The sequence below is a fragment of the Erythrobacter rubeus genome, from assembly GCF_014705715.1.
In the GTDB taxonomy this organism is placed as follows: Bacteria; Pseudomonadota; Alphaproteobacteria; order Sphingomonadales; family Sphingomonadaceae; genus Erythrobacter; species Erythrobacter rubeus.
This window is the reverse complement of record NZ_JACXLC010000001.1, coordinates 1-44,360: the sequence shown is the minus strand read 5'-3', so window position 1 is coordinate 44,360 and position 44,360 is coordinate 1. Positions and strand designations below refer to the sequence as shown.

40 protein-coding genes are annotated in these 44,360 nt (G+C 59.0%); 19 read left to right on the top strand and 21 right to left on the bottom strand.

Features of this window, described 5'->3' with window-relative positions; translation table 11 throughout:
- Positions 1-524 (bottom strand): NAD-dependent epimerase/dehydratase family protein (locus tag IB285_RS00200; protein WP_190786288.1); only part of this gene is annotated, 524 nt, incomplete at its 3' end.
- Positions 525-634: 110 nt separating this feature from the next.
- On the opposite strand from IB285_RS00200, the gene IB285_RS00195 reads away from it, so the two are divergent.
- From IB285_RS00195 to IB285_RS00185, 3 genes are read left to right on the top strand one after another with little or no spacing between them, the layout of a single operon-like run.
- The gene (locus IB285_RS00195; protein WP_190786287.1) at positions 635-1,267 is read left to right on the top strand and encodes a hypothetical protein; all 633 of its coding nucleotides are present in this window, start codon (positions 635-637) and stop codon (positions 1,265-1,267) included.
- Complete coding sequence (locus IB285_RS00190; RefSeq protein ID WP_190786286.1) at positions 1,264-2,403, top strand: M14 family metallopeptidase; 1,140 nt, start codon at positions 1,264-1,266, stop codon at positions 2,401-2,403. Before IB285_RS00195 ends, IB285_RS00190 begins: the two co-directional genes overlap by 4 nt.
- A 52-nt stretch (positions 2,404-2,455) precedes the next feature.
- The gene (locus IB285_RS00185) at positions 2,456-3,148 is read left to right on the top strand and encodes a DUF4197 domain-containing protein (protein ID WP_190786285.1); all 693 of its coding nucleotides are present in this window, start codon (positions 2,456-2,458) and stop codon (positions 3,146-3,148) included.
- On the opposite strand, the gene IB285_RS00180 is transcribed toward IB285_RS00185, so the two are convergent.
- From IB285_RS00180 to IB285_RS00170, 3 genes are read right to left on the bottom strand one after another with little or no spacing between them, the layout of a single operon-like run.
- Positions 3,145-3,576, bottom strand: a complete 432-nt coding sequence (locus IB285_RS00180) for a cytidine deaminase (protein ID WP_190786284.1) — start codon at positions 3,574-3,576, stop codon at positions 3,145-3,147. The two genes, IB285_RS00185 and IB285_RS00180, sit on opposite strands and share 4 nt — an antisense overlap.
- Positions 3,573-4,304 (bottom strand): glycoside hydrolase family 25 protein, encoded by a 732-nt coding sequence (locus IB285_RS00175; protein WP_190786283.1) that lies wholly within the window; start codon positions 4,302-4,304, stop codon positions 3,573-3,575. The genes IB285_RS00180 and IB285_RS00175 overlap by 4 nt, the downstream gene beginning before the upstream one ends.
- Before the next feature lie 8 nt (positions 4,305-4,312).
- The gene (locus IB285_RS00170) at positions 4,313-4,819 is read right to left on the bottom strand and encodes a UPF0262 family protein (RefSeq protein ID WP_190786282.1); all 507 of its coding nucleotides are present in this window, start codon (positions 4,817-4,819) and stop codon (positions 4,313-4,315) included.
- A 148-nt stretch (positions 4,820-4,967) separates the two neighbouring features.
- Between IB285_RS00170 and IB285_RS00165 the strand changes: the two genes are divergently transcribed.
- The gene (locus IB285_RS00165; RefSeq protein ID WP_190786281.1) at positions 4,968-6,476 is read left to right on the top strand and encodes a replicative DNA helicase; all 1,509 of its coding nucleotides are present in this window, start codon (positions 4,968-4,970) and stop codon (positions 6,474-6,476) included.
- Positions 6,477-6,489: 13 nt separating this feature from the next.
- Here IB285_RS00165 and IB285_RS00160 read toward each other — a convergent pair whose 3' ends face one another.
- Positions 6,490-7,674 carry a phospholipase D-like domain-containing protein gene (locus IB285_RS00160; RefSeq protein WP_190786280.1) on the bottom strand — a complete coding sequence of 395 codons (1,185 nt, stop codon included), beginning with the start codon at positions 7,672-7,674 and terminating at the stop codon, positions 6,490-6,492.
- A 107-nt stretch (positions 7,675-7,781) separates the two neighbouring features.
- Here IB285_RS00160 and rpoZ point away from each other — a divergent pair, with 107 nt between their 5' ends.
- The 3 genes from rpoZ to IB285_RS00145 all read left to right on the top strand — a co-directional run bounded on the left by rpoZ (position 7,782) and on the right by IB285_RS00145 (position 10,219).
- Positions 7,782-8,126: a DNA-directed RNA polymerase subunit omega gene (gene rpoZ / locus IB285_RS00155; RefSeq protein WP_190786279.1), complete on the top strand. Its 345-nt coding sequence runs from the start codon at positions 7,782-7,784 to the stop codon at positions 8,124-8,126.
- A 215-nt stretch (positions 8,127-8,341) separates the two neighbouring features.
- Positions 8,342-9,073: a ParA family protein gene (locus IB285_RS00150; RefSeq protein WP_190786278.1), complete on the top strand. Its 732-nt coding sequence runs from the start codon at positions 8,342-8,344 to the stop codon at positions 9,071-9,073.
- Between the two features lie 81 nt (positions 9,074-9,154).
- Positions 9,155-10,219: a DUF3667 domain-containing protein gene (locus IB285_RS00145; protein ID WP_190786277.1), complete on the top strand. Its 1,065-nt coding sequence runs from the start codon at positions 9,155-9,157 to the stop codon at positions 10,217-10,219.
- A gap of 62 nt (positions 10,220-10,281) precedes the next feature.
- On the opposite strand, the gene ftsH is transcribed toward IB285_RS00145, so the two are convergent.
- Both ftsH and IB285_RS00135 read right to left on the bottom strand, forming a co-directional pair.
- Positions 10,282-12,246 carry an ATP-dependent zinc metalloprotease FtsH gene (ftsH, locus tag IB285_RS00140; RefSeq protein WP_234033013.1) on the bottom strand — a complete coding sequence of 655 codons (1,965 nt, stop codon included), beginning with the start codon at positions 12,244-12,246 and terminating at the stop codon, positions 10,282-10,284.
- A 126-nt stretch (positions 12,247-12,372) separates the two neighbouring features.
- Positions 12,373-12,999, bottom strand: a complete 627-nt coding sequence (locus tag IB285_RS00135) for a TetR/AcrR family transcriptional regulator (RefSeq protein ID WP_190786276.1) — start codon at positions 12,997-12,999, stop codon at positions 12,373-12,375.
- A 94-nt stretch (positions 13,000-13,093) separates the two neighbouring features.
- Here IB285_RS00135 and IB285_RS00130 point away from each other — a divergent pair, with 94 nt between their 5' ends.
- Genes IB285_RS00130 through IB285_RS00115 form a run of 4 tightly spaced genes read left to right on the top strand, consistent with a single transcriptional unit; the run spans position 13,094 to position 17,431 of the window.
- Positions 13,094-14,230 carry an ABC transporter permease gene (locus tag IB285_RS00130; protein ID WP_190786275.1) on the top strand — a complete coding sequence of 379 codons (1,137 nt, stop codon included), beginning with the start codon at positions 13,094-13,096 and terminating at the stop codon, positions 14,228-14,230.
- The gene (locus tag IB285_RS00125; protein WP_234033011.1) at positions 14,227-14,988 is read left to right on the top strand and encodes an ABC transporter ATP-binding protein; all 762 of its coding nucleotides are present in this window, start codon (positions 14,227-14,229) and stop codon (positions 14,986-14,988) included. Before IB285_RS00130 ends, IB285_RS00125 begins: the two co-directional genes overlap by 4 nt.
- A 32-nt stretch (positions 14,989-15,020) precedes the next feature.
- The gene (locus IB285_RS00120) at positions 15,021-16,007 is read left to right on the top strand and encodes an efflux RND transporter periplasmic adaptor subunit (protein ID WP_190786274.1); all 987 of its coding nucleotides are present in this window, start codon (positions 15,021-15,023) and stop codon (positions 16,005-16,007) included.
- A 5-nt stretch (positions 16,008-16,012) separates the two neighbouring features.
- On the top strand, positions 16,013-17,431 hold the full coding sequence (locus IB285_RS00115) for an efflux transporter outer membrane subunit (RefSeq protein ID WP_190786273.1): 1,419 nt from the start codon (positions 16,013-16,015) through the stop codon (positions 17,429-17,431).
- On the opposite strand, the gene IB285_RS00110 is transcribed toward IB285_RS00115, so the two are convergent.
- The 6 genes from IB285_RS00110 to IB285_RS00085 are packed head-to-tail and all read right to left on the bottom strand — an operon-like array spanning position 17,428 to position 23,434.
- Positions 17,428-18,429, bottom strand: a complete 1,002-nt coding sequence (locus tag IB285_RS00110; RefSeq protein WP_328705821.1) for a HupE/UreJ family protein — start codon at positions 18,427-18,429, stop codon at positions 17,428-17,430. The two genes, IB285_RS00115 and IB285_RS00110, sit on opposite strands and share 4 nt — an antisense overlap.
- Positions 18,426-19,235 (bottom strand): peptidyl-prolyl cis-trans isomerase, encoded by an 810-nt coding sequence (locus IB285_RS00105; protein WP_190786272.1) that lies wholly within the window; start codon positions 19,233-19,235, stop codon positions 18,426-18,428. Before IB285_RS00105 ends, IB285_RS00110 begins: the two co-directional genes overlap by 4 nt.
- Positions 19,236-19,245: 10 nt before the next feature.
- Entirely contained in the window at positions 19,246-21,162 is a 1,917-nt protein-coding gene (locus tag IB285_RS00100; RefSeq protein WP_190786271.1) for a DUF3604 domain-containing protein, read from the bottom strand.
- Between the two features lie 55 nt (positions 21,163-21,217).
- On the bottom strand, positions 21,218-21,859 hold the full coding sequence (locus IB285_RS00095) for an exopolysaccharide biosynthesis protein (RefSeq protein WP_190786270.1): 642 nt from the start codon (positions 21,857-21,859) through the stop codon (positions 21,218-21,220).
- A 42-nt stretch (positions 21,860-21,901) separates the two neighbouring features.
- Positions 21,902-22,351: a MaoC family dehydratase gene (locus tag IB285_RS00090; RefSeq protein WP_190786269.1), complete on the bottom strand. Its 450-nt coding sequence runs from the start codon at positions 22,349-22,351 to the stop codon at positions 21,902-21,904.
- Positions 22,352-22,354: 3 nt separating this feature from the next.
- Positions 22,355-23,434 (bottom strand): CaiB/BaiF CoA transferase family protein, encoded by a 1,080-nt coding sequence (locus IB285_RS00085; protein ID WP_190786268.1) that lies wholly within the window; start codon positions 23,432-23,434, stop codon positions 22,355-22,357.
- A gap of 158 nt (positions 23,435-23,592) precedes the next feature.
- Here IB285_RS00085 and IB285_RS00080 point away from each other — a divergent pair, with 158 nt between their 5' ends.
- The 5 genes from IB285_RS00080 (at position 23,593) to IB285_RS00060 (ending at position 29,749) form a co-directional block, all read left to right on the top strand.
- On the top strand, positions 23,593-24,858 hold the full coding sequence (locus IB285_RS00080) for a nucleotide sugar dehydrogenase (protein ID WP_190786267.1): 1,266 nt from the start codon (positions 23,593-23,595) through the stop codon (positions 24,856-24,858).
- A complete protein-coding gene (locus IB285_RS00075) occupies positions 24,855-26,099 on the top strand; it encodes a glycosyltransferase family 4 protein (RefSeq protein WP_199803313.1) in 1,245 nt (414 codons plus the stop codon). Before IB285_RS00080 ends, IB285_RS00075 begins: the two co-directional genes overlap by 4 nt.
- A gap of 219 nt (positions 26,100-26,318) precedes the next feature.
- Entirely contained in the window at positions 26,319-27,035 is a 717-nt protein-coding gene (locus IB285_RS00070) for a tetratricopeptide repeat protein (protein WP_234033010.1), read from the top strand.
- A 61-nt stretch (positions 27,036-27,096) separates the two neighbouring features.
- Complete coding sequence (locus IB285_RS00065; protein WP_190786265.1) at positions 27,097-27,825, top strand: endonuclease/exonuclease/phosphatase family protein; 729 nt, start codon at positions 27,097-27,099, stop codon at positions 27,823-27,825.
- Between the two features lie 520 nt (positions 27,826-28,345).
- Positions 28,346-29,749 (top strand): H-type lectin domain-containing protein, encoded by a 1,404-nt coding sequence (locus IB285_RS00060; RefSeq protein ID WP_190786264.1) that lies wholly within the window; start codon positions 28,346-28,348, stop codon positions 29,747-29,749.
- Between the two features lie 121 nt (positions 29,750-29,870).
- Here the strand turns inward: IB285_RS00060 and IB285_RS00055 are convergent, their stop codons facing one another.
- Positions 29,871-31,658: a recombinase family protein gene (locus tag IB285_RS00055; RefSeq protein WP_190786263.1), complete on the bottom strand. Its 1,788-nt coding sequence runs from the start codon at positions 31,656-31,658 to the stop codon at positions 29,871-29,873.
- A 289-nt stretch (positions 31,659-31,947) separates the two neighbouring features.
- Between IB285_RS00055 and IB285_RS15115 the strand changes: the two genes are divergently transcribed.
- Both IB285_RS15115 and IB285_RS00045 read left to right on the top strand, forming a co-directional pair.
- Positions 31,948-32,304 (top strand): excalibur calcium-binding domain-containing protein, encoded by a 357-nt coding sequence (locus IB285_RS15115; RefSeq protein ID WP_199803312.1) that lies wholly within the window; start codon positions 31,948-31,950, stop codon positions 32,302-32,304.
- Between the two features lie 59 nt (positions 32,305-32,363).
- Positions 32,364-32,567 carry a thermonuclease family protein gene (locus IB285_RS00045; RefSeq protein ID WP_190786262.1) on the top strand — a complete coding sequence of 68 codons (204 nt, stop codon included), beginning with the start codon at positions 32,364-32,366 and terminating at the stop codon, positions 32,565-32,567.
- Positions 32,568-32,920: 353 nt separating this feature from the next.
- On the opposite strand, the gene IB285_RS00040 is transcribed toward IB285_RS00045, so the two are convergent.
- Together IB285_RS00040 and IB285_RS00035 are read right to left on the bottom strand one after the other, a co-directional pair.
- The gene (locus IB285_RS00040; protein WP_190786261.1) at positions 32,921-33,529 is read right to left on the bottom strand and encodes a DUF4402 domain-containing protein; all 609 of its coding nucleotides are present in this window, start codon (positions 33,527-33,529) and stop codon (positions 32,921-32,923) included.
- Positions 33,530-33,780: 251 nt separating this feature from the next.
- Positions 33,781-35,406: a tetratricopeptide repeat protein gene (locus IB285_RS00035; RefSeq protein ID WP_190786260.1), complete on the bottom strand. Its 1,626-nt coding sequence runs from the start codon at positions 35,404-35,406 to the stop codon at positions 33,781-33,783.
- A 460-nt stretch (positions 35,407-35,866) separates the two neighbouring features.
- Here IB285_RS00035 and IB285_RS00030 point away from each other — a divergent pair, with 460 nt between their 5' ends.
- Positions 35,867-36,553 (top strand): PilZ domain-containing protein, encoded by a 687-nt coding sequence (locus tag IB285_RS00030; protein ID WP_190786259.1) that lies wholly within the window; start codon positions 35,867-35,869, stop codon positions 36,551-36,553.
- 588 nt (positions 36,554-37,141) lie between these two features.
- Here the strand turns inward: IB285_RS00030 and IB285_RS00025 are convergent.
- From IB285_RS00025 to IB285_RS00005, 5 genes are all read right to left on the bottom strand, one after another.
- The gene (locus tag IB285_RS00025) at positions 37,142-39,301 is read right to left on the bottom strand and encodes an HlyD family efflux transporter periplasmic adaptor subunit (RefSeq protein WP_190786258.1); all 2,160 of its coding nucleotides are present in this window, start codon (positions 39,299-39,301) and stop codon (positions 37,142-37,144) included.
- Positions 39,298-40,644: an efflux RND transporter periplasmic adaptor subunit gene (locus IB285_RS00020; protein ID WP_190786257.1), complete on the bottom strand. Its 1,347-nt coding sequence runs from the start codon at positions 40,642-40,644 to the stop codon at positions 39,298-39,300. The genes IB285_RS00025 and IB285_RS00020 overlap by 4 nt, the downstream gene beginning before the upstream one ends.
- 22 nt (positions 40,645-40,666) lie before the next feature.
- Positions 40,667-41,611: an efflux RND transporter periplasmic adaptor subunit gene (locus IB285_RS00015; RefSeq protein WP_190786256.1), complete on the bottom strand. Its 945-nt coding sequence runs from the start codon at positions 41,609-41,611 to the stop codon at positions 40,667-40,669.
- Between the two features lie 3 nt (positions 41,612-41,614).
- Positions 41,615-43,111, bottom strand: coding sequence for a TolC family protein (locus IB285_RS00010; RefSeq protein ID WP_190786255.1), 1,497 nt, complete (start codon positions 43,109-43,111; stop codon positions 41,615-41,617).
- A 27-nt stretch (positions 43,112-43,138) separates the two neighbouring features.
- Positions 43,139-44,360: cadherin-like domain-containing protein (locus IB285_RS00005; protein WP_190786254.1), on the bottom strand; the 1,222-nt coding region annotated here is incomplete at its 5' end.

Genomic DNA, 44,360 nt, shown 5'->3' with positions numbered 1-44,360 from the left:
AAATATCTCAGCGCGCAGTAATTGAGCGCGTGCGCCGCCGACGTGTCGGACAGCATCTGCTCCGTCATGAGTTTCGACCAGCCATAGGGGTTGATCGGTTTCCCAGCCGCTTCCTCCGGGACAGACGACACCTCGGGCATTCCATAGGTCGCCGCGGTCGATGAAAACAGGAAATGCGCAACACCGCCCCTAACCGCAGCTTCGATCAGCGCGCGGCTTTTTACCGTGTTGTTATGGTAATAATCGAGCGGTTTCTCGACGCTTTCGGGCACAATTATCGACCCTGCAAAATGCATGATGGCACCCGTGCCCTGCTCCTCGAAAATCCGCGCGAGCAAGTCCGCATCCTCGATATCGCCTTCATACAAAGGCACATCATCAGGCACGGCAAAGCGAAACCCGGTGCTGAGGTTGTCGATGACGGCAACGTCCCACCCCGCATCTCTCAGTGCCAGCACGGCATGGCTGCCGATATAACCGGCTCCTCCGGTGACGAGAACGGAAGGCTTCGGGCTATCTTTCATGGCAATATGTCACCTATGTTTGCCGCATCGCGTAAGGAACCCGAGTGCATAACGGGGCGTTCTGCGTTTGAAAATGCGCTCACTTTCGAACGGCTTAAGAGGAAAGCACCATGACCCGCCCATTCTACCCCTTTCGGACATCGCTCGCCGCGCTTGCCATCCTGGCGCTTCCGGCATGCGCCGGCACCTATACCGGCCCGGTCGAGGTGACCCGGTTCGTAGCGGAAAACCCGGTTGGGCTGGGCGAGGGAAATATCACGCTCACCTTCCCGCGAGAGATCACCAATGAAATAGCGCGCGCCGCCTTTGCCGATGCGGTGGCCGGCGAGCTTGAAAGCCTTGGATACACGCTCGTCATGGAACGCGGCAGCGGCGTGCAGGAAGCCGCAATCAGCACATCGCGCGGCCCCATCGAGCGGTTCGATCGGCGCGGCCCTGTCACGGTGGGCGGCGGCGCCTCGACCGGATCGTTCGGCAGCGGCGTCGGACTGGGCGTAGGCATCAATCTCGGGGGCGGCGATGGACGCCCTGAACTCGTCAGCGAGCTGTCGGTCAGGATCACCACAGATACCGGCGAAACGCTGTGGGAAGGTCGGTCCGAACTGCCAACCTCGGTAAATTCGCCCTACTCCGAAATAGGCGCGAGTGCGCAGGCTCTTGCCGCTGCGCTTTTCCAGGATTTTCCGGGTGGCAATGGCGAAACGGTGCAAGTATCGGTCGATGAACTTGAAAGGACCCCATGACCGCAATCATCATCGACTCCGCTTTCGACAGCGGGAATATCGAAACGCTCGCCATCGACGGCAACAGCGCCAAGCTGGCGATCCGGAAAGATCATAATTCCGAATTCGCACAGTGGTTTCATTTCCGCGTCACCGCACCCGCAGGCGAGGAGATCGAGCTCAAGATAACCGGCCTCAACAACAGCGCCTATCCGGGCGGCTGGCCCGATTACGACGCGTGCGTTTCGGAAGACCGCGAATATTGGGCGCGCGCGGCAAGCGACTTCGACAAAACGGCGGGCAATGGGACGCTGACGATCCGGTACACTCCGGCATCGAACGTGGCATGGTTCGCCTATTTCGCGCCCTATTCGATGGAACGGCATCACGATCTGGTCGCTGAAGCCGCTGCCTGCGAAGGCGTCGACCTAATCAGGCTCACCGAAACGCTGGACGGCCAGCCGCTCGACATGCTCGAAATGGGCGAAGGCGATAAACAGATCTGGCTCTATGCACGTCAGCATCCGGGCGAAACACAGGCCGAATGGTGGATGGAAGGCGCGCTCGAATGCCTCACCGACCCCGCCGAACCGGTGGCGCGCGGTTTGCGCAAGCATTGCCGTCTGCACATCGTGCCCAACTGCAATCCCGATGGCTCGCGCCGTGGTCACCTGCGCACCAATGCGGCGGGCACGAACCTCAACCGTGAATGGTCCGAACCGAGCGCCGAGAAATCGCCCGAAGTCCTCGCGATCAGGAACCGGATGGACGAAACGGGCGTCGATTACGCCATGGATGTCCACGGCGACGAGGCGATCCCTGCGGTGTTCCTCGCAGGTTACGAAGGCATCCCCAGCTGGACCGACGAACATGGCGAGCAATTCTATCGGTATCAGCGCATCCTCGATCGCCGGACGCCCGATTTCCAGACGAAGCTCGGCTATCCGAAGGCGCCAGCGGGCAAGGCTAACCTGACCATCAGCACCAATCTGGTCGCAGAGCGCTATGGTGCGTGCGCGATGACGCTGGAGATGCCGTACAAGGACCTTGCTGACTTTCCCGAGCCGGAGCAGGGTTGGTCGCCCGAGCGGTGCAAGCTTCTCGCGCGCGATTGCCTCGCCGCATTGCTGGAATGGCTGGAGACGGAAGAGGGCTGACATAATTGCGTGAAGCCGTGCTATCATCGCGCCCGGTGACGGGAGAGTGAAGATGGCAGAGAATAAAATCCTTACAAGCAGAAGGACACTCATTGCCGGTTCGGCTGCAACCGGCTTGCTCGCGGCCATCCCATCGGGCGCCGCGGCACAGGGCCGATTGGGCCTTTCATCGATACTCGGACAGGCAACCGACAACGCTCTCGACAAGCTCGCGCAACCGGGCGCCTTTTACAATGACGAGGCCATCCGCATCGGCCTGCCGATCGTAGGCGATCTGGGCGGCCGCGCCGGCGGCCTGCTCGGTTCGATCTTGGGCGAAAACAGCACGGCAGGGGTGCTTGGCGGCATCACGCGCTCAATCAACGATGCGGCCGGGGTTGCCGCTGGCGAAGCCAAGCCGATTTTCCGTGACGCGATCGACGATCTTTCTTTCAGCGACGCGCCTGGGATCATTCGCGAAGATGACGGCGGCACCCAGTATTTACGGCAGTCATCGAACGACAGGCTGCACGAACGGCTCGAGCCGCTGGTCGACAGTGCACTGGAGGAACTGGGCGTATATTCGACCTTCGACGGGTTGGCCGGGCAGCACAGCTTCATCCGCGACGCAGGTCTGAACAGGCAAAGCATCAATCGCTCTGTTACCGATCAAGGGCTGGATGGAATATTCGCCTATATTGGCAGCGAGGAGCGAAATTTCCGCGAGAACCCGCTGCGCGGATTGGGCAGTCTGCTCGGAAATTAATCGAGGTGCGCAGGCCCGAAAGCGTGCGGCAGGAGCGCGGATAGCGCAACCTTGCGCACTTCGTCTTTTCCCACGCAAACCACCACCGGATCAGTGCTGCCCAGCTGAGCGATCTCGTTGAGCACCTGGCGGCACCGGCCGCATGGCGTGATAGGCGCACCGTCGCCTTTATCCTCCGGGCCGATAACCGCGACGGCCTCCAAACCGCCTCGCCTACCCTCACCCAAAGCGCGCGACACTGCGACGGTTTCTGCACAAAGCGAAAGGCCGTAGCTCGCATTCTCGACATTGCTGCCGGTCACCACCGCGCCATCTGCGAAGAGCAATGCCGCCCCCACCTGGTAATCGGAGTAAGGCGCGTAGGCATGCAAGGCCGCTTCGCGCGCCGCCGCGATCAGGCGAGCTTCGGTCTCCTCATTCAACATCATCTTTGCACCACCACCCATTCGATCGGATCGGGTGAGGCTGCGCTCACCAATTGACTGTTCGCGCTCCATAGCAGCCATGGCCGCCCGGCGTAATCAGGGCGTGCCCGGTCGCGTGCGAGCCACAGGTCGCGAGAAAAGGTACGCGCCGCATTGTAGCGCGATTGGAAGGTCGGGCTGAGCTTGAGCACCGCCGGTTTACCGGCATGCATCTCGATCTGATTGACCAGAGTGAGCAGCTCGCTTTCCACCGCCGCATCGCTCACGGATGCATCGCAGCCATCTGCGACATTGCGCAGCGCGACTGCCGGCGGAAGCAATTCGCCACTGCGCGGGACCATCCGGGTGAACCTGGCACTTTGCGGATCGGCCCGGCGGCAAGGATCGAACGGATAAATCACTCCCACCTTCAGGCCCGATGCCTGTGCGGACTTCAATCGCGCGGCAAAGCCCGGATCGGGCGCGCCACCGACCGGCGCCAATTCGAGATAAACGAAATCGCCGCCCAGCGCTTTCAGTGTTTCGAACCTGGTCCCCGATGCGCCGCTGGCAATGACCGCTCCTTGTTCCGGGTAGGCCGCTTCGTCGGGTTTCCAGTCGCGCATGTCCCACCAGAACCACCCGGCGAACACCATGCCGAACAGCGCGACAAGCGCCACGAGCCGCAGCAGCCAGCGGCCTGCACCCGCCTTTTTCCTTCGCGACGAACTCGCGCGCCTGCTCTTCGCCATGACCGCCGCTAGCCCTTGATATGGAGCACGCAGATAAGCGTGAAGAGACGCCGCGCGGTCGCGAAATCGGTCTCGACCTTGCCGCCAAGACGTTCGAGCAGCAGTTCGGCAGCGTTGTTGTGAATGCTACGGCGCGCCATGTCGATCGTCTCGATCTCAGCCGGAGTGGCCTTGCGGATGGCCTGGTAATAGCTGTCGCAAATGGCGAAATATTCGCGGATCGGGCGGCGGAAACGGGCAAGCCCGATCAGAAGCGTCTCGAGCTCCTGCTCATCTTCGTCACTGATTTCCATCGCCAATCGGCCATCGCGGACACCCAAGTGCAAACGGTAAGGCCCCTTCGCCCCGCGTTCGGCGCTGCGGACCGGTTTGAAGGTGTTCTCCTCGATCAGATCGTAGATCGCGACCCGCCGCTCCTGCTCGACATCGGCATTGCGCCACAGGATCGTCTCTTCATCGAGAGCGATGTGCGCGATGCGATGCGTATTCGCGGAATCGGAAGGCAGATCGGCCATAACGCGCTCGCCTTCGCAGATAGAAGGGTCACACTTCAAGCGTTCAGATTTGCAATCCCCGCTATCCACAGCGCAAGCGGGCCGGCCGAAAATAAATTCAGGCGCTTTGGCCTTGCAATGACAGCGCCAAAAATCGCATCAGGGGTGCATGGCCGAACCCGGAAAACTCGAACTCGTCGCGGACGATAATACAACCGCTCGCAAACTTCCCTCCAATCTCGAGGCGGAGGCTGCTTTTCTGGGGGCGGTGTTGATCGACAACCGGGTGATCGAGGAATTGCAGACCCCGATCCGGCCCGATCATTTCTTCGAACCGCTGCACCAGCGGATTTACGAACGCATCCTCACGCTGATCGAGCGCAACGCCACCGCCTCGCCGGTTACACTGCGCCCCTATTTCGAAGCGGATGAGGCGCTCAAAGAGCTTGGCGGGCCGAAATATCTCGCGCAGCTGACAGCGAATGGTGCCGGTCTGCTCGCCCCGCGCGAACTCGCCCAGCAGATTTACGATCTCGCTTTGCTGCGGGAGCTGGTCAGCGTCGGCCGCGGCCTCGTCGAAGGCGCGCTCGACACATCGGAAGAAACCAATCCGATGGACCGGATCAGCCAGGCCGAGGCCGACCTGTTCAAGGTCGCCGAAGGGGCCGCGACCGGGAACGAGGCATCGAGCTTCCGCGATGCAGCGCTGACCGCGATCAAGATGGCCGAGGCCGCGATGAATTCGGGCGGCGGATTGTCGGGTAAGACTTCCGGCCTCGAAGTGCTCGACCAGAAAACCGCCGGCCTGCACAATTCCGACCTTGTGATCCTCGCGGGGCGTCCGGGTATGGGCAAGACATCGCTGGCGACAAATATCGCGTTCAACTGCGCCGAGGCGCATCTCGATTGGCAGCGCGATGGCGGCGAGCACAATTACGGCGCGCCAACCGCTTTCTTCAGTCTGGAGATGAGCGCAGACCAACTCGCCACACGTATCCTCGCAGAGCAGGCGGAGATCAGCTCCGAAACGCTGCGGACCGGCAAGATGAGCCGCGAGGACTTCCAGAAACTCAGCTTCGCAAGCCAGCGCCTCGCCGCGCTTCCGCTTTATATCGACGATACCCCGGCCCTCACCATCGCGGCGCTTCGCACGCGCGCGCGGCGATTGAAGCGGAGGCACGATATCGGCCTGATCGTCGTCGACTATTTGCAGCTGCTCCAGGGATCGGGCCGCGCCAACGACAACCGCGTGAACGAAATCTCGGAGATCAGCCGCGGACTGAAAACGCTGGCGAAGGAATTGTCGGTTCCGGTGATCGCGCTTTCGCAGCTCAGCCGCGCGGTCGAGCAGCGCGACGACAAACGCCCGATGCTATCGGACCTGCGCGAATCCGGCTCAATCGAGCAGGACGCCGATATGGTGTGGTTCATCTACCGCGCCGACTATTATCACGAGGCGGTGCGCCCGGACATGCCGACCGAAACCAGCGGCGCCGACGTGGTCGAGAAATACCGGACATGGGAAGAACGCTATCTCGAACTGAAAAACAAGGCGTCGCTGATCGTTGCCAAACAGCGTCATGGTTCGACCGGCAACGTCCCGCTGCATTTCCAGAGCGAAATCACGAAGTTCACGTCGCCGAACATGAAAGACTATTCGGATTACGGCTACGAATAGCGGCTGTTGACAATCACCCGGCCAAACCGGCCGTGATGCGGTAATCGGCCATCGACAGCGCATAATTGAATCGCCGCCTCAGCCGTGTGAACCAGTCTGACTGCTGCTGATACCATTCGGGCGTGACTTCGCTGCTGGCGGCCTCCATGTGATCGATGAATTCCCGCAGGCGCCTGGCCAGCGCCTCGTCCTCAATCCGGACCATAAGTTCGACGTTGAGGCGCACCGATCTCTTGTCGAGGTTCGCGCTGCCGAAATAACTGAAATTGTCGATTACGAGCAGCTTCATGTGCAGCTTGCACGGCTGAAATTCGAAGATTTTCGCTCCTGCTCTGAGCAATTTGCGATAATGCATCCGTGCGACATCTATTGCAGCGTCTATGTCGGACACACCAGCGACGATCATCCTGAGGCTCCCACGCTTAGCGAGTTTGCGCATCTGCCGCCTTACGCTGCGCGGCGGGGAGAAATAGGCGGTGACGAAATCCAGCTTGTCGCACTCGGCCAAATCCTTGCGGAAACGCAGCGCCCAGCGGCTCTTCCGCGTCAAAGGACCGCCTATGAGCAATTGGACCGCGCCGTCTCCGCCATTCCAGTCCTTCACCATCCGGCGGATGCGCCGCAGCTCGGAACCATCGTGGTCGATCCAGTCGCGGAGCAGATCGTACCAATTCTTGAACTGATCCACGACCTCGCCTTCGATCTTGACGCCAAGATCGCACCAGCCGTTCCGTTGCGGGTCGTTGAAGTAGTGATCGGAAATGTTGAAACCTCCGGTCATCACGCGCGCTTCATCGGCGATGGCAAATTTCTGATGGTTGCGGATCAGATAACGCACGCTGAAACGAGCGGAGAATTTTCGGAAGGAGCCACCCGCATCGATCAGCGGATCGAAGAATTTATCGGGCGCATCACTGCCAAAATCGTCGATGATCAATTCGACCGTAATCCCGCGATCGGCCGCACGTACGAGCGCATCGAGGACTTTCTGGCCGGATTCATCATCCTGGAACATGTAATAGAAAATGTGGAGCGAACTCTCGGCATCGTCGATCAACTCGATCAGGGCTTCACGCCGAGATGCCCCATCAGGATAGAACGCAAAGGTATGGCCTGCGGCCTCCACATCAAAGCACTCGGCATCGACGAAATCGCAGGCTGCTTCGCTGCGGAGTTGTATGGAACCTTGACCAGACACATGGAACCAATGCTTAGGTCCGCGAGAAGTTGCAAAATCTTGACTCCGCTCCCTCGCAACCCTAGATGCAGCGCCTCTTCAGAAAATCCGATTGAAAAGGCCCGCCGATGGCACGCGTTACCGTTGAAGATTGCGTCGACAAGGTTCCAAACCGCTTCGACCTCGTCCTGCTCGCCGCACAGCGCGCGCGCGAAATTTCCGGTGGCAGCGAAATGACGATCGAACGCGATCGCGACAAGAACCCGGTTGTGGCCCTGCGCGAAATTGCAGAGCAAACGATCAAGCCGAAGGAATTGCACGAATCGCTCGTGACCAACCTTCAGAAAATCCTGCCCGATGACGAAGACGACGCCGATGAGATCGGTTCGCTGAGCCAGTCGGCAGAGGCGCTGCGGATCACCGCAAGCGCACCAACCCGCTCCACATCGATCGGCGCCGATTACGACGGCTGATCCGATCAGACATGATTGCGGGTCGATTGTCCCGTTTTTGGAAAAGGCCGCCAGACTGGTGGCCTTTTTTCGTTTCAGATGGGATCACGGCCAGACGGGCAGTTCGTTTGGCGTGCCAATCCTTGCGCTGGGCCTGACCGGATGTAACACTGTCTCGATGGGCAGGGCTTCCCGCCTTGCAGCCCCGGGACAACAGAGGAAACCGGTAGAACGTCATGGCGTCGATCGCAGTCTACAGTGTCAAAGGGGGGGTTGGTAAAACGACTCTTGCGGTCAATCTGGCGTGGTGCGCGGCCACCATCTCCCGGCGGCAGACTTTGCTGTGGGACCTTGATCCTGCGAACGGATCGGGCTTTCTGCTGGGCGTCGATCCCAAGAAGAAGCGGACAGCCGAAACCGTCTTTTCCGCCGATCGCAGCCCGTCCAAGCTGATCCGCAAGACCGATCACGACAATCTCCATCTGCTTCCGGCAGACGAGAGCATCCGCACCCTCGATCGCCAGTTCAGCCAGATCGGCAAGAAAAAGCGTCTGGCCAAGCTGACCGCAGCGCTGAACAAGGATTATGACCGGATCATATTCGATTGTCCGCCTGTCCTGAACGAGGTGAGCGCGCAGGTCATGCGCGCCGCCGACCTCGTTATCGTGCCGCTACCGCCCTCCCCGCTTTCGACGCGGGCGTTCGAAACGGTAGTGGACGAAGTGCGGGGGAGCGGCAAAGGACATCCGCCGATCCTGCCGGTGCTTTCGATGCTGGATATGCGCCGTAACCTCCATAAACAGGCGCGCGAGGCGAACCCGAAATGGCCGGCAATCCCGCTCGCAAGCGCGATCGAGCAATGCGCGGTATCACGGCAGCCGGTTGGTGCTCTCGCCCCGCGATCGCCCGGCGCGCGGGCCTTTGCGCAGCTCTGGACCGCCATCGAAAGAAAACTGGCCAAGCTCTAAGCATCTGCGGGCAGCGGACCGCCCCACTTCCCAGCGCCCCGCTCTCTCGTATATATAGTCCCCGAATTCGTGGGGGTCCGGATGAACGACATTTCCGAAGGCATTGGCGGTGCTATCGAAGGCGGGCTTGTCGCGAGGGCCGTCGAGCCGAAGCATGGTGAAACTGGCGTTGCCGCAGGTGACGGCGGTGCCTGCCTCAATTGTGGCGCGGATCCGCTCGGTCCCTATTGTCAATCATGCGGTCAGAAACAGCACGTCCACCGCACGCTGTCGGCAATGGCGCACGATCTCGTTCACGGAGTGCTGCACCTCGACGGCAAGTTCTGGCGCACGCTTCCGTTGCTGGTCTTCAAACCGGGGCAGCTAACGCGGCGCTACATCGAAGGCGAGCGAGCAAAGTTCGTCAGCCCGATGGCGATGTTCCTGTTCAGCGTCTTCGCGATGTTCGCTGTTTTTCAGGCGCTCGGCATAACCGCCCCGACCGATCTCGAGGAAGGCTTCGGTCGTTCGAGCGACGCACCTGTGGTCGAGCAGGGCGTGGACTTTGTTCGCTCCGAACTCCAGGAGGAGCTCGACACGCTCCCCGAGGACGATCCCCGCCGTGCTGAAATCGAAAACGAGATCTCAGAGCTGGACGCTGGCGCAGAGGAGCTCGCACAAACGGATTCAATCGATCTCAGCGGTGATAGCGGCCTGAACATAAATCTGACCGGGATCGACTCGCTCGATAAGGGGCTGGTCAAGAAGTGGCAGGATAATCCGGGGCTGATGCTCTACAAGCTCCAGGCGAACGGATACAAATTCAGCTGGCTCCTGATCCCGCTTTCGGTACCGTTCGTTTGGCTGACCTTTGCCTGGCGGCGCCGTTTCAAGGCGTACGACCACGCGGTCTTTGTGACTTACTCGCTCGGTTTCATGTCGCTGCTGTTCATCGTGGCGTCCGCAGTTTTCGCGGTCGAGCCGTTGGCGTGGCTCGGGGGAATGTTGATTGCCTTCGTACCGCCAATCCATCTCTACAAGCAGCTGCGACATACTTACGACCTCGGCCGCTTTTCGGCCCTGTGGCGGCTGCTTGTACTGAGCGTCTTTATCTGGATTGTCGTCGCACTGTTTCTTCAGGCGCTGCTGGTGCTGGGCGCGTTCTGATTTCGCGCATGAAAAAGGCCGCCCGGATCGCTCCGGACGGCCGTTGATCATCACACCATGGATTAGGCACCTTGCGGTGCTTCGCCACCTTTCGATCCGCCAAAGCGTTTACCTGCCTTGGGGATGGCGCTGCCATGCGTTGGGACGACCTTCGTCGGTCCCTTGGGCTCGTCCGGACGGTCGATCTTGCCGTTTTCGAGCAGCTGATTGATTTCATCGCCAGTCAGCGTCTCGTATTCGAGCATCGCCTGCGCGAGCAGGTGCAGCTTGTCTTCCTGATCGGTCAGGATGTCGGTGGCACGTTTCAGCCCGCCTTCAACCAGTTCCTTGATCTCGGCGTCGATCATCTTGTTGGTTTCGGCGCCCGCCATCGTGCGCGCGGTCTGGCCCATGCCGAGATAGCCTTCCTGGCTTTCCTCGTATTGCAGCGGACCAAGCTTGTCGCTCATGCCCCACTTGGTGACCATGTTGCGCGCGAGATCGGTGGCGTACTGGATATCCCCCGACGCACCCGAAGACACCTTGTCGTGACCGAAGATGATTTCTTCGGCCACACGCCCACCCATCGCCACGGCGAGGTTCGCGTGCATCTTGTCGCGGTGATACGAGTAGTTGTCGCGCTCCGGCAGGCGCATCACCATGCCCAGCGCGCGGCCGCGCGGGATGATCGTCGCCTTGTGGATCGGATCGGACGCAGGCTCATTGATGCTGACAAGCGCGTGACCAGCTTCGTGATAGGCGGTCATCTTCTTCTCGTCATCGGTCATGACCATGGAGCGGCGCTCCGCACCCATCATCACCTTGTCCTTCGCATCCTCGAATTCCTGCATGGCCACGAGGCGCTTGTTACGGCGCGCCGCCAGCAGCGCAGCTTCGTTGACGAGGTTGGCGAGATCGGCGCCCGAGAAGCCCGGCGTACCGCGAGCAATCGTGCGCGGGTTAACGTCGGGCGCAAGCGGCACCTTCTTCATGTGCACGCCGAGGATTTTCTCGCGGCCATCGATGTCGGGGATCGGCACCACGACCTGGCGGTCAAAGCGGCCCGGACGCAGCAGCGCCGGGTCGAGCACGTCGGGGCGGTTCGTCGCAGCGACGATGATAATGCCTTCATTCGCCTCGAAACCGTCCATCTCGACGAGCAGCTGGTTCAAGGTTTGCTCGCGCTCGTCATTCGAGTTGCCGAGCCCGTGGCCGCGCGAACGGCCAACCGCGTCGATTTCATCGATGAAGACAATGCAGGGCGCGTTCTTCTTGGCTTGCTCGAACATGTCGCGCACGCGGCTGGCGCCGACGCCGACGAACATTTCGACGAAGTCCGAACCTGAAATCGTGAAAAACGGAACGCCGGCCTCACCTGCGATCGCGCGGGCGAGAAGCGTTTTACCGGTACCGGGCGAGCCGACTAGCAGTGCGCCTTTGGGAATCTGGCCGCCAAGCTTGGAGAAACGCTGCGGGTCTTTCAGGAACTCGACGACTTCCTCAAGCTCTTCGCGCGCTTCATCGATCCCGGCGACGTCATCGAACGTCACCCGGCCCGATCGCTCGGTCAGCATCTTGGCCTTGGATTTGCCGAAGCCCATTGCGCCGCCCCCGCCGCCTTTTTGGACCTGGCGCAGCGCAAAGAACGCGATGCCGAGGATCAGGATGAAGGGGAGCGACTGGATCAGAATGTAAAGCAGCAGATTGGGCTCTTCGCGCGGCTTGCCGGAGAAACGCACGTCGTTCTCCTGCAGCAATTGCGTTATGCCGGTGTCTGCCGGGACGGGCACGGTCGAAAACGTCTGCCCGTTCTTCAAGGTACCCGTGATGAGGTCTTCGCCCAGCGCAACTTCCTGCACGTCGCCATTGGCCACCTGCGCGCGGAACTCCGAATACTGGATCTGGGTACCGGGGTTCTGGCCCGCATTGTTGAACAGCGAAACGACCAGAAGCAGGGCAAGAAAAATGCCGCCCCAGATCATCAATTGCTTGATCCACGGGTTCTGGCCCTCGGGTGGCTGCTGCTGCGGATCGTTAGGGTCACTCATCAGGGGATTCCTTTCTCGCCCGATAATGTAGGGTCAGACCGGTGAATGGCAAGATAACGCGGCCATTCGCGCAAGGTGCTTATTTTCGAACAGCGTGATGCGAAATATCGATCTCTGCGTCACAGGTCAGTTCGCACTGTAAGCGGCGAGGAACACCTCTACCGCTCCTGCTATCCTTCGGTCGCTTTCCTTGGCGGTGACTTGCGCGCCGAAACGGCGCTCCAAATCGCCCATTCCCTTGCACATGGAAACGAACTGTTCCGCGGCGAGCTGCGGATCATCGACGTTCAGCTCTCCATTTGCGGCGGCATAGGCCAAAAACGCGCTGAAAGCCTGCTTCATGCGCCATGGCCCTGCCTCGAGAAACGCCTGCCCAATCGCCGGTTCGTGCTCCGTTTCAGCGGCGATACGCCGCTCGAACTGGATCATCTCAGGGCGTGACAGAAATGCGAACATCGCCTGCCCGATCACCCTCAGCCGTTCACGGATCGACCCGCGCGGCATGTCTTCGATGCGGAAATGGCCGCGCATCTTTTCGCATTCGAGTTCGACAGCCGCGGTGAACAGAGCGCGTTTGTCGCCAAAATTATTGTAAATCGTGACTTTTGAAACGCCTGCATTGAGCGCGATCTGCTCAATCGAACTGGCAGCGTATCCGACATCGAAAAAGCTCTGCGCAGCCGCTTCGACTATCGCCTTGCGCTTATCGAGATCGCAGGGCCGCCCCTGCCTTCTGCGAATGACTGTTGACAAAGTGAACGGCTCCGTTCAATTAAACGCTACCGTTCAATAATGGTACCGACTACCCAACTACGCAACCCCCGCTTTCTGCAAAGGTTCCGAATACGTGCTCTGGATCGCAATCCGAATGCTGACCGGCGATGCGCAGAAGTTCTACGGACTGCTGTTCGGCATCGCATTTTCGACGCTGCTGATCACCCAGCAGCTGACCATCTTCGTCAATCTGATCGAACGCGGAGCGAGCGGGGTTTACAACGCTCCCGAAGCGGAGATTTGGGTCATGGACCCGGTGAGCCGCACGACCGATGTCAATTACGCGATGCCCTCAACCGCGCTCGACGAAGTCCGGTCCGTCCCCGGAGTCGAATGGGCGGTTCCGCATCTGCGCGCCGCCGCCTCCGTTCGGACGGGCTCAGGCGACCTTGAAGGTGTAGCGATCATCGGGGTCGATGACGCGACTCTGATCGGCCTTCCCGAACGTCTGGTCGAGGGTGACAAGAAAATCCTCGCTCAGCCGGACACGGTCATCATCGACGATGGCGGTGTGGTGAACCTGTTCGAAAACGGCGAAGACCCGATCGGACAGCGCCTCGAACTCAACGACCAGCGTGCGGTGATTCGAGGGGTTGCAGACTCGATCCCTTCCTTCACCAGCCAGGTAACGCTTTATACGAAGTACAGTCAGGCGCTGAACTTCGTGCCCGGTACGCGCAACCGCCTGACATTCGTGCTGGCAGGCGTATCGGAAGGCCTTACCGCGGACGAGGTCGCCGCCCGTATCGAGGAGCAGACGGGGCTCAAGGCTGAAACGCGCGAGGAATTCGCCGATGCCGGGGTGAACTTCATCATCGAGAATACCGGCATTCCGACCAATTTCGGCATCACCGTGGTTCTTGGCTTCGTGGTCGGCGTTGCAATTGTCGGCCTCACCTTCAGCCTCTTCATTCGCGACAACATCAAACAGTTCGGCGCCCTCAAGGCGATCGGCGTCACCAATGCGAAGATCGTCCGCATGGTCGGAGCTCAGGCGGCCTTGGTGGGAACAGTCGGCTACGCCCTTGGCGTGATCGGCACCGTCGCATTCATCTATGCCTTCAGCGGCAACCCTTTCTTTAAAGGGTTCTACATACCCTGGCAGATCCCGCTGATCAGTCTTGTTTCCGTCATCATCATTCTTGCGATCACGGGCTTCATCGCCTTGCGCAGCGTGCTGAGCACCGAGCCGGCGGCGGTGTTCAGATGAGCACCGGGCAGGACAGCGGAACCCCGATGGATACGAGCGCAATCGGCGGATGCGCGCCTGAAGCGGCGATTTGCGCGCGCGGTATCGTGCGCGACTTCGAAAGCGGGCAGACCACCATTCGCGTGCTCCACGGGATCGATACCGACATCAAACCGGGTGAGATGACCTATGTCGTCGGCGAAAGTGGATCGGGCAAAACGACGCTCATCTCGATCATGTGCGGCATCCTCTGGCCAACCGAAGGCGAGGTGAGAGTATTCGGCACCGACATCTACAGCCTTTCCGACAGCGAACTGGTGAATTTCCGGCTGAACAACATCGGCTTCATTTTCCAGCAGTACAATCTGATCCCGTCGATCGATGCCGCTGCCAACGCGGCAGTGCCCCTGATCGCCCAAGGCATGGAGATCGAGGAAGCGCGCGAAAAGGCGAAGGTGCTTCTGGATAAGCTCAATATCGGCGATCAGGCGGACAAGCTGCCGAGCCAGCTTTCCGGTGGTCAGCAGCAACGCGTCGCGATCGCCCGCGCCCTTGTGCACGAGCCGCGTCTGGTCGTGTGCGATGAGCCGACTGCGGCGTTGGATGCCAATTCCGGACGGCGGGTCATGGATCTGCTGCGCGAGGTCGCGGTCGCCAAGGATCGCGCCTGCATCATCGTCACCCACGACAACCGTATCTTCGACCTCGCAGACCGTATCCTCGTCCTCGAGGACGGCGAGGTCACCCATGACGGCACCGAAATGCCCGAAGATCACTGAACCGATTACAGAGTAAGGCACCCGAGGAAACCATGTCCATCCTTCCCAAGAATGTGAGCTTTTCGCGTCAGGTCCTGCCGATTTTGGCGGTGATCGGCCTCGTCGTTGCAGCGCTCTACATCTTTACAGACCTGCCCGATCGCTCGACCAGTGAGCCTGAGCAGCAGCCGCCCAAGGCAACCGGCGATCTCGCCAATTCTCCGCGGGTTGCCGGTACTGGCCTCGTCGAACCATCGAGCGAGATCATCGATATCGGTTCGGCGCTGTCCGGGCTCGTCACCGATCTGCGCGTGCGACCGGGCGACAGGGTCGAGAAGGGACAACCGCTGTTCCTCGTGGACGACCGCGCGGCGCGAGCCCGCCTCGCCGAAGCCAATGCTGCAATTAGCGAAGCCCGCGCTGCAATCGCCGAGGCCCAGGCTGCGCAGCGCACAGCGAGCCAGCAGCTTGCGCTCTACGACAATCTGGACGATCCGGCGGCAGTCAGCCGCGCGGAAGTAATCCGGGCCGAGGGCGATGCCACGGCAGCGCAAACCCGGCTCGAACTCGCCCGCGCCCGGCTCAGCGCCGCTCAGGCGCAAGCGGGCAGCGCGCGCACGGAATTGGGAAGGCTAACCGTTCGCGCGCCCATCACCGGTGAAATTCTCGCGGTGAATATCCGCCTCGGCGAATTCGTGTCGACGCAGGGAGGGAGCTCGGACCCGTTTATCCAGATGGGCGAGACGACGCCGCTGCACGTTCGCGTCGATGTCGATGAGAATGAGGCCGTGCGAGTAAAGCTAGGTGCCGATGCCATCGTCTCCCCTAGAGGTGCAGCCGACATCCGGGCCAATGCGAAGTTCGTGCGCGCGGAGCCGCTCGTCGTGCCCAAACGCCAGCTTACCAACAGCGCCGCAGAACGCGTCGATGTACGCGTGCTCCAGATCATCTACGCGCTCCCCCAAAGTGACGTCTTCCGGGTCGGGCAGCAGGTGGATGCTTTCATTCCCGCCGCCGAAGCCGCGGGCGAGGAGGAATAGCACTCATGCGCCACCTGATCGCTCTCTCGCTACCCGTGCTGCTCGGCGCGTGCGTTGCGGGCCCGCCGCCTGAAATTGCAACGCCGACACCCGAATTGCCCGGCGAGTTCTTCTTTTCCGGCGATGAAGATGTCGTATCGACGGTTGCTGCGCTGCTTCCGCAGGACGATCCTGCCTTCGAAACGCTTGCCGCCGATGCACTGCGGGACGGTCCGAGCTTAGCCGAAGCGGTAGCCCGGATCGAAGCCGCACGCGCCGGCGCACGCCAGGCGGGCGCCGAGCGCCTTCCGAATGTAAGCGTCGACGGAGCCGTGACGGGGACGCGGATCAATCCCAACCAGTTCGGCGATGGCGCAGCGCAGGGCGGCTTCATCGATACCGAGCAGGTCTCCTACGGCGCCAATCTCGTCGCCAGTTGGGACGCCGATCTGTTTGGCCGGCTAAAGGCCCAGGAGCGCGCGGCGATTGCCCGGATCGACGGTGCCAGCGCTTCGGCGAACGCGGTCAGGATCGCGCTGCTTGCAGAGATCGCAGGCAGCGTGATCGATTGGCGCGTGCTTTCCGCTCGTGGTGAGGCTTTGCAGCAGGATGTCGACGCGGCGCTCCAGCTCGCATCGCTCGCAAAGACGCGCGAAGACGCAGGGATCGCGCCCGGTTTCGACCGCGTCCGGGCCGAGGCCGCGGCCAGCGCATCGCGCTCCCGGCTTGCGGCGCTTGAAAGTGAGCGGGTGCGCATTGTCGGCCGCCTGATCACGTTGACCGGGCAAAGTGGCGCGCAAGTCGCGACCGCGCTCGCGCAGCCCGGCATATCGTTGGACCCCGCCCCTGCCCCGCTGGCACTGCCATCTGACTTGCTCGCCAACCGACCCGATGTCCTCGCCGCGGCGAGCGAGCTGACCGCGACCGACGCAGAGCTCGCCGCAGCGGCTCGGGCGCGCTTCCCCAGGCTGACGCTTTCGGCAGTCGTCGGGCTGCTCGCTTTCAGCCCGGGCGACTTCTTCGAAGAGGATTCGATTGTGGGGACACTGACAGCAGGTCTTGCCGCGCCGCTTCTTGATTTCGGCCGGATCGAAGCGGAAATCGATGGAGCCGCTGCCAACAAACGCATCGCTTTCGCCGCGTATCGCGGTGCGGTGTTTCAGGCGCTCGGCGATGCCGAGGCCGCATACGGTCTGATCGACGCAGCCGATACCGAAGCCGCGCTTGCCGTGCAGGAGCGCGATGAACTCGCTCGCGCCGCAAGCCTTGCCAACACGCGCTTTCGTGCAGGGCTCGCCAATTTCCTCGAAGTGCTGGAAGCACGCCGCGCAGCCGATGCAAGCGGAGAGCGCGCCGCCGCTGCGCTTGGACGGGCGGAAAGGGCGCGCGTTCTGCTATGGCAAGCATTGGGTGGCACTCCGTCCGAGAGCGAGGCGGAAGGCTAGCCGACGATCCTTTCGAACAGCCAGAAGCTGCCCGTTATTCCGATACCGTAAGTTGCGAGGCGAAGCGCGGGCGTTTCCGCAGAGGCCGCGGATCGCCTCAAGAGCGACAGCAGAAGCATCAGTACCGCGATCACCAAAAGTTGGCCGGCCTCGACACCGACATTGAAGGCGATCAGCGAGCTGGCGATCTCTGTTTCGGGCAGACCGATATCGGCGAGCGCTCCCGCAAATCCGAAACCGTGCAGCAGGCCGAACGCGAAGGCTACGATCCACGGGGCTCGGCGCGTCCATGTTTTGCGATCCGGCTCGCGAAGTGCGCGCATCACCTCGACAGCGAGAAAGACGATGGACAGCGCGATCAACGCTTCTACGGGCCGGCTCGGCAAGCCGGTATAACCCAGCGTCGTCGCGACCAGGGTGATCGAATGGGCGACCGTGAAAGCCGTCGCAGCGGTGACCACGGCCCAACCCCCACCCACGAGAAAGACAAGCGCAATGACAAACAGCAGGTGGTCCCACCCAAACAGAATGTGCTCGGCGCCGATCACGAAATAGTCGCGTGCGACTGCCCACCGATCGGGCTTTGCCGCAATGACGGCGATCGGTACTTCACGCGTCAGGCGGAACGACTGCACTGGTGCATCGAGCGGCACGTAGCGGGCGATGGCATCGTTGTTTCCGATAAGCCCGCTAAGACCGAATTCCGTCCCCGCGAGCTCATCGCTGCATTGAAGGTTCGCTCGTCCCAGCAGCGCGAGCGGCGCGGCCCGCCGGACCGGCTCGCCGAGCAATGCGCAGTTTCGCGGGATGACAGGTTCAGCCAATGGGAAGGCTTGGCCGCGGGTACTTGGCGTTACCGGAACGGTCCATTCGAGCGACCAGGTATCCTGCCCGGTCTGCGTAAGCTCCAACACAGCAGGACGAAGCTCATCGGCGGAAAGCGGTGCAGCCAGCAGCGCGAGCAATGCCGTCAGGAGAGCGCTGGCCCATAATCTCACCGATCGATCTCGATCCGATAGGCATCGCGGAGCAATTCGTAGGCTTGCCGCTTACGGTCGGCTATTTCTTCGCTGCGCCAGTCGTTTTCCACCTGCGCGCGAATTGCCTCGAAATTCGCCGCCGCGCTCGATCGCTTACGAAGGCGCACAACGTGCCACCCATACCCCGATTGCAGCGGTCCCTGCCATCCATTGCCCGGCTCAAGCTCAAGGATTGATCGGGCGAAAGCCTCGCCAAATACGCCGCCGACATCGCGCATGGATTTGCCATCTATGGTGCGCGGCAGTGTCGATCTCTCCCCCTCAAACTGCCAGCCATCGCTGGCGGCCAATCGGCCGAGCGCGGCGCGCGCCGAACCCTCATCGGAAAAAAGCAGCTGGTCGAATGTAAGCGAGGTACCCTCGGCATATCGGTCCCGATTGGAATCGAAATACGCACGCAACGTCTCGTCATCCACTGCAGCCCGCTCGGCAGCGGCTCCGGCTGCAAGGTCCATCTTCGCCACCAGCCTGCGGCGCACGACAGCGTCGCCCTGGTCCAGCCCCAGCCGCAGCGCCTCGCGGTAGAGAACCTCGTCACGAACGAAGCGGTCGATCTGCGCATCGAGTTCGGCATCGGTCGGCGCACGGCCCATGACCCGTTCGAACTGAACCGCGAGCTGCGCCTGCTGGTCTTTATCGACGTCGATCACGCGCGAGGCGGGGTCCACCTCACTCCCTCCGGACCAAGCGAAAAACGCGTAGAGCAGGGCCCCTGCAAACAGGAAGTGGACCAGAGGCTCGCGCGCCCAGCTAGGAAGTGTCACGCGGCGCCCTTCAGGCCGACGGCTTCAGCCAGATCGGGGAGGTGTAGGCCCGCTCCTGTGCCACAGCATCGGCCATCGCATCCTCCGACAGCGTGATTCCAAAGCGCACCGCATCGAACAAGGTCCATCGCGGTGTCGGAATTTCGAGCACTCGCAGATAGTAGAACGCGCGCTCGCCTTCTTCATAGTCGGGATCGGTCCAGACACTGCGCAGTTCCGCCGCGCCGATGTCGTTCGTGTAAGTGGCGTTTTCGCGGTTCACCGTGTCACCGACGGAAGGAACCTTGCCGCCGCTGCGCGCGCGGTTTTCCATGTCGCTCCACACAACGTCATAGACCTGTTCCTGCAGCTCGCCCGACGCATCGAGCCAGCCCTTCACCATTTGAACGCGGTCGAGATTGGCTCCGTCGGGGTCTTTCAGCGCGGCGATGATAAAGCTTGGTGCGGTGCCGCCATCGGTCAATTCGCCGCCCATCGGCACGCCTTCGGTATATCCCTTGCGCACCCAATCACCGTCCCAGTCTTCCTCGGTGAAGCCGAAACCGCCGAACATCCGCACGCTCATGCGGGGGCCGGTGGTGGCATAAACCTCGCGCCGGGCAAACGCATCGAAGATTTCCGCGCGCGTGTTCCCACGTGCCCAGGCCGCGGCATAACCACCGGCGAGATAATGCCAGCCGAACCGGCCCTTGCGCGTGCCGAGGTTTTGCGCCTCCATGGCGCGGTTTTCGTTCGCCGGTTCGTTCCCGGTGTGCTTACCCCAGAAATTGTCCTCGTCTCCGGTCGCAAGCGCAGTGTGGCTGTCGGTCGATCCGATCATGCCGAACGCATAGGGATTGACGCCGAGCTGTTCTTCGAGGCTCAAACCCCGCTTGAGCGCTTCGCGGATATAAGAACCCGCATACATTTCCGGAGTGCTGCGCGCGGTAAGCGGGAGGTTGCCGAGCTCCCAGCCGGTCACGCCGAACCCGGCCATCTCGTCATTGGGTGAGAGGAAGGGGTGCGTCTCGCTATCGCCCTTGATCTGGGTGACCTCCACCACAGGCTCCGCTGCCGCGCGTTTCGCGGCATAAGCCGCGGTCATCGGCGACCCGTCAGGCATGGTCATTTCGAACATCAGCCCGTTCGACAGATTCGAATTGTGCGGGATCGCCAACGCCTGTCCGCCGGTGTTCTCTGCATAGGCAGCCATGTAATCCCACAGCTGCTCAGGTGTGCTGTCGATGCCGGGAAATGGAACGACCTGACTGGTCTTGTCGCTTCCATCGCGGAACATGACCACGCGGTGCAGATTGTTGCCATCGGGCATGCGGGTCCACTCGAACCCGGCCAAGGCAGTGAACACGCCCGGGCGGTTGTACCGATCGAGCAGGCCGAGCTGCGTGTTCCAGATATCGCGGGTGTTCTCAGCCTGCGTCTCGGGGTCGCGTAAAGCTTCGGGCAGATTCCCGTTGGCCGCCGCAGTAATCAGTTCAGCGATAGCCAGCTGCGATTGCTCGGGGCTCTCATGCATCATGTCATACCAGCGCAGCAGCGTTTCGTCGTTTTGCGCCACCACGCCGATACGCGGCGCATCGTAAAGCCGGCGGGTTGCGCCCAGCCCATCGGAATGGTCCGCGATGACGAGAAAATCGAGCGGCCGCGCAAGTTTTGCCTGAGCGCCTGTGGTTGCCGTTACTTCCTCGCCGCTGGCAAAGCGCAGCGCCTCTTCAGGCCCGAGCCGGACGCCGAAGCCGAATGCGTCGATCGAGTTGTCGGTATGGAGGTGAGTATCGCCCCAATAGGGCCGGTCGGGAAACTCGGCGAGCTCGATCGTGTCGGTACCGTCGCCGGTTTGGCTGGCGTCTACCGCGACCAAGTCATCGCATGCTGCCAAGACCAGTGACGAAATGCCTACCAGCGCGAATTTCTGCCATGCTATCGGCATGTTTATTCCCCCTCATCTCTCCAGGGGGGAGTGTGCCGTTAGTATCGCGCGCCCGTCAAGCGCCCATCAACACGGGCAGGTAACCGCCGCCTGCCGCATCCGAGCCGAAATAGTAGAAACCAAGACCTACCATCGCCGCAGCGGCGAGCACCCATGCAAGCAGCATCGCAAGGCCATCCCTGACCATGATCGCGAGGCAGATGATCGAAATCGCGATCATTGGCCCCATGCTTGCCCAAGGCAGCAGCTCAAGCGGTGGGACCGCCAGAGCAAGCGCTATGATGATCGCCGCCGCGACCCTTAAGGCAGGCCCCTGAGCAAGAAACTCAAGACGCCCTTTCGCTACCGTGTCCAGCGTGTCTGCGGGCCCTTCGAGCTTGTCGGTCGCTTTTTCCAGCTTGCTCGATGTGACGGCGCGGTCCTCGATCCAATCGGGCACCCAGATATGCTCGCGTCCGATCAAGAGCTGAACCGCGATCAGGATGACGCAAAGCGCAAGGAAGCTGGGTACGCCGGGGATCACCCCGACGGGCGTCAGCTCCAGCAGCGCGAAGATCATCATCACAGGGGCAAAACTGCGATTGCCGAACTTGTCCAGCACGTCGCCGATTGAAACCTGCCGCTCGGCCTCGGCGAGTTCGCTCAACCCTTCGACGACGTCGCCGATCGAGTGTGGATCTTTGGTGTCTTCTGGCATGGCCCCGATCCAACGCGCGAATGCGGGCAATCGGTCCCCAAGTTAGCTAGATTTTTGCAACAGCGCGGATCGCTCGCATCGGCAAACAACCTCATCGCGCTGGTTCACAAGCTCATGAATAAAGGTGACAATTCCGGCTTCCGGGCGAGATTTGCTCTCGCGCAGCTCCTTGATCTCACTGCGGGCGCGTAAGGTGTCTCCGATAAAGACCGGCTTGGGCGTTACGACCTTGTCGAAGCCGAGATTGGCGACAAGCGTGCCCAGCGTGGTGTCGCCGACCGACAGACCGACGAGCAGCGAAAACGTGAAAGTCGAATTGACCAGAATCTGGCCAAATCCGCTCTCCTTTGCCGCCTCGATATCGAGATGCAGCGGCTGCGGGTTGTGGGTCATGGTCGAAAACAGAAGATTATCCGTTTCGGTTACCGTGCGCCGGATATCGTGCTCCAGCGTTTCGCCCACCTGCCATTCGTCGAAAAACTTACCGGCCATTGTTCAGCCCTCTTTCCAGTTCGCGACAATATCGGCCCCGTCATCCGTGCTTGAACGGACAGAACCAGGCGTTCGGCTGAACCGCGGCGCAGGAGCGGTGTGCCACATCCCGTCATGCTCAACGAACGCATTGCGCGCTTTCATGTGCGGGTGATCCCGTGCCTCATCCACTTCGAGAACCGGCGCGAAACAGGCATCGCTTCCCTCCAGCAATTCGGTCCATTCGGCCTGCGTCTTCGTCTTGAACATGGCGGCGAGTTTTTCTGCGTACTCGTCCCAGTTGGCGGGATTCATCTGGCCGTCGGCAAGCTCCGCGGAGGCGCCCGATTTCGCCAGGAGCTCGGCGTAGAATTGCGGCTCGATCGCACCGACCGATACCTCCTTGCCGTCCGAACATTCGAAGCAGCGGTAGAAATGCGCAGCGCCGCCGAGCATTCCCTTGCCGCGCTCGGTCGTCAGGTAGGGCCGGTCGCGCACGCCGAAGAAGAAACTCATCAGACTGGTCGCGCCGTCGACGATCGCGGCATCGACGACCTGCCCTTTGCCAGAGCGCTCGCGCTCATACAAAGCGGCAAGGATGCCGAACGCGCAATACATCGAGCCGCCACCGAAATCGCCTACGAGGTTCTGTGGTGGGACGGCCGGTTCGCCTGCTCTGCCGACGGCGGACAGAGCGCCGGTGATGGCAATATAATTGATGTCATGACCTGCTGCGTGGGCGAGCGGGCCATCCTGGCCCCACCCGGTCATCCGCGCGAAAATCAGCCGCTCATTCCTTGCAAGCAACTCGTCTGGGCCAAGGCCGAGCCGCTCCATCACGCCCGGACGGAAACCTTCGATCAGGACATCGGCTTTCGCCGCTGCTTCCAGACAGAACGCCTTGCCTTCTTCAGACTTGAGATCGACCGCAACGCGGTGACGTGCACGCTCTACGACGGGGTTGGTCACGGGCGCGCCGGGCCGTTCGATTTTCACGACTTCCGCCCCGAGATCGGCAAGCAGCATGGCAACGTGGGGACCGGGACCGATCCCGGCGAATTCGATAACCTTTAGACCGGCCAAGGGGTCTGCGGCAGCGTCCATTCCTCAATCTCCTTCTCCCGGCCTCTCTGCCGATGGCCGGGATCGCTGACAAGCCCGCGATCAACAGCCACAGGCGCGCTGCACATTGCGCCAATGATCGTCCTTCGCTAGGTTTTGCGGTGCATGGTTCGATGAAATTCGGCCCAGGAGAGGTTCACTTGAAAGTCGCAATATTCGGGCTGGGCTATGTTGGCTCGGCCGCCGCCGGGTGCATCGCTTCGCAGGGCCATCATGTCATCGGTATCGACATCAACCAGTCCAAGGTCGACGCCATCAACGCAGGGCGCGCCCCGGTATACGAACCGGGTCTCGACAAGCTGATTTCCGCCGCCCGGAGCGACGGCCGGATCAAGGCAGTCGCCGAGCTTTCGGACGAGCTTTCGCATTGCGACATCGCACTCGTCTGTGTCGGCACACCGAGCGGTGTCGACGGCGCGCACGACATGAAACATATCGAGCAGGTGACGCGCAGTATTGCCGAGGCTATCGATCCTGAGCGGCCACGTCCGCTGACCCTTGCCTACCGATCCACCATGCGGCCGGGATCGTGCGAGAAGTTCATCTTGCCGATCGTTGAAGCATCACTCGGCGATGCCGCCAGCCGGGCGGTCGAGCTTGTCTACAATCCCGAATTCCTGCGCGAAGCCTCTGCAATCGAAGATTATTTCAACCCGCCCAAGATCGTCATCGGGACGCTCGACGGGGAGCGGTCTGCAAACATGACAGCGTTGTACGAAGGTATCGATGCGCCCTTATTTGAAGTGGGCATGCGCGAGGCGGAGCTTACCAAATTCGTCGACAACAGCTGGCATGCCGTCAAGGTCGCCTTTGCCAACGAGATCGGGCGTGTGTGCCAAAATCTCGGCATATCGGCCCGGCAGGTGCATGAAATCTTCAAGAGCGACACCAAACTCAATATCTCAGCGAACTATACCCGCCCGGGCAACGCTTTTGGCGGCTCCTGCCTGCCGAAGGATGTGCGCGCGCTGCAATACATCGCCGCCGACACCGGTTCGGCAACGCATCTGGTGGACGCGCTGCTGCGATCTAACGAAGCGCACAAGCATCACCAGTTCCAGACTGCGACCGCCGGGCTGCAGCGCGGCGCGAAAGTGCTGATGGTAGGGCTTTCCTTCAAACCCGAGACCGACGATCTGCGCGAGAGTCCGGCGGTCGATATGGCGCGCAAGCTCCTCGATGCAGGGTTCGATCTGGAGATTTACGATCCGCGGATCGATCCGAAGAACCTTGTGGGGCAGAACCTCGGTTACACAACCGCCTGGCTGCCGACCATCGAAGGGTTGCTGGTCGATAGGGCGCGGGCGGAAAGCCAGGCTCACGACCGGGTGATCGCAACCAATCGGCTGATCGATGACTTGGCAATCGATGCGAGCAAACTCATCGACGTGAGCATCATCCCTTGAAGCAGCACCCGGCGGCGCAAGAAGGAATTCCGGCTGTGATCGACGGTGAGCCGCTCAAGGGGCGGCACGTGCTGATCATCGTGGAAAATCTCCCGCTGCCCTTCGACCGGCGCGTCTGGCAGGAGGCGCGCACGCTAAAGGCAGCGGGCGCTCACGTCTCGATCATCTGCCCCACCGGCAAAGGCCATGAAAAGCGGCGCGAAGTGATCGAGGGTATCGAAATTTACCGCCACCCCTTGCCTCTCGAGGCAAAAGGCCCGCTGGGCTTCTTGGCGGAATACAGCGCCGCGCTGTTCTGGGAGACGGTGCTCGCATGGCGCATCTTTTTCAAACGCCGGTTCGACGTCATCCAGGGATGCAATCCCCCGGACCTAATCTTCCTCGTCGCGCTGCCGTTCAAACTGCTGGGCGTGCGCTACATATTCGATCATCACGATATCAATCCGGAGCTTTACGAGGCGAAGTTCGAAAGGCGTGGCTTCTTCTGGCAGCTCATGCTGCTCTTTGAAAAGCTGACTTTCAAAGCCGCCGATGTGTCGATCGCCACCAATGAAAGCTACCGCGCCATCGCAATCGAGCGCGGGGGAATGGAAGCGGACCGCGTTCACGTGGTGCGCTCCGGCCCCGATCCTTCGAAACTGAAGCGCGTCCCGGCTGCCGAAAATTGGAAGAACGGGCGGGCGCACATGGTCGGCTATGTCGGCGTGATGGGACAGCAGGAAGGGATCGACCTCCTGATCGAGGCGGTGCAGTTCATTGTCAGCACGCTTGGGCGTGAGGATATTCAATTCGTCCTGGTCGGTAGCGGGCCGGCGCTCGACGAACTGCGCGCGCTGACCGAGCAAAAGGGTCTGCGGGCATACTTCACATTCACTGGCCGCGCGCCCGATCAGGTCCTGTTCGAAGTGCTTTCGACAATGGACATCGGGGTCAATCCGGACCGGGTCAATGCGATGAACGACAAATCCACCATGAACAAGGTGATGGAATTTATGAGCTTCGAAAAACCTCTGGTCCAGTTCGATGTCACGGAGGGTCGTTTCTCCGCGCAGGACGCATCGCTTTATGCGAAGCCGAATGATCCGGTCGATTTGGCAAGCAAGATCGTCGAGCTCATCGATGATCCGGAGCGGCGGAAGCAAATGGGCAGTTTCGGCAGGAGCCGCGTGCTCGAGAAGTTGAGCTGGCAACATCAGATCGATCCGCTTGTCGCCGCCTATCGGCAAGCCTTATCGCGCTAAACGCAGCTCTCAAGCGCGTTTGCGAACGATCAGGACGTAGGCGATCGCCGCGCCCGCAACCAATGCACTAAGCCCGATATCGGCGATCCAGTTCAGTTTCGCAGCGCCGCAGTCGGTTACGGATTACCCCTTGCGCAATCAGACCATGTTGGCCTTGGCGAGCTTCGCGTTTCTGGTCCTCGCAAGGATGGGAACCCGATCGAGTGAGCGCAGCAAGTGATGGGTCGCCTCGTCTGGTTCATGTCGCTCGCATTGCTGGCGGCACTTACAATCTCCGTTCAGCTAGACAGGCAATCGGCGATTGCGCCGCATTTCGCGGACCTCACGCCCGAGCCTGTCAGAAGCTTTGCTCAAGCCCAGATCGCTGCGCGAGCGCTCGCTGGAGAGGATCCTCAAGAAGCCCTCCAGGAAACCCGCAAGCTGGTCGCCCGTCGTCCTCTGCCCGCAGAACCGCTGCGAATGCTCGCGCAGGCGCAAATCCAGTCCGGGCAATCTTCCGAGGGCCTCACCACCATCCAGATCGCCGCACAGCGGGGATGGCGCGATCCGGCAGCCCAGGAAGCCATGTTGCGGGTGGCGATCGCGGCAGGAGATGAGCGCGAGGCAGCACGGCGATATGTCGCTCTCCTCGTCAGGAGGGGCACGAGCGATGACCTGCTGCAGGAATTCGGAGAAATCCTCTTCAGCAATTCCCATGGCTTAGCAACGCAAACGCTCGCCGGGATCGTGGCAAGCAGCGATCGATGGCGACCAGTCTTCCTGAGGAGGGGGATGCGCGTGCTTCCCGCTACGAGCATCGCAGGTGTCATCGCACAATCTGCCGAAGCTGGCGCGGCCTTTGATTGCGCCCTTCTGCGCCAAACGGTCCAGGCACTTGAGCGTATGGATAAGCAGGCGCACCCCGAACTGCATGAGGTAGTTCGCATTCAATGCTGAACCTCACGTTCACACTCCTGCACGCTATCGCAGCGGAAGCGCCAAGATTAGGCGGCTGGCCATGAGCCGTTCGCCGAAGGCCGGTCCGGCTACTACCTTCAAGCTTGTCAGCTACAACATTCACAAATGCGTCGGCACCGATCGTCGGCGCGATCCAATGCGGGTGCTTCGTGTCCTGCTGGAAGTCGACGCCGATATCGTGGTCCTGCAAGAAGCTGATCATCGCTTCGGTTCGAGGCGATCGGCTATTCCGCAGTTCCTGATCGAGAACCATAGCGATTACCGCCCGATCCCCTTCGACGTCCAACACGAATCGATCGGCTGGCATGGCAACACGATCCTGGTCCGCCGCAGCGTCGAGATCGAAAGCCACTCGATCGTCTCGATCCCGTATCTTGAGCCGCGCGGAGTGGTCACTGCGGATTTGAATGTGTCCGGCCGAAGCATCGCGGTGTTCGGGATGCATCTCGACCTGTCCGGATTGTGGCGCACTCGCCAGGCGCGTGCGATCGCGGAGCTGGCGCAGCAAACCTCGGCGGATCGCCCGACGCTGCTTTCGGGCGACCTCAACGAATGGCGGCGAAGTTCCGGTGCCTTCCGGGAATTCGAGCGGCATTTCGAGATACTGGACTGCGGCCGGAGCTTTCACAGCCGAAGACCCGTCGCGCAGCTGGACCGGATCATCCATAACGATCAAGTGACCGCGCTCGCTTGCGGAGTTCATCGCAGCGCGTTGGCGGCGAAGGCATCGGATCATTTGCCCGTATGGGGCAAGTTCCGCCTGAACTAAGCAGCGTATTCGGTCATTGCGGTAAATGGTGCCCAGAAGAGAACGTACTTACCAGCCTTAGTCAGCTGATTCTAGGGGATTTTCTAAGTCTATCAGCGGCCGATACCCCTGGCGATACCCTGACCCCGTCGCCACAGGCAAACACGAGTTAGGGGCAACACGGACTATCCGCTATCTACAGCTTTCTGGGAGGCCAGCTCACGACCCACTTGCTGCTGTTAGGTGACGAGGGCAGCTTTGCGTCCAATCGCTGCCCACACCTATGTGGGGAGACTGGTAGGTGAAACCAATTGTCGCGCGTGTCCAGTGGCGCTGGTGCACTTTGGAGGATGACCAACGTCATTCACCAAAAATCGATAATGCAAGTCAGACCAGTGAGCTTCTGAATGTTGAGTTTTCTTTTCTTTTGAGCCGCGCATGTATAACCATGTTTTCACTGCGTATGAGATACTGAAACTGAATGTCAGACCGAACGCTCATTCGGCTTAGTGCCTTAGTTCCGCGGCTTATGGCCTATGCAATGCTGCTGCTCAGCTGCCAGCCAGCACTAGCCGGTCGGATAGAGGCTGGGACGTTCACCGCGCACGATACGCTGGGAACCAATCGCACCCCTGATCGCGTTACCTTTCAGCAGTCTTTCGATACGCCCCCAATTGTGATTGGTATTCCTTCACAAGCAGGTAACAATTCTGCGTCGATCCGCATCACCAATGTCGACACCAATGGTTTTGACGAGTTGATCCTTGAACCCGACAATTGGGATGGCCGCCATTTGGCGATGGTCATCCATTATGTGGCGATCGAGCCAGGGCGTCATGTCTTGCCTGATGGCACCGTTATCGAAGCGGGATTTACCGAGCTTTCTAACGTCCAATTCGGCAGCGGTTTTACCGGGGGTGGCTCAAGTTGGCGGAGTGTCTCGTTTTCGGCGCCGCTTTTTGGGACACCTGTTATTCTTCATCAGCTCCAAACCGCGAACAGTGAGACGCGCGATGTTGCCAATCAAAGCTCACGCCCGCACATTACGTCTATCGCTCGCAGCCCAAGCACTCTGGGATTTGATCTTGCTATAGAGCGAAGCCAGGCAAACAGCGGCCCATTCCCGTCGATAGAACGCATTGGATGGATCGCATTCCCCACCGGTGCAGCTGGTAGTTTTCCCGATACTGGCGGATCCAGGGTCACGTGGAACACATCGACAACGGGAGCGACGATCCGGGGCTGGGATGACGGCTGTTTCAGCAACCCCCATGGCCTCAGCGCAGGCAATCCGATCGTGATCGCGAAAAAGATAAGCCGCAACAATAGCGATGGAGGTTGGCTGCGCTATTGCTCGATCACGGGCACGTCGATTTCGTTGCGCGTCGACGAGGATCGGGACCAGGACACCGAACGTTCTGTTGCCGCAGGAGATGCCGAGCAGGCCGCGATCATCGCTTTCTCACAGAGCTTCCACGCTTTGTTGGAGGCCGATCTGGACATCACAAAAGGACGGACGTCGATAAGTGACGGAGTGAGCGGCGATTTCGCAATTCCCGGCGCGATCGTCGACTATCTGATCACCGTGTCCAACGTCGGCAATTCGCCGCCCAATCAAAACAGTGTTGCCGTGACAGAGACCCTGCCAGTTGAGCTTAACCTTGTGGTCGGCGATTATGGCGGCGCGGGAAGCGGGCCAATTGCGTTTGAGCAGGGTTCTCCAACGAGCACGCTAACCTGCTCATTCACCTCTTTCGCCAGCACCAGTGATTGCTATGAATTCTCAGTCGATGGAGTCGACTTCGGCTACGTCCCGTCTGATAGCGGCGATGGAACGGATCCAGCGGTGCGCTTTATTCGCATTCGTCCGGTGGGCTTTATGGCGCCTGATGTGGGCAGCGGCAGCCCCAGCTTCCGCCTGCGCATGCGGACCGTAGTTGATTGACCGAATTCATGATCGTTTTGCCAACTATGAGCAGGATGCCTGCTTTTCCGCTCTAGCCCTCAAAGCAAGTCCAAGCTTTCAGTCTAAATCGCGAATGTCTGAGCGCAGTCGACATTGACACCTATCCCGCCGCGCTGGGCCACATTCCGCGGCCGAACAGATTCCGTGGATCGATCTTACGTTTGGGAGCTTGAAAACCGTAGAGCTTGCGCTGCAACACCCAATCGGTTGGAACATTTGAGTTGAGCAGCACTTTCCGAGTGAGGCCGGACGGCTGCGTCCCGTCAAAAACGGCGGTGACGATGTCAGGAGCCAGATAATTCAGCCGGATCAAACGAGCGAACTGCGCCGTACGACAGCCATGCATCTTTGCTAGCGCGTCGAGGTCAAGCTCGCGGTTCTCTTCCACGAGCCGCTGTGCCTTTCGCGCGCTGCGAACTAGATCAACAAGTTTCTTGTCTGGGCTGCCTTTGCAGGATTCCGTTCGCGGATTGATGTGGAGAGATGGCCAACGCTCCGCAGTTACTGCTCTTACCGCAACGACATGGTCGTACCGGGCATCGCTGCACGACCAGTTCGATGGACGCCCGCGGAAACTCATCTCGCTCTTCCACTCGAGATAACGACGCACCTCGAGCATACGAAACTCGATTGAGACTTGGTCCTCGCCAAGCTCCACACGATGCACGATAGCCTTGAAGAGATTTTGAAGATGCGATTTCGAGGTCGCCATTAGGCGGTCGGAGGCCGCTGGCCCTTTTGAAGCCAGTGTTTCTAGGTTCTCGCCGAACAGACCCAGCCCTTTGAGGGCCTTTCTGAGCTTAATGCGATCGCATAGCAACGCTGCGACTGCCGCCAAAACAACCTCGTCAAGCTGGTCGGCGCTTGAACGATACTGTCTGAGGAAAAGCTTCTGTGACCAGATCGCGTTGCTCGAAACGTAGGTCTTGTAATACTTGCCGTGCTTCCGTTTCAGGTCGAGCCGCATATGGCGCCCGAGGTCGTCCCAAAGCAGGCCTGCAAGGAAGTGGTCGGTATCGCGATTGTTCGGCTTTCGCTTCTTGCGCTCATGGCAAATTATCTGCGCTTCGTCCCAAGTTTCGCGCGAGATGAGCGGCTCGTGTTCTCCCGGATAGGTCGTATCGTGGCCCCGGATCTCTCCGACATACATCGGGTTCTGGACGATTGCGTAGACCGTGCTGGGATTGATCGGATTGCCTCCACGCGGCTTGCCGCGAGGAGAGTATTTGACAGAGCTACAATATCCGCGCTCGCGCACCGCGGTCATTACCTTTGTATAGCGCCTTGTCTGCAAGAACTCGTCGAAGATGAACCGCACGATCTCCGCTTCTGGTTCGTCGATCTTGAGACCGTCAGGCGTCGCAATGTAGCCGAATGGAGGCAGGCCACCATGCATCTTGCCGTGCCGCTTGCGGGTGCGAATGCTGTCGCGTACCCTTTCCGCGATAAGCTCGCGCTCGAACTGGGAGAAAGTTAGCAGCACGTTGAGGATCATCCGGCCCATGCTGTCGGAAGTGTCGAAAGCCTGTGAGATGGAGACTAGCGCAATATTACGGCGATCGAAGATCTCGATCATCCGAACGAAGTCAGCGAGACTGCGCGTTAGCCGGTCGATTTTGTAGACGACGACAACGTCGACCTCTCCTGCTTCGATATCCTGCATGAGCTGAGATAAGGCGGGGCGATCCATCCCGCTTCCAGAATGACCACCATCATCGTATCGGTTCGGTAGCTCGACCCAGCCCTTGTATTGTTGGCTCGTAATGTATGCACTGCTGATTTCACGCTGCGTCACCAAGGAATTGACATCGTGCTCGAGGCGGTGGTTGGTGCTTTTGCGCGTGTAGATTGCGCACCGTTTCAGCGGCGCGATAGTTTCGATACTCATGGACACTCTCCGGCAATTCCTCGACCCATCGCGCCGTTAGGATCGGTGGAGAAGGCTCGAGCGCTGGATGCGGGCATTTATGCGGCTGCGTGAACACAAATACTTCCTTTGGTCCGTGAAAACAGCTTTCCTACAGATAACCTATTTGGTTATGTCGTTGCCGAAGGAGGCAAAGATGCCGGAGATTGACGCGACTTTAATCACAGCTGTTGCAGCTCTCATCTCGGCAATAGCAACGCTGGTCTGGGCGTTGAGGCGAGACGCTAAGAGTAAATGAGGGGGCAAACACATGAAAAGTCGAGGCGAAGCAAGGACGTCATGGATTGAGAAAGCAGAGTTCGCCTTTCTACTCATTGTCCAAGTGGCCATGCTCATTAGTGCTTTGGCGTTTCTCGCCTCCTCGGCCGCATCCGCACATCCTGGCCGCACTGCCGCTGATGGCTGCCACAATGATCGCAAAAACGGCGGTCGACATTGCCATGGCGCTCCTATGACTAGCAAACCTACAAGGACGCCAAGCGGCGAAGTGTACTATCCGAATTGCGCTGCCGCTCGTGCTGCCGGTGCAACGCCGGTTCACCGAGGCCAGCCAGGCTATGGACGACATCTCGATCGCGACAATGACGGTATTGGATGTGAGCGGTGAGCTTTCTTCTCGCCATATTGGCCGCGAGCTCGCCGATAGGGATTTGTCCTCACTCAGGGGTGCGATTCACCTGCGTGCACGATGGTGGCAGTTTTATCGTAGAGCGCGAACGGATACGCATTGCCGACATAAACACGCCAGAGCTCGACGGGGCCTGCGAGATCGAGAGCCGCCTCGCGTTGCGCGCGCGAGACATGCTGGTGACACTCTTAAATTCAAAACGCTACAACATCGTCCGGCAAGGCACTGATCGCTATGGCTGAACGCTTGTAATAGTCACCAACTCGCGGGATCGATTGGTGCCCAGATGGTCCGCGCCGGTATTGCCAGAACGGTTGAGAAACTCACCGTTCCCGATACGGGTGCTTGTTTACCGCGACTCTTGGCAGAATGCGTCAACGACGCGCCTCTTCGATCTGCGAAAGCTGGCGCCAAGATCACGCTAGTTTGCGAATACTGCGACCCGAGGCCCTCCGGCTGTGCCTTTGCTATTGGGGAGTACGTCAACGTTTTGGTTGCCGCGACAACCTGAAAAGCGTCAGTAGCACCATACTGGACGATTGACCGCATTTCGAGCAACTTGTCCAAAACCATACAGGCCGCTTTCCGACCCAGATTAGTCATATCGCACGGCTAAGGTAATTTCTGCAGTGTATTTTGCTACCGCTGTTTGAGCGGTAATTTCCAACTCTCCTCCAACTTGGAAGCGATCAACACCATTAGCTCCGAGGCGAAATTCTCCCGGCGTGGACGTGCTATTGCGACTTTCAGCAAAGAGTTCCGTAACATCAATCGTGTTAGTCCGAATACCAGAAGAATGAGCCGTAACTCTAGTCGGAAGACCAACACGATAGTAGCGATGCGGAATGCCTCGCACTTCGAACTCCGCTGGGGTTCCGGTGAATGCCGGGGAGCGAGGCTTTTTTGCTTCATTGTAGCTCCCAACACCGATCGACCGGTCAGCACGAATGACATATCGGTACCTTTCTCTGATCGTTCTGGCTTCAATAGAAAACTCCAGTGGCCTTATTGCCTTGACCGTAAGCGGCTCAACAACGGTCGCCACGCCAGAACCAGCGGCTGACGAATTCCGCGCATGTGCAGGTCCAAGCAATGCGAGTGCTGCAGAAACAAGCATAATTATTCGTACGACAGCAATTACTGCAGCGCGTGCAAGCTGAAAATAGGACCCGGGAAAATCGGACTTAGGTTCGTGATCAAACATGATGTAATCATCATATTCGGTTCCACGAAGCTAGATTAGTTTCTCACCGTTTTTGCAACAAGCGTAACGGTGTCACGCTAATAATTTCAGGTACTTATTCGTTCTCAAGAGCGTAACGAAAGGTTCTTATTAAGACTTGGTAACTACGTTGAGAGGCGCAGAGTACAGCGAAATCGACCAGCCCAACGATCGCAGACCCCGCTGCTGAGATGCTCGCCTCCTGCTATGCAGGGCGATTGTCGGACTACCGATTACACCAGAAGAGTCTTGAGGACATTCTGCGTTGTGCGCTTGTTCCAAAGAAACAGGTAGATTGCCTGGGCAAGCTCTTCACGGTTGGACTTTGCGAAATCGGGATCCTCGAGCGAACGCCTCAGTAAATCGCTAGTCTCTTCGATCAATCCTTCGGGATTTTCGATTGTAGCACGCCGCGAAATTATCTCAGCGGTTTCTCTGTCATTCGCAGCTAGGAGCCCCGCAACCAGATACAGATGAAGCAACGGGTCCGGGTCTGGATTGAACCTGGCAAGAGTGCGAATTCGGCTTGCAAATGCGCGGGCCTCACTTGGTGAAGCGGCGCACGCAGCAGCATTCGTTTCGATCGCGGCGATGAGCGCAGGATAGGAACCCCCACGTTCAAGCGCCCGATTAACATAGCCGCGTGCTTCATCGCAGTCGCCATTAGCAAGTTCGATCTTCGCAGCAGAAAAATTGGCGAATGCGTTATAGCGATCCGCCTCCAGCGCTTTGCGTAAATCCGACCAGCCTTGCCCAGATTTTTCAATGGGGCGACCGTCAATGACCGCATTCTGGTAACGCGCAAATGCGCGTCGTGCATACCAAAACGCGCGATAAGAGCTGTTTGGATATCGATCGAGGCAGTCGTCAACCATTTTTGCTGTTGTGTCACCATTGGAGCGGCGGTTCTCGATCGCTAAGAAACAAGCATAATCGGAACTCGTGTGATCGCTGCGTCTGGGAAGTTCCGCCTGCGCAATCGCGCCGGTCGGTGACGTCATGTAAACAAGCGACGCTTCCAGTTCCGTCTCGAAGTCCTCTGGCGCAAGTGGGTTGAATGGAATGGAATTCAAGTAAAGTATCTCGCCTTCCACATCCGCCAGAGCGATCTGCGCTGCGATATCGGCCTTTGTTCCCGGTCCAAAATTCAATGTCAAAAAGTAATCAGCGTCGCCGGTGTCGGCGACATGGGCCAGCGGCTTTGATACGAACGAGCCCGCCAATTGGATTTCCGCGATCTGCCGTGCAGTATCCGTCAGGCCTTGAGGAAGGCCAAGTCCGGCGAGTTCCTCATCGCTGTCGAGAATCAACGCGGTCGAAGGTTTCTCAGGACCACCTGACTCGATCGGTGCTGAGCCCCCCATGATCATCAACAGTGTTGTTACCAAACCGACAAGCCCTAGCGCCGCGGCGCCGACCAGCCTCATGGGGAGCGCAGCATTCTGTCGAGCTTCTGCAACTGGCTCGCTTTCCGCGTCCCTGTTCAGATTTGTATTGGGGGTGGCCTCCACCGCGGCGAGAGTGAGGCCGTAAGATCCGGAATCCAATTGAAGCCCAAGACCATTGCCAGGCAGGTTTCTGGCGTAATAGTTTTCGAGACTTCGCCGAAGGCGTGAAATTTGCACCCGGGGGTAGCTATCGGCCTCTACGTCGTAGTCTTCGTCTTTGCCCAAGCCGTCGACTGCGATCTCATATTGAGTTGGGGGTGCGCCGCCAGCTAAGGCTTTCGCAACAAGAAACCTGAGCAGCTGGCTTTGAATTGGCGCACGCTGGAAGATCACATCTCCAAGTACACGCTCGGCTTCCAGCGTGAGCTGGTGGTTGAAGTTCATCAACGATTGCTCTTGCTGCGTTACCATCTAAAAATCCTTACCTCGTCATTCACGATTCCGAATTTTGTTGGCCCTTTTGTCTATTGGAACATTGAAAACTCTATTCAGGGGACTCCCAAAAATCCCTGAAGCGCGTGATTGTTACAGCGTTACACGCAAGAGTGTAACTTCACTTTTTCTGAAGGGGCGTCAGTTTTGACGTGACAGTCACGGTAGGACACTGACGGGGACAGATCAGCACCGCTATTGTGAAGTACATTCGAGCGGAAGTGCAGCTTTAGGCTCCGTACGTGACATCGAGTCTTTGACGACTGGGAATCACGTGCAGGACGCTAGAAGCAGCACTGTTGGTCATTTCGGCAGCTTGCTCGATTGCGGCGGTCCTTCCCAGCCCATGGTCTGGTTGGTCCCCTTCCAAGGGCGGAAGGATCGCCACAACTGATCGGTATACTTCCCGCATCCGATCGAACAAATGAGGAGAGCTAAGATGTCAAAAGCAAGCGGTCTCTTGAGCGCTGTCGCCGACACTGGACATGAGTTGATCGTCGACCGTCGTAAGAACGAACGCCATCAGGCGACCTATCGGCCATGCTGCGTAATTGCATCGCAAAAAGTCACGATGGGGCTCATCAGAAATTCATCGATCGGCGGCGCTAGAATTGAAGTCGATGCTGATCTCGATGTCGGCGACAAACTCAGCTATTTCTGGGAAACCAATTCATGCATCAACGCACGGGTCGCGTGGCGCGAAGGAAATAACTTCGGGCTGGAACACCTCGACAATGTCCGCGAACGTCGTGGAGCGTTTCCAAGTCGATCCGTCCGTGTACCCTGCAAAGCAACAGCTCGATGCTGGATCGATGGAGCAGAACATAATGCCACCATTGAAAACATCTCGATCGGCGGCATGCGATTGAGCGGTCTAAAGATGATGGCACCAGGGTCGCTCCTTTCGATCTCATTCTGCGGTATTGAGTTTGAAGCAGTTTCGATTCGTTGGTCCAGCAGCGGGCAGACTGGTGTTCGTTTCGCAAGACCAATCACCAGAGAGATTCTCGCGCAGCTCTTACTTGATGATCGCTTTAGACTGACCTGCATTCAGTTCGCTCAAGATGGCGCCGAACCGATGAATGAGGATCTCGGAATTCATCAGAGATGCGTTTCTCAAATGTAAGAAGATCCAACACAGGCTAGTCGCACATTGCGGGGGCGCACGCAGTTCCGAGCAGGCTCGGCCCAGTGCGTTGTCGAGTCTGCTCACCATTAATGCGTAAACGAAAAGCGTTCAGTCAGCTCACCAGCGTCGTTGAGGTAGCGCCGCTCGGCAGTGCGAGCTCGACGATAGATGGCCAAATCGGATTAGCATCAACTTTCGAAAACGAGTTCTGCGCTTATCCAAGCAAATCACGACCCCAAATCTGAAGCATTTATCTAAAATTCAAAAGCGAGCGTCGAACGAAAGTGTTCGCGCTGCCGAGCCTCAAAAGGGTCGTCCGCAGCTAGGCAAAAAACCGCTATTGGAACCGTGTAGCGGCGCAGCCGATTATTTGCCAATAAGTCTGCTACTACTGCAGGCTGTGCGATGATGCCGCTTTTTGAGACTTAAATAGGATTTTTATAACTGACGTCCGTTACTTAAAAGCGGTGAGGCGCTTGGCTTCATGTTGCGTCAGTCCAGAGGATTGTTAGAGAAAGCAAGAAGCGAAGAAATGTAACTATTTGATGTCTCCAATCCTCTTATGAAAATAGGTTGTTGCGGCGGTCAAAAAACTCTTCGAACCGTTCGCACAAGCTGTGTCCCAGCCCAATCTGCAAACGAGCGACCGTTAGTGCGGATTTGGACGGTGCCAGGCACAATTTGGATTAGGTGATCAGTATCGCTGAGTTCACCTTTTTCAGCAATCAGGCGCACGCGATAAAGCGCTTCGCGCGGCGCAAGTCGGTCACCCGATTCATCGACAGCAATGGGTCCACCATTCTTCGAGGCCAGAATTGGTTGTTCCAGCCGTTCGATCGCGCTCGATGAAACCTCGATAAGCTTGGCCGATCGTGATGGTCCGCCTGCGTCAGATGCTACAAAGGTCCCTAGGGCGCCCTGTTTCACGCGCCAAACATCATTTTCGGAGACATAAGCCTGCACGTCGTAATCGGATGGCGTAACAATATGTGCGATGACCTCTTCACCGCTAATCCAGCGCCCGGCATGAATCACAGTATCGAGGTCAGATACAACTCCGGCCACTTGTGCGCGCAATACTAGCTTTTCAGCGCGACGCTCCAGCCCGGCGAGCTTGCCGGTCTCACGCGCCAGCTCGCGCTCAATGACGGCTCGGTTGGAGCGATCTTCGTCGTTTGAGACAGCCCGGCCCATCTGCAAGCGAAGCTGCGCGATTCGCACCTTGGTCTGCGCCGCCTGCGCTTTGAGTTCGGGCGCGTCCAGCTCGATGATCGGATCGCCGACCGTCACGCTCTGGCCATTGCGGGCGATCACCCGTATCACGCGGGCGGGTTCGCCAGAAACTATGGGGGCAGCACCGACGGGCGTTAACACGGCATAAGCGTCAACATTTCGATCCATCGGCAGGAATGCGAGCAAAAGCATTGTTGTGCCGACCCACATCCAAGTCCTACGGCGCCGCGTCTGCATAACTCGCTCTCGCTCGTCCCACCACACACGCAGCTCGTTGAGAATTGGACGCCCAACGAACACAGTCAATTCGATCGCCGCGAGGATCAAACCGAGCGGCTGGAACAACACGTTATAAATAAGGACTGCGATACCGGTAAACAGGAACAGCCGATAGATCCAAGTGGCGTAAGCGTAAAGGATCATGCCACGGCGCAGTTTCATCGGCACGTCTTCGGCGGCCGGCTCTCCCAGTGCAAACAGCCATTCCCTCATCTTCCACTTTCCAAGCGCAAACGCGCGCGGCTGAAGGTTTGGTACGTTGAGCAGATCGGCGAGTACATAGTACCCATCAAACCGCATAAACGGATTGAGGTTGATGACCAGGCTCATCACCCAGCTAGTGGTTGCGAGTATGAATGCGACGCTACGCAGCATCCCGTCGGGGAGCAGCACCCACGCCATGGTCGCGATGCTCGCAACCATCAGTTCGGTCGCAACGCCCGCGCAATCGATGGCAAGGCGTTGCTTACGCGATTTGAGCCGCCATGCCGCCGTCGTGTCGGTGTAAAGCACCGGCATCATGACGAGAAAGCTCACGCCCATCGTCGGAACGTGGGCTCCGTATCGTGTCGCGGTGTAGGCATGGCCAAGCTCGTGCAATATCTTCACCACGAACAGGCCAAGACCATATGCGATAAGTCCCTGCCAGCTGAAAAAGTAGAGGAATGAGCCGATGAATGCGTCCCACTGGCGAGATACGAGCAAGAGGCCCGTGACCCCAAGCACCATAAAAAAAAGAAGACTGTAAACCGACCATAATAGGCGAACATGTCCGATAGTACGCTTCAGAAAGCGCGCCGGTTTAATGAGCGGAATGCGGACAAAGAGGTAATTGTCGAGCAGCCACTTCCACGCCGCTTTCTCGCCGCGGGCACGCTGTTCAGTGAAGGCAGCGACCGTATCTTCGCCCATGGGTCCGATCGTCAGCCCGTTGATCGCTGCGAACTCAATGACCCGATTAAAGGCGTCATTCCCCTCATGGCCATCTAGCCCCACGCGTTCAAGCGCTTCGCCGATCCGCGCCAGATCGCCGCTTGCCCAATGTGAGAGAATTAAAAACTCGGTCCGCCCGAGCTGGTAAAACGAATGCCTGACGGGATCGAATAGTGTCCAGCTTGGCGCTCCGTTGACCAGCGGCACGCCTGGCTCAATCCGCAATTCTTGCCGCAAGGCGGGGATCGTGGGCGGATTGGGAAGCCGCGGCAGCTGGATCGGGATGGCGGCGGAGGTCATACTCCGACAAACTGGCGCAGCGCTGCGATCGGTCGCCGCAGCAGTGAATAAATTAGCGGCACCCAACGGCCATAGACCTGAGCTGTCCCGCGAGAGCCGATGCGCGGATTATCGCCGTCGATCGTAGCCGTGAGCGCGAAAGCCAGAGTGCCGTCCGGGGTTTCCCGTGCTTGATAGCTCGCCGTTTCCAACACACCATCAATCGCCCAGAGCGGCTGCGAGTCAAGCCACATCTTGACCTTGGCGCCCTGATCGAGAGACATTTGTTCGGCTGCGGGCAAATCGATCCGGATCATCACTTCATTGGGGTTAACCACCTGCATGATCGGTTCGCCGACATTGACTGCACGCCCCTCCCAGTCGCGCCGGTCGCTGAATAATGCCATACCATCGCGCGGCGCACCGATCGCCGATTGGCCTGCAAGCTGACGTGCGTAGTTGTATTCGGCCTGCGCCACCTCAACCTCGGCCTGCATTATCGAGATGTCGTATGTCTCGTCGCGCTCGGCAAATGCCGTGCTGGTCGAGCGTTCAAGCCGCGAGCGCGCAACGGCGAGCCGTTCTTCGGCCAGTTCTAGCTCATTCGCGAGCCGTACATCGTCGAAACGCAACAGCACCTCCCCCTTTCGTACGGCTGCGTTGGGTATAACTTCGACCGATGCGATGCGGCCGGAAAACGGAGCGGCAATCACGTAGGGCCGCTCAGCCACGATCTCCGCAGGGGCGAGCGCGGTTAGGCGCACCGGGAATAGCATAACGACCGCGACACCAGCTGCGATCCATTTCTTCTTGCGGCTATCGAGCAAGGGTATTCTGCGAACCGGCCTGTTATTGGTGAGCGCACGCCAAGCATGCGCTGTCGTCTCGGCAATGCGTGCGAGGCGGTACTTCTCGCCGTCGCGCAGCGTTTCTTCGCGCGCGATCAGCAACCCGCCAAACGGCGTACCATCTTCGCCGGGCAGCGGCTGCCAATACATTTGCGAGTAGGGATAATCTGAGAGGGCTTCGTCAGTCTTGACGCGCGCGACATCAAATTCGCGCGGTTTGGCAAAGTCGAACTCGCTCGCGAGCTCTGCAAGCATCCTCTCCAGTGCATGGATTAGCGGCGCATTACGGTCGACCGTCGCCAGCGAGGATGCGCATTTGACCTCGTAGCCCTCGCCTAAGGTGGCCTTGCAAAGCACAAACATCTGCCCATAGGGAAGGATGGCGCGCGCTTCGTTCGCGACGAGATATTGCAGTTCTGGAAGGGTCGATTGGCGCCGAATGTCGGCCTCAAATTGGAGCAGCACTGCAAGCGTCTTGGCGTCGCCCGGACTGCTGCCGGTCGCAATATCGCTCAACTGAAGACGAGCCTTCGCTGGTTCAGGACGACTGGCTGCCATCGTCACCCGCTGACACATTTGCCGAGTCGATTTGTACGTCAGGCATGCCGAAAGAGGCAGTCCCGCTCATGCCTGGCAGGACAAGTGCTTCGCCCGGATCGATATCGGCCTTTACGCGTATCGTTTTGCTGACCGGATCGACCGAGGCACCTAATTGAGTGACAGCGCCGGGTATCGCCGTGCCCGTCTCGTCAATTACAAAATCGAACTCTGCCCCAGCTCTTAGCCAATTAAGCCAATTGCTCGGAACGATGAGTTCTGCCTCAAGGTCATTGCCGCTTTGAATTTTCAGCAATGGCTGTCCGCTTGCCGCAACCTCCCCGCGATTGGCGATTTGTTCAACGACAGTGCCGGAGAACGGGGCCGTGACGCTACAATCATTGAGCTGTGCTCGTATTGCGTTGGCTTCAGCGATAGCTTGTCCGAGGTTGGCCTCAGATACTTCAACCTCGTTCGTTCCGACTGCTTCGTAGGTGTCCAGCTCGACGTTGGTTTCGTGAGTTTTCCGATAGGCGGTTGTTGCGGCGCGGGCCGCTGTAAGCTGCGCCCGAATCATGGAACAGTCAAAGGTTGCCAAGGTTGCACCACGACGGAAGCTACCCCCTTCACCTACAGGTATGGAAAGTATACGCGCCGTCAGACGCGAAGCGATCGTGGACTCCTGCTTTGCAGCAATGACTCCTCGCGCCTCGAAGACGGGTTCATCCGTGCCCTCAGTTTCAGTCTCTAAAGCAGGAACCTCTGCGTTTTGCGGATTTGCCGTATCGTTTGATTCACTATTTGACCATTCCGTTTCTTCACCATTAGTTATCGCTAATGCAAAAAGGGCCAACATGCCAACACTAGCGATGCCGCCGATCGCATATTTGCGCTTGTCGCGCGCTATAGGAGTCGTGGGTTTCTCAACCCGCTCTGTTTCAGGCATGCGTCACTGCCCCGAGAGCCTTACAGCTGCTTCGCGATCCTGCCAAAGCTTTGCCAGCGATGCTCGCAGAGTGGCGACATCTTCTTGGCCCGTCACTTCAGGGCTGAACTCATCAATACCCATGGAAGCGAACAAGTTCGCATAGGCGTTCTGCGCTTCAGCATAGGCGATATCGTATTGCACTTCCGCGACCAACGTGTTCATTTCTTCGCGCAGCAGTGTTTGGCGGCTCATCACTCCGGTGGCGTGACCAGCGCGAATCTGGTTCAGTATCTTGTCCTGCACAGTCATCTGCCGCGAGACGGTCTCCAATTCTTCGCGTAGGTGCCCAAAACGCGCTCGTGCAACGTGGACCTGCGTGACAACAGCCATAGTTAGCGCCAGCTCGCGCTGCTCCAGCAAATCGTTTTGAGCGCGAACCGCTCTCTTTTGAGCTGGGAGCCGGAATAGATTGAGGACGTTCCAGCTTGCCCTTGCTCCGTAATTCACCCAGTCGTTATTGAATAGAAAGTCATTCGAATCCACATTAACACCCAAGACACCGCGAAAGCTAGGCAGCGCCGACAGTAATGCGGCATCCAACTCGCGAGCGTTTATTCTCTGTCGATAGCCTACCTCGCGCAGCTCGGCGCGATTGAGCAACGCTGTCATCATCATGTCTTCGCCATCGTACTCGACGGCGGGTAGATGATCGGTCCGATCTGGCAGCGCAAGCGAGAAGTCGGTTCCTGGCCTTAGGTTCATAAGCGCCGCAAGTTGCGATTTAGCGACAACAAGCTCACGCTGTAGCGTCCGTATCTGCGACTGGATTTGCAGCAACTCGCGCTGGTAAGTCAGAGCTGTCAGTGGTGCGGACAACCGACGTTCAGACAATCGCTCGGAATTTTCAAGCGTTGTAGTGACTGAGCTTTCGAGTTCTTGCAGCTTGGTAAGCAACCGCTCTGCGCTGACCGCCCGCCAGTATGAGGAACGCACGTCTTCGATTACACGATTGGCGACCTTTCGTCGACGCTCCTGTGATATCAGCACCTCGTCCGCCCCTTGCTTCGCTCGGACATAGGACAATCCAAAGTCCAAAACGTCCCAACTTAACGACAAATCGGCGGTGAACAGATCGCGCTCTTGGGAGGTCGACGGTTCAAGAGATTGCTGCTGAGTAATCAGGGACAATGAACTAGCGCCAGAAAAGTTGTTGCGACCTGCATACCCAGCATTTGCAACCAGTTGCGGCAGCATATCGTAACGCTGCAGATCGAGTTCACGCTCTCTCAGGGCAATTTCCATTAGTTCGACTTTATAGTCGAGATTGTATTTCAGCGCGCGAGCCATCGCTTCATAAAGGTCGATCGGCGCGGTCACCGGCTCCTGCTCGGCATCGACTTCGGCAAAGTTCCGCGAAGCCGCTTCTTGCAGCTCGGCCGACGTAAAAGGTTCCGGCACGGTCGCGCAGGCACCCAGAAAGAATGTCGAAGCGCCGAGCAGTGCGATTCCCTTATTCATGAATTTACCTTCATCCGTTCTTGTCTTCTACACGAAAGCGGCGAGCAGATCGTCGACTTCATCGCTTGTTTCAGAGCTTTCTCGTGCCATCATCGCACCGAGCGTTTCCGCACGGACGAGCGATTTATCGTGCGGCACATCGGTTTGGATTTCGCCGGTCGCACCTTGAATTCTGACCGGGATATCAATGGTTTCGCCGTCTTCTGTGATAGCGCGTACGATCAGGCGCAATTCTTCGGCGTCAGCCGGGCGCTCGATGATCGCCAGACCGCGAGGATCGATCCGGATCCAGTCGGGCAGCGGCGAGCCATCGCGCGTCAAAAGCTGGAATTCGGCGATAGGAGAGGCCGAACCCTCGCCGATATCGCGCATTTCAACATAGACGACGCGGTCGCGCACGATGGATTCGATCATCACCTGGTCGTTGCCGGTATCGAGCTGGCGCACCGAGAACCCTGTGAGCGCCTCGGGAAGAAAATCGCCGAACCGCGGATCGAGCAGACGATCGACGCCAAAACGCAGATCGCGAATGTGATCGAGGTAGCGGATCACACCATCGATAGGATGACGGCTACGATCGAAATCGCCGATCCCATTCAATGACCTGACGCCGTTTACCGCTTCGAGGAGCGGCTGTTCGACATTGAGCGAGCCGGTGCCGCCAAGTGGGCGGAAGCCGTTCACCGTATCGACGATGATCAGCGGTGTAGTGATGAATTCTTCCGACTGGTCGAGCACCTCGTCGACCAAATACGGATCGGGCAATCCACGATTGCGGTTTTCGCCGAGCAGCGCCGTCAGATCCGCACCAGCCGCCGAGATATTGACGGTCGCGGTCGAGTTTACGAACCCGCCATTGCCATCCGATATGGTGTAGCGGATCGTAGCAATACCGGTGAAACCGTCCGGCGGCGTATAAGTAAGCGTGCCGTCCGGATTGATGACAACCTCGCCCACATCGACGGTGGCAATGATCACGCTCAATGGATCGCCATCAGGGTCGCTGGCATTATCGAGCACGTCGATGATCGTAGGTGCACCGCTGAATGCATCTACTGCCTCGGGCTCATCAGTCGGCAAGTCATTGACGCTGTTGACCGTGACCGAAACCGTGCCAATTGCAACCCCGCCCTCGCCGTCGCTGATCTCGTAGGTGATCGTATCGCTGCCGTTGAAGTCTGCATTCGGCGTGTAGGTGAGCGTGCCGTCGGCCTCGATCACCACCGTGCCATTGGGAGCCGAAGCCGAG

What these genes read in the sequence shown, in the direction of transcription:
- IB285_RS00065 (WP_190786265.1), top strand. Translation starts at nt 27,097, where the DNA reads ATGAGCCGTTCGCCGAAGGCCGGTCCGGCTACTACCTTCAAGCTTGTC.
- IB285_RS00165 (WP_190786281.1), top strand. Translation starts at nt 4,968, where the DNA reads ATGGCCGAACCCGGAAAACTCGAACTCGTCGCGGACGATAATACAACC.
- IB285_RS00030 (WP_190786259.1), top strand. Translation starts at nt 35,867, where the DNA reads ATGTCAAAAGCAAGCGGTCTCTTGAGCGCTGTCGCCGACACTGGACAT.
- IB285_RS00145 (WP_190786277.1), top strand. Translation starts at nt 9,155, where the DNA reads ATGAACGACATTTCCGAAGGCATTGGCGGTGCTATCGAAGGCGGGCTT.
- IB285_RS00070 (WP_234033010.1), top strand. Translation starts at nt 26,319, where the DNA reads ATGGGTCGCCTCGTCTGGTTCATGTCGCTCGCATTGCTGGCGGCACTT.
- IB285_RS00090 (WP_190786269.1), bottom strand. Translation starts at nt 22,351, where the DNA reads ATGGCCGGTAAGTTTTTCGACGAATGGCAGGTGGGCGAAACGCTGGAG.
- IB285_RS00190 (WP_190786286.1), top strand. Translation starts at nt 1,264, where the DNA reads ATGACCGCAATCATCATCGACTCCGCTTTCGACAGCGGGAATATCGAA.
- IB285_RS00085 (WP_190786268.1), bottom strand. Translation starts at nt 23,434, where the DNA reads ATGGACGCTGCCGCAGACCCCTTGGCCGGTCTAAAGGTTATCGAATTC.
- IB285_RS00195 (WP_190786287.1), top strand. Translation starts at nt 635, where the DNA reads ATGACCCGCCCATTCTACCCCTTTCGGACATCGCTCGCCGCGCTTGCC.
- IB285_RS00185 (WP_190786285.1), top strand. Translation starts at nt 2,456, where the DNA reads ATGGCAGAGAATAAAATCCTTACAAGCAGAAGGACACTCATTGCCGGT.
- IB285_RS00015 (WP_190786256.1), bottom strand. Translation starts at nt 41,611, where the DNA reads ATGCCTGAAACAGAGCGGGTTGAGAAACCCACGACTCCTATAGCGCGC.
- IB285_RS00010 (WP_190786255.1), bottom strand. Translation starts at nt 43,111, where the DNA reads ATGAATAAGGGAATCGCACTGCTCGGCGCTTCGACATTCTTTCTGGGT.
- rpoZ (WP_190786279.1), top strand. Translation starts at nt 7,782, where the DNA reads ATGGCACGCGTTACCGTTGAAGATTGCGTCGACAAGGTTCCAAACCGC.
- ftsH (WP_234033013.1), bottom strand. Translation starts at nt 12,246, where the DNA reads ATGAGTGACCCTAACGATCCGCAGCAGCAGCCACCCGAGGGCCAGAAC.
- IB285_RS00040 (WP_190786261.1), bottom strand. Translation starts at nt 33,529, where the DNA reads ATGTTTGATCACGAACCTAAGTCCGATTTTCCCGGGTCCTATTTTCAG.
- IB285_RS00055 (WP_190786263.1), bottom strand. Translation starts at nt 31,658, where the DNA reads ATGAGTATCGAAACTATCGCGCCGCTGAAACGGTGCGCAATCTACACG.
- IB285_RS00100 (WP_190786271.1), bottom strand. Translation starts at nt 21,162, where the DNA reads ATGCCGATAGCATGGCAGAAATTCGCGCTGGTAGGCATTTCGTCACTG.
- IB285_RS00170 (WP_190786282.1), bottom strand. Translation starts at nt 4,819, where the DNA reads ATGGCCGATCTGCCTTCCGATTCCGCGAATACGCATCGCATCGCGCAC.
- IB285_RS00125 (WP_234033011.1), top strand. Translation starts at nt 14,227, where the DNA reads ATGAGCACCGGGCAGGACAGCGGAACCCCGATGGATACGAGCGCAATC.
- IB285_RS00150 (WP_190786278.1), top strand. Translation starts at nt 8,342, where the DNA reads ATGGCGTCGATCGCAGTCTACAGTGTCAAAGGGGGGGTTGGTAAAACG.
- IB285_RS00025 (WP_190786258.1), bottom strand. Translation starts at nt 39,301, where the DNA reads ATGACCTCCGCCGCCATCCCGATCCAGCTGCCGCGGCTTCCCAATCCG.
- IB285_RS00035 (WP_190786260.1), bottom strand. Translation starts at nt 35,406, where the DNA reads ATGGTAACGCAGCAAGAGCAATCGTTGATGAACTTCAACCACCAGCTC.
- IB285_RS00175 (WP_190786283.1), bottom strand. Translation starts at nt 4,304, where the DNA reads ATGGCGAAGAGCAGGCGCGCGAGTTCGTCGCGAAGGAAAAAGGCGGGT.
- IB285_RS00060 (WP_190786264.1), top strand. Translation starts at nt 28,346, where the DNA reads ATGCTGCTGCTCAGCTGCCAGCCAGCACTAGCCGGTCGGATAGAGGCT.
- IB285_RS00180 (WP_190786284.1), bottom strand. Translation starts at nt 3,576, where the DNA reads ATGATGTTGAATGAGGAGACCGAAGCTCGCCTGATCGCGGCGGCGCGC.
- IB285_RS15115 (WP_199803312.1), top strand. Translation starts at nt 31,948, where the DNA reads ATGAAAAGTCGAGGCGAAGCAAGGACGTCATGGATTGAGAAAGCAGAG.
- IB285_RS00120 (WP_190786274.1), top strand. Translation starts at nt 15,021, where the DNA reads ATGTCCATCCTTCCCAAGAATGTGAGCTTTTCGCGTCAGGTCCTGCCG.
- IB285_RS00115 (WP_190786273.1), top strand. Translation starts at nt 16,013, where the DNA reads ATGCGCCACCTGATCGCTCTCTCGCTACCCGTGCTGCTCGGCGCGTGC.
- IB285_RS00095 (WP_190786270.1), bottom strand. Translation starts at nt 21,859, where the DNA reads ATGCCAGAAGACACCAAAGATCCACACTCGATCGGCGACGTCGTCGAA.